This is a genomic window from Paraburkholderia caffeinitolerans (assembly GCF_902859945.1).
Lineage (GTDB): Bacteria > Pseudomonadota > Gammaproteobacteria > Burkholderiales > Burkholderiaceae > Paraburkholderia > Paraburkholderia caffeinitolerans.
The window spans coordinates 1-56,412 of sequence record NZ_CADIKL010000001.1; the positions used below are offsets into that span (position 1 = coordinate 1).

Genomic DNA, 56,412 nt, shown 5'->3' on the forward strand with positions numbered 1-56,412 from the left:
GGGCTTCGGGGCGCGCACAACCGGGCGGCCCGGCAGCGAGCCCAGCGGCAGCGGCTGCCGCAGCCGCGTCCCGACCGCGCACCGCAGGGCCGGGGCGCAGGCCTGGCTAGTTGTGCTGGCCAAGCCCACGTTCCTGCACCTGCAATCTGCACAATCGGCATCGTCTGGATGCGCCTCGCGCCGCCTGCTTCAGTTGGGGCTCTGGGGCATGCGCAGCAAAGCCGGCCTGCTGGCCTTAAAATCGACCTAACCCGAACCGCGCAGCCTCAGACCGCTCAGGCTGTTTTGACCGGATGCGCCGCATCACGATAGAAACCATGGATATCGACCAGTACATGACCGACCTCGGCCGCCGCGCCCGCAATGCTTCGCGCGCGATGGCCCGAGCCTCGACGGCTGCCAAGAATGCCGCGCTGGAAGCCGTCGCGCAGGCGATTGAGCGCGAGACGCAGCAACTGAAGGACGCCAACGCCCGAGACCTCGCGCGCGCGAAGGAGAAGGGCCACGACGCGGCCTTCATCGACCGCCTCACGCTCTCCGACAAGGCGCTCAAGACCATGGTGGAAGGCCTGCGCCAGGTCGTGGCGCTGTCCGATCCGATTGGCGAGATCAGCAACCTCAAGTTCCGCCCGAGCGGTATTCAGGTCGGCCAGATGCGCGTGCCGCTGGGCGTGATCGGCATCATCTACGAATCGCGCCCGAACGTGACCATCGACGCCGCAGCGCTGTGCCTGAAGTCCGGCAACGCCACCATTTTGCGCGGCGGTTCCGAGGCGCTCGAGTGCAACACGGCGCTCGCGAAGCTGATCGGCGAAGGGCTGGCGGCGGCGGGCCTGCCTCAGGACGCGGTGCAGGTGGTGGAAACCGCCGACCGCGCGGCCGTGGGCAAGCTCATCACCATGACGGAATTCGTGGACGTGATCGTGCCGCGCGGCGGCAAGAGCCTGATCGAGCGTTTGATGGCCGAAGCGCGCGTGCCGATGATCAAGCACCTCGACGGCATCTGCCACGTCTATGTGGACGATCGCGCCGATCTCGCCAAGGCGCTGACCGTTTGCGACAACGCCAAGACGCACCGTTATGGCACCTGCAACACGATGGAGACGCTGCTCGTGGCGCGGGGCATCGCACATGAGGTGCTGCCGCCGCTTGGCCGCCTCTATCGCGGCAAGGACGTGGAGCTGCGCGTGGATGCCGCCGCGCGCGCGATTCTCGCGGACGCGAACGTCGGCCCGCTCGTGGACGCCACCGAGGAAGACTGGCGCACCGAGTACCTCGCGCCGGTGCTGGCGGTCAAGATCGTCGACAGCCTCGATCAGGCCGTCGAGCACATCAACCACTACGGTTCGCATCACACCGACGCCATCGTCACCGAGGATCACGACCGCGCGATGCGCTTCCTGCGCGAAGTGGATTCGGCGAGCGTGATGGTGAACGCCTCGACGCGTTTCGCCGACGGCTTCGAATTCGGCCTTGGAGCGGAAATCGGCATCTCCAACGACAAGCTGCACGCGCGCGGCCCGGTCGGCCTGGAAGGACTGACCTCGCTCAAATACGTTGTGCTGGGCCACGGAGAAGGGCGGCAATAAGTCGACGCGGCGCGCGCAACGCGAGGCGCGCGCCACTCTCCTTAATTCGAAACGCCGATAACAACAAGGATCGCCGATGCTCTGGGTCAAGACGTTTCACATCGTTCTGATTGCCTCGTGGTTCGCTGGCCTGTTCTACCTGCCGCGCATCTTCGTGAATCTCGCGATGGAAACCGAACCCGCGGCCATCCAGCGCCTGCTGATCATGGCGCGCAAGCTCTACCGCTTCATGACGATGATTGCCGTGCCCGCACTGCTGTGCGGGCTATGGCTGTGGCTTGTGGTGGGGATCGGGCGCGGGCAGGGATGGATCCACGCGAAAGTAGGCGTGGTAGTGCTGCTCATCGTCTATCACGCGTATTGCGGGCGCCTGCTCAAAACCTTCGAGCGCGGCGAGAATCGCCGCTCCGACAAGTGGTATCGCATGTTCAACGAACTGCCGGTGCTCGGCATGCTGGCGGCGGTGGCGCTAGTCGTCATCAAGCCGTTCTGACGCCCGCTTCCTTCTATCTTCCCCACTCCTGACGGGCACTATCAGATGGTGCCCGACTCCTTGCGGCGCATGCGCGCGCCGACGACGCGCCAGCCGTCGTCTTGCTTCACGAAAACATCGGCAAAGCGGTATTCGACCGGCTTGAAGCCCTGTGCGGGCGTATAGCGATTGATGCCGGTAACGACGGCCAGATCGCCGAGCACCTGCACGCGCACGTCCTCCAGCACCTGTGAGCCGCCCGGCGCAAGCGCGGCGGCAGCGAGCAAATCGCGCTTCGATCGATGCATGCCATTGGGCAGAACTTCGAGGAATTTATCGTCCAGAAGATCGTTGAGCATGGAGCGGTCGCCCGTGGCGGCCGCTTTGGTCCATTGCTGTTCGAGCGTCTGCAGTTGAACTGCTTCACTTGTGACGGGATTGCTTGGGACCGAGGCAAAGACAGTGGTGGCTGCCACGCATGCGGCGGCGACGGCGAACAGATGTTTCATGACGTTTCCTGGTTTGATCCGGTGAACCCGGCGGTGCGCAAAAACGGGAAACGATCGCATGATCGCCGGCGGTGACCGGCCAAAGAGGCACTGAGCGCGAAAGCCATACGTGGCACGCAGGACGTTGTGTCTGCGTTTCCCGACGTAGAAAGTGTATTTCTCCTACGGTTCATCAGATATAGGACGAGTCTCAAAAACGGAGACGCGGCTCGCGTGGCCAATGTGCAACATGAAGCGCTATGCGACATTACGCCGCAATTTCGCGATGAATCTGGCAGAGTCTACGTGATCAAGCGCGATAGTGCCTTCCATAATTATTTCAGAATTTATAAAAAGATAGCATGTTTTTTATGGAATGTTCTTATTTTTGTTTATTTAAAATGAGACTCCGTCGGAGTAAATCCGACAATCTACTTTTCCATGCCGATATTCTGGTGGGATTTCGCCAATCCGATAAGTGGTGTCACTCAGTTATTTCTGTAGTACTTCTATTTTCTTTATATTCAATGATTAAACCTGTTTGAGGCGATTTTTCAGCATTCTGGGTGTGCTGCGGGTCCTTATTTCGTGCGGGTTGGGCGCTTTTTTGTGTGGCCTGTTGGTTTGGGAGTTTTCTTATATTCGCTGTTTTACCTGGTTAATAGAGTTACGCCTTGTTAATGCCTCTTGAGTAATGGGTGGCGCCGAAAATTCTCAGTTAAATCTGACGGTGCTGGGTTTCAAGCCCATCCGGGAAAAATTCTTCGTTCATCTAAGGCAGTAGATTTTCCGGCTCAAGGGAGTTGCATTAGGGCGGTTTGTGCGTTCGCTCGTAATGCGTCTGCGTGGGATGCGTAGACGCCGGTTGGGATCCCGTCTTTAATCAAGGTAAGGCAAAGAATGAACAAGACATATCGATCAGTCTGGAATGAGTCCACGGGAACGTGGGTCGCCGTCCAGGAAAACGCCGCATCGCGGAGCAAGCGCTCATCGAAGCCGATTGTTCTGGCCACCGGAGCGATGGGAGTCGCGACTAGCCTGCTATCGGCGCACGCGCTTGCCGCGACCGCTGGCACCGTCGGGCAAGGTGGTCTGGAAATCTGTTCGGGCACAGGCGGGTATTCCTGGGGCTCGTCGGGCGGCAGCCAGTCGCTGAATTGCTCGTCAGGCAGCTCCGGCACGAGTGACGGACTCGCTTTCTCCCTGAACAACGCAGGCGACACCAAGGGTGGCTACGGTTTTGACGCCTCGACGGCGCAAGTTGCCGGTTATCAAAACGGTCTGCTCAACATCAAGGGAACGGACGTCCAGGTCTACGGACCCACGACGTTCCATAATGTCGTCACGATGAGCAACCAGAAGATCGTGGAGCTCGCGCCCGGCGAAATCTCGGCGGCCAGCGCGGATGCGGTCAACGGCTCGCAGCTCTACGGCTCGGTTTCGAGCGTGGCGAAGAATTTCGGCGGCGGCGCGGCTGTCGGGCCTGATGGCGCCGTTACCGCGCCTTCCTATGTGCTTTCCGGTTCCACCTATAACGACGTGGGGTCAGCCCTGGCGGCACTTGGCGATGGAGCTGATAAAAACGCGGTCCATTACGACTCGTCGGCAAATACCTCGGTGACGTTGGGCGGGGTCGGCTCCACGACGCCAGTCGCGTTGCACAACGTGGCGAACGGCGTCGTGAGCGCCGACAGCACCGACGCGGTGAACGGCGCACAACTGAATGACGTGAGCGCGTCGGTCACGAACGTCAACAACAGCGTCACCAAGATTCAGAACACGTTGACCACGGCCGGCTGGGGCGCGCAGGCGTCGTCGTCGAATCCGACCGGCTATACCTATGGCGGCTTCAACGTCGCAGCCGACGGTACGGTGAGCAATCCGGCCGTTCTCTATGTGCCGAATACCATCGGCACCGCGAATGCGCAGATCGTTCTCGATCCGGGCCAGGGCAACAGCGTCTACTTCGTGAATGGCGATCGCTCCGAAGGCTTTTTGCCGAAGGGCACGATCATCAGCAACGTCGCAGAAGGCATCCAGGCGACGGACGCCGCGAACGTCGGACAGGTGTACGACATCGTTGCGGCAGCCGGCGGTGGCGGGAAGCCGTTGCTGAAGGCAAACAGGGCCTTGCTGGGTGCGTCTTCGGGCTCGGGCGTCAATACGGCCGGCCTGAGCGCCTATTACCTGTATTCGACGCAATACGCGCAGGTGCGAGGCCTGGCCAACAGCTCCGGCAATGCGATGGCCACTGACATCGCGCAGGCGCTCGGTGGCGGCTCGATCGCAATCGGTTCGAGCTCGTACGTGGACTCGACGGCAAGCGGCGGCGTAGCGGTGGGTGTGCAGGCGCACGCGTCGAAGAACGATTCGGTCGCGCTGGGTTCCGGCTCGGTAGCGAATCAGGACAACACGGTTTCGGTGGGTAATGACGGCACGACGTCGTATGCGGGCTGGGATCAGAACGGCAACCCCATCACGATCAAGAACCAGGCGAACACGCGCCGCATCGTCAACATGTCGGCCGGCCAGGCCGACACCGACGCAGTCAACGTGAGCCAGCTCAAGGGCGTGACGGACGCACTGGGCGGCGGTACGGCCGTGAACGCTGATGGCACCATCCATGCGCCAACCTACAACGTGGCGGGCGGTTCGTACACCGATGTGGGCTCGGCACTCGCGGCTGTGGATACCGCCTCGGCGGACGGGCTGGCCGATGCGGTGAAGTACGACTCGTCGGCACACGATTCGATTACGCTGGCCGGCGTGGGTGCGACGTCGCCGGTGGCGCTGCACAACGTAGCCAACGGCCAGCTCGATGCATCGAGCACCGACGCGGTGAACGGCGCGCAACTGTTCGCCACGAACGAGAACGTGTCGAACCTCGCCGGCTCGGTGACCACGATCCAGGGCGACATCACGAACATCAATGGCCAGTTGGCCGATGCGGTGAAGTACGATTCGTCGGCGCACGACTCGATCACGCTGGGCGGCAAGGATTCGACCACTACGGTGGCGATGCACAACGTGGCTAACGGTGACCTGAGCGCATCGAGCACCGACGCGGTGAATGGCGCGCAGCTATTCGCCACGAACGAGAACGTGTCGAACCTCGCTGGCTCGGTCACCACGATTCAGGGCGACATCACGAACATCAGCGGCCAGTTGGCCGATGCGGTGAAGTACGACTCGTCGGCGCACGACTCGATCACGCTGGGCGGCGAGGATTCGACCACGCCGGTGGCCATGCACAACGTGGCTAACGGTGAGTTGAGCGCATCGAGCACCGACGCGGTGAACGGCGCGCAGTTGTTCGCCACGAACGAGAATGTGTCGAACCTCGCTGGCTCGGTCACCACGATCCAGGGCGACATCACGAACATCAATGGCAAGTTGGCCGATGCGGTGATCTACGACTCGTCGGCACACGAGTCGGTTACGCTGGGCGGCGTGGGTGCGACCACTCCGGTGGCGCTTCACAACGTGGCCAACGGCCTGGCAGACAACGACGCCGTCAATGTGAGCCAACTTGCTTCGGCGGGCTTCTCGCTCGATGGTTCGGGTAACGTGGTCAACAAGGCAGTGACGTACGACGCCGGCTCGATCGAATCGGGCGCGCCGCACATCGAACTCGATCCGGGCACCGGGAACAGCAAGTACTTTGTGAACGGCAATCGCCAGCAAGGCTATCTGCCGGCGGGCACGGTCATCAGCAACGTCGCGAACGGTGTCCAGGATACGGATGCAGCGAACGTCGGCCAGGTTTATGACCTGGTGAACGGTCGGGGCGGCAACGGTACGGGCGGCGGGTTGTTGCGCGCGAACGCGAGGCTTTTGGGTGCATCGGCTGGCTCGGGGGTCAATACGGCCGGTCTGGACCAGTACTACCTGTATTCCACGAACTATATGCAAGTGAAGGGCCTCGCTGACAGCTCTGGTCAGGCGGGACCTACTGATGCATCGCAAGCACTTGCTAGCGGCTCGGCGGCAATTGGCTCGAACGCGCGCGTGGATACGACGGCGAACGCAGGCGTGGCCGTGGGTGTTCAGACGCGTGTGACCGCGAACGATGCCGTGGCGCTGGGCTCGGGCTCGGTGGCGGACCAGGCTAATACGGTGTCGGTGGGTAACACCGGTACTACGCCGGTCATCGCCATGTACCCGAATGGCCAGACGTACACGATCCAGAATCCCGCGAATACACGCCGTGTCGTGAACATGGCTGCGGGTCAAGCTGATACCGACGCAGTGAACGTCTCGCAGATCAAGGGCATCACGAATGCGCTGGGCGGTGGGGCGGGCGTGAGCGCAACCGATGGCACGGTCATTGCGCCGAGCTATGTGCTGGCTAACGCGGGCACGTACACGGACGTGGGTTCTGCACTGGATGCCATCAATGCAAAGGCCGACTCGGGTTCCGTGAATGGCGTGGTGTATGACTCGTCGGCACACGACAAGGTGACGTTTGGCGGTTCGGGTCATACGCCGGTTGAGTTGACGAACGTAGCCAACGGCAAGGTAACGGCAGCCAGCTCCGACGCAGTGAACGGCGCACAGCTGTACGCGCTGGGTGCGACGACGGACAGTTCGGGCAACGTCACGAATGCATTTGTTGCCTATGACGACACGACGAAGTCCAAGATCACGCTCGGTGGAACGGGCGCAGCCAAGCCGACGACGCTCACGAACGTGGCGAACGGCACGGTGACTGCGGCGAGCTCAGACGCAGTGAATGGCGCACAGCTGTACGCGCTGGGTGCGACGACGGACAGCTCAGGCAATGTCACAAATGCATTCGTTGCCTATGACGACACGTCGAAGACCAAGGTAACGCTCGGCGGAAAGGGCGCGACTGTGCCGACAGCGCTAACGAATGTGGCGAACGGCGCGGTGAGCTTGACTAGCCTCGACGCAGTGAACGGCTCGCAGCTCTACGGCCTTGCCGGCTCGACGGCTGCTGCACTTGGTGGCAATACGAAGGTCAACCCGAACGGCTCGATCAGCGCACCGAGTTACGTGCTGGCTAACGCGGGCACGTACACGGACGTGGGTTCTGCACTGGATGCCATCAATGCAAAGGCCGACTCGGGCTCCGTGAATGGCGTGGTGTACGACTCGTCGATGCACGACAAGGTGACGTTTGGCGGCAAGGGTTCGACTGTGCCGGTCTTGCTGACGAACGTGGCGAACGGCCAGGTAACCGCATCGAGCTCCGACGCAGTGAACGGCGCACAGCTGTACGCGCTGGGTGCGACGACGGACACCTCGGGCAACGTCACGAATGCATTTGTCGCCTATGACGACACGACGAAGAGCAAGATCACGCTCGGTGGAAAGAGTGCAACCGCGCCGACGGCGCTCACCAACGTGGCCAACGCTCAGTTGACTGCATCGAGCACGGATGCGGTGAACGGCGCACAACTGTTCGCAACGAACCAGAACGTATCGGATCTCGCGGGTGCCGTGACCAACATCGCGGGTGATGTGACGAACCTGAATGCCAAGATTCAGGACGCGGTGCTGTATGACTCGTCGGCACACGACTCCGTGACCTTCGGCACGGCGGGTAAGGCGGTGGCGCTGCATAACGTGGCGAACGGCATGGTGAGCATGGCCAGCCTCGACGCAGTGAACGGCTCGCAGCTCTACGGCCTGGCCGACTCGACGGCTGCGGCGCTTGGCGGCAAGTCGAAGGTCAACCCCGACGGCACGATCTCTGCTCCGACCTATCAGGTAGGATCCGGCACGTACAGTGACGTGGGCAACGCGCTCGACGCAATTGCCGCTCTTGCGACTGGCGGTTCGGTGGACGCGGTGATGTACGACTCGTCGGCACACAACAAGATCACACTGGGTGGTCAGAACTCCACGAGCAAGGGACCCGTCAAGGTAACGAACCTCGCGAACGCCTCGGAAGCCAGCGATGCAGTGAACCTCGCACAGCTCGAAGCGATGGGCATGACCGTCGACACTTCCGGCAACGTGACGAATGCGTTCGTGGCCTACGACGACACGTCGAAGTCCTCGATCACGCTGGGTGGCCCCGGCTCGAGCACGCCGGTTGCCATCCATAACGTGGCGAACGGTGTGGCGGCCAACGACGCCGTGAACATCGCACAGCTTCAAGCGATGGGCGCGATCGTGGACAGCTCGGGTAACGTGACGAATTCGTTCGTTGCGTACGACGACGCTACGAAGGGTTCGGTCACGTTCGGCGGCATCGGTGCAACCGCGCCGGTCAAGTTGCACAACGTCGCGGCCGGCGCCGTCACGTCGAGCAGCACCGACGCGATCAATGGCGCACAGCTGTACAACGTTGCGTCGAGCACGGCCGACGCGCTGGGCGGTGGTTCGACTGTCAACGCCGACGGTTCGATCTCGGCGCCGACTTACGTGATCAGCGGCGGCACGTACACCAACGTGGGTGGCGCGCTTACGAATCTTGATGGCCGCGTGACGAACATCGAGAACACGGTGACCAACATCGCGGGTTCGGTGGCCAATGCGGTTCAGTACGACTCGTCGGCACACGACAAGATCACGCTGGGCGGCACGGATGCCTCGACGGCGGTCAAGCTGACCAACCTGCAGGATGGCGAACTTTCGGCCAGCAGCACGGACGCCGTCACGGGTGCGCAGTTGTACGCGACGAACGTGGAGGTCTCGAACCTGAACCAGGCTATTCAGAACATCAACATCAACGGTTCTGAATACATGTCGACCAACTCGACGAGCGGCCCGGCTTCGGCCACGGGCTCCAACTCGATCGCAGCGGGCGGCGGTGCAACGGCTACGGGTGCGAACTCGACGGCCATGGGCGACAAGGCCGCGGCTACGGCTGACAACTCGGTTGCGCTGGGTGCGAACTCGGTGGCTGATCAGGCGAACACGGTATCCGTCGGTTCGGCGGGTAACGAGCGCCGGATCACCAATGTCGCAGCGGGCGTCAACCCGACCGATGCGGTCAATATGGGGCAGTTCCAGAGCGGCATGAACTCGCTCCAGAGCGGCATGAACTCCGTGGCGCGTAACGCGTACGGCGGCATCGCAGCGGCAACCGCGCTGACGATGATCCCGGACGTCGACCAGGGCAAGACCATTTCGGTTGGTGTCGGTACGGCTAACTTCAGGGGTTACCAGGCGGCTGCGATCGGTGCAACGGCTCGCGTCACCCAGAACCTCAAGGTGAAGCTGGGCGGTGGCTATGCCGCGAGCGGCGGTGCAACCTACGGCGGCGGCATGTCGTACCAGTGGTAAGTGTTTGATGGCAATCCAGGAGCGGTACGTCCGCTTCTGGTTAGCCCGCACACTGCTATTGAGCGGCCGCGTAGTTTCGGCCGAAACACAAAGCGGACTCCCTCGGGAGTCCGCTTTTCTTTGGGGAGCGCGGTTTTCGGCGCGCCCTGTCGCTCGACGTGTTTAGCTGTTCGCGTCCAGTCTGCGCCGCGCGATGATGTCCTTCGCGCTGGCGAGCTTTTCGGCAAGCTCCGGGCCACGCTGCAACGCCACGCCCACCGCAAGAATGTCGCCTATCGCGAGATGCGAAGTGCGCGAGGTCATCGGAGAGAAGACGTCGGTGTCTTCGTCGACGTTCGCGTGCAGACCGACGCTCGCGAGGCGCGCAAGCGGCGAGGTGCCGTGCGTGATGGCGATCACCTTCGCGCCACGGTCGAGCGCCGTTTGCGCCGCATCCACCACGTCGCGTGTGCGCCCGGTGTTCGAGATGGCGACGACCACGTCGCCGGGCCCGAGCAGCGCCGCCGACATCAGGAACGTGTGCGGATCCGAATAGGCAATGCTCGGCATGCCGAGTCGAAAGAACTTGTGCTGCATGTCCTGCGCCGCGATGCCCGAGCCCCCCGCGCCATAGAACTCGATGCGCGATGCCTTGGCGAGCAGGTCGATGGCGGCGCCGAGCGCGTCCGTGGACAGGTTGTTGCGCACCTGCACGAGCGCGCCGATCGTCCGGTCGAGCACCTTCGCGGCGACGCCGGGCACGGGCTCGTCCGGGCTCACGTCGCGGTAGACGGCAGGCATCTCCGTGGGCAGATCGGCGGCCACGGCTTGTGCGAGGCGGATCTTGAACTCGCGAAAGCCCGAGAACCCGAGCGCATGACAAAAGCGCGCGATGGTCGGCTGGCTCACGCCTGCGCGCTGCGCGACCTCGGTCATAGAAAGGTCGAGTAGTTCTCGCGGCGCCTCGACGATGTAGTCGGCGAGCTTGCGCTCGGACGGGCGCAACTGTTCGCGTATGGCCTTCACTTGGGACAGCAGCATCGGAAAACTCGCACTATGCTGGAAGATCCGCTGACAATAACGGGTCGATTAATATGTACAAAAACTACATGAATCGCCGGGAAGATGCAAGCCGGGTTTAGCCGAAGCAAGGTGTATTCCCGTAAAAATGGGGATTTTCAGCGTTTGCATGATTCAACTTCTCAGGCAAAACTGGGATTGCGAGCTTGTAGTTTTTCTACTAACATCGCCGCATCGCTGACCGGATCGCGCGATGTGTCCCCGAGCGTCCCGCGAGATAAAAATGGAAGGAGATTCGATGGTTTCCCCGCATTCGCAGTTGATGAAGGTCACGCGGCGCGTGATCGAGCGCAGCAAACCGACACGCGAGGCCTATCTCGCGCGCATCGCGGCGGCGCAGGACCGCTTCCCGGCGCGCGGCGCGCTGTCGTGCGCGAATCTCGCTCACGGTTTCGCCGGTCTCGAAGGGCGCGACAAGATCGCCATCAAGGCGATCCGCGAACCGAACATCGGCATCGTCTCGTCCTATAACGAGATGCTTTCGGCGCACGCCCCCTACAAAGACTTCCCCGAGATCATCAAGAAGGCCGCCCGCGAAGTGGGCGGCGTCGCGCAGTTCGCGGGCGGCGTGCCCGCGATGTGCGATGGCGTCACGCAGGGCAATGCCGGCATGGAGCTGTCGCTGTTCTCGCGCGAAGTGATTGCGATGAGCACGGCTGTTGCGCTCACGCACAATATGTTCGACGCGGCGCTGTGCCTTGGCGTGTGCGACAAGATCGTGCCGGGCCTGCTGATCGGCGCGCTGCAATTTGGCCATCTGCCCACCATTTTCGTGCCCGCTGGCCCGATGACGAGCGGCATCTCGAACGACGACAAAGCGAAGGTGCGCCAGAAGTTCGCGACGGGCCAGTGCGATCGCGAGGCGCTGCTCGAATCCGAGGCCGCCGCATACCACGGTCACGGCACCTGCACGTTCTACGGCACGGCCAACAGCAATCAGATGCTGATGGAGGTCATGGGCCTGCATCTGCCGGGCTCGGCGTTCATCCATCCCCACACGCCGCTGCGCGACGAACTCACGGCGGCGGCTGCGCGCCGCGTGCTCGAGCTCACCGTCGAGCGCGGCAACTATACGCCGATCGGTCACGTGATCGACGAGAAGGCGGTGATCAACGGCATCGTCGCGCTGATGGCGACGGGCGGCTCGACCAACCATACGCTGCACCTCGTGGCGATGGCGCGCGCGGCGGGCATCATCATCGACTGGAACGACTTCGACGAGCTTTCGGCCACGGTGCCGCTGCTCGCGCGCGTCTATCCGAACGGCAAGGCCGACGTGAATCATTTCCACGCGGCGGGCGGCATTGCCTTCCTCGTGCGCGAGTTGCTCGACGGCGGCCTGCTTCACGAAGACGTGAAGACGGTGGCGGGCGAGGGCCTGCGCCACTACACCGAAGAGCCGAAGCTGCTCGACGGCAAGCTTACGTGGGTGCCGGCGGTCGAGAAAAGCGCCGATACGGCCGTGCTGCGTCCGCTGCCCGAGCCGTTCCAGCCGGACGGCGGCCTGCGTCTGATGCAAGGCCGCATCGGCCGCGGCGTCATCAAGATTTCGGCGGTGGCGCCCGATCATCGCCTCGTGCGTGCGCCGGCCATCGTGTTCGATTCGCAGGAAGCGGTGCAGGAAGCCTTCGATCGCGGCGAACTCGAACGCGATTTCGTTGCCGTCGTGCGTTTCCAGGGCGCGCGCGCCAATGGCATGCCGGAGTTGCACCGCCTCACGCCGCTGCTCGGCGTGCTGCAGGACAAGGGCTTTCACGTTGCGCTCGTGACCGACGGGCGCATGTCGGGCGCGTCGGGCAAGGTGCCGGCCGTGATTCACGTGTCGCCGGAAACGCTGCTGCACGGGCCGATCGGCAAGGTGCGCAATGGCGATATCGTCGTGATCGATGCGGTCGCGGGCGTGCTGGACGTGGAAGTGGACGAGGCGGAGTGGAGCGCGCGCCCGGTCGCTCACCCCGCGCATCAGGAAAGCAATGAAGTGGGCTTCGGCCGCGAGCTGTTCGGTGTATTCCGCGCCGCTGCCGCTCCCGCGGAGCTGGGTGCGTCGGTGTTCGGACCGCTTGTCGGCGAAGTGCCGGCCACGCCGGCTGTCGCTACCGCTGCCGCGCGCGCGACGCACTAAGCCACGCCAATAGCGCGGCGCGACCAGAGCGAAAAACTGAATTCATCATCAAGGAGCCTGATCATGGCAACAAGCACGGTGGCCGACATTGTCGGCCTCGGCCCGGTGATTCCGGTGCTGGCATTCGATACGGCCGAGCAGGGCGAGCACGTTTCGCGCGCGCTGCACGCGGGTGGCGTGAAAGTACTGGAGATCACGCTGCGCACGGCGGCGGGTCTCGAGGCGATCGAGCGCGCCGCGCAGATCGCACCGGACATCGTCGTTGGCGTGGGCACGATCACGAAGCCCGAGCATTGCGCGCTCGCTAAAAAGGCCGGCGCGCAGTTCGGCGTCTCGCCGGGCCTCACGCGCGAGATTCATCAGGCGTCGCTCGATGCGGGGCTGCCGCTGCTGCCCGGCGTCATGACGCCGACGGACATCATCGTGGCGATGGAACTCGGCTACGAGATCGTCAAGTTTTTCCCGGCGGTGCCGGCGGGCGGCCTCAATATGCTGCAGGCCTTCCATGGCCCGTTCCCGACGCTCAAGATCTGCCCCACGGGCGGCATCACCGCTGAGTCGGCGATCAACTTCCTTGCGCTGCCCAACGTGGTTTGCGTGGGGGGCTCGTGGCTCACGCCGAAGGCGGCGCTCGCCGCCCAGGACTGGGCCGAAGTGACGCGTCTCGCACGCGCCGCCAGCGAGCTGTCGCGCCCGGTGCGCTGACGTTGCATGTGGCGGCGGTATTCCGGGCGTTCGTTCCCTGATTTCGTTCTGCTGCATCCGCGAGCCGCGCAGGCAGCGCCCTTTGGGGCGCATGGCCTGCGCGGCTCGCGCGTCTTTCGCTTGCTTTCGCTCGTTTTTCAGGCACGCGGCAGAGAAAGCCGCTATAACCTCTACAATCTCGGCCCCTCGACAGCCGAGCCCTTCCGTGCAGCGCGATGACGTGCTCGCGCAGCCACGGAAGAAAAAAGACAACTAACAGGAGAAGAGCCTCATGGGAGTGGCCCACGGCAGTAATCTGCTGATTTACGCGGTCGTCGCGATCGCTGCGCTGATCTTCATGATCACGCGCTGGAAGGTTTATCCGTTCCTTGTCCTGATCATCGTTTCGTTGCTGCTCGGCCTGGCTGCCGGCATGCCGATGGATACGATCGTCAAATCGTTCGAAACCGGCAACGGCAATACGCTCGGCCACATCGCCATCGTGGTGGGTCTCGGCACCATGCTCGGCAAGATGATGGCGGAATCGGGCGGCGCCGAGCGCGTCGCCACGACGCTGATCCGCTGGTTTGGCGAGAAAAACATCCACTGGGCGATGATGTTCGTCGCGATCATCGTCGGCTTGCCGGTGTTCTTCGAAGTCGGCTTCGTGCTGCTGATTCCGATCGCGTTCAACGTCGCCAAGCGCACGGGCAAATCGCTGCTGCTGGTCGGCTTGCCGATGGTGGCGGGCCTTTCCGTCGTGCACGGCCTGATTCCGCCGCACCCGGCCGCGCTGCTCGCGGTACAGGCGTATCACGCCGATATCGGCAAGACCATCGCCTACGGCCTGATCGTCGGGATTCCGACCGCGATCGTCGCCGGCCCGCTGTTCGCGCTGCTCATTCACCGCACGGTCAAGCTGCCCGAGAACAATCCGCTCGCGGACCAGTTCATCGGCGAAATGAAGATCAAGGACGATCACGAGCTGCCCAGCTTCGGCATCACGCTCTTCACGATCCTGCTGCCCGTGCTCCTGATGCTGATCGGCAGCTGGGCCGACCTCGTGTTCACGCCCAAGACCTTGCCGAACAGCCTGCTGCACTTTGTCGGCACCTCGGACGTCGCGCTGCTGATCGCCGTGCTGGTCAGCTTCTGGACCTTTGGCGCGCAACGCGGCTTCAACCGCGCGCAGATCCAGAAGTTCTGCGGCGACTGCCTCGCGCCGATCGCGGGCATCACGCTCATCGTGGGCGCGGGCGGCGGCTTCGGCCGCGTGCTGATGGACGGCGGCATCTCGAAGGAGATCGTCGCGGTGGCGCAATCGGCGCATCTTTCGCCGCTGCTGTTCGGCTGGTTCGTGGCGGCGCTGATCCGTCTCGCGACCGGCTCGGCTACCGTCGCCATGACGACGGCCTGCGGCATCGTCGCGCCGGTTGCGGCCGCGAGCGGCGCGGCTGTGAGCCCCGAACTGCTGGTGCTCGCGACGGGCTCCGGCTCGCTGATCTTTTCGCACGTCAACGACGGCGGCTTCTGGCTGATCAAGGAATATTTCGGCATGACGGTCGGTCAGACCTTCAAGACCTGGTCGCTGTGCGAGACCATCATTTCGCTGATGGGCCTCGGGCTGACGTTTGTGCTGGCGAGCGTGGTGTAAAGAGAAGAGGGCGCGGCAATGATTCTGATCGCGATGGGCGTGTCGGGCTCGGGCAAGACCCGCATTGGCGAGTTGCTGGCCGAGCGCCTGCACTGCAGCTTCACCGACGGCGACGCGTTCCATAGCGAAGCCAACAAGAAGAAGATGCACGACGGCATCCCGCTCACCGACGACGACCGCTGGCCGTGGCTGCGCACGATTCGCGCGGCCATCGAGGAAAAGCAGCGCGCGCACGAGACGGCCGTGTTCACGTGTTCGTCGCTCAAGCGTTCGTATCGCGACATCCTGCGCGGCAGCGACCGCGACGTGCGGTTCGTGTACCTGAAGGGCAGCTTCGAGGTACTGCACGATCGCCTCGCGTCGCGCACGGGTCACTTCTTCGATCCGTCCTTGCTGCAAAGCCAGCTCGACACGCTCGAAGCGCCGGGCCCTGACGAGGCGATCGAGGTGAGCATCGAGCACACGCCCGAGCAGATCGTCGATGAGGTGATCAAGCAGATGGAGACGCGCCGCACGAGTTGATCGCTTCGTGTGGACGTAAAAAAGGCGCTTCGTTCATTGTGAACGAAGCGCCTTTTTTGTTGCCGGCGCGGAAAAACCGCGCCGCCGCAACGCAATCCGCTTACGAAATGCGCTTGGCCAGTTCCGCGGCCTTGCCGACGTACGAAGCCGGCGTCATCGCCATCAGACGCTGCTTCGCGTCTTCCGGAATCGCCAGGCCGCTCACGAAGGTCTGCAGCGCTTCGCGCGTGATGCCCTTGCCGCGCGTGAGCTCCTTCAACTGCTCATACGGGTTTTCGATGCCGTAGCGGCGCATGACCGTCTGCACCGGCTCGGCCAGCACTTCCCACGTGGCGTCGAGGTCTTCATTCAGGCGCTGCGGGTTCACTTCGAGCTTGTCCAGACCGCGGATCAGCGAGTCGTACGCGAGCAGCGAGTAGCCGAACGCGACGCCGATGTTGCGCAGCACCGTCGAGTCGGTGAGGTCGCGCTGCCAGCGCGAGACCGGGAGCTTGTCCGCGAGGTGGCGCAGCGTGGCGTTGGCGAGGCCGAGGTTGCCTTCCGAGTTCTCGAAGTCGATCGGGTTGACCTTGTGCGGCATCGTCGACGAGCCGATCTCGCCGGCCTTGGTCTTCTGCTTGAAGTAGCCGACCGAGATGTAACCCCACACGTCGCGGTCGAGGTCGAGCAGGATCGTGTTGGCGCGCGCGATCGCGTCGAACAGTTCCGCCATGTAGTCGTGCGGCTCGATCTGGATCGTGTACGGGTTGAAGGTGAGCTTCAGGCGCTTTTCGACGACGTCCTTCGAGAACGCTTCCCAGTCGAATTCCGGATACGCCGAGAGATGCGCGTTGAAGTTGCCCACCGCGCCGTTCATCTTGCCGAGCAGTTCGACCTTCTCGATGCGCTGGATCGCGCGCGAGAGACGCGCCGCGACGTTGGCGACTTCCTTGCCGAGCGTGGTCGGGCTCGCGGGCTGGCCGTGCGTGCGCGAGAGCATCGGCTGGTCGGCCTGCGCGTGCGCGAGCGCGACGAGGCGCTGGTGCACCGAGCGCAGCGCCGGCAGGATCACGTGCTCGCGGGCGCCCGCGAGCATCAGGCCGTGCGAGGTGTTGTTGATGTCTTCCGAGGTGCAGGCGAAGTGGATGAACTCGCTTGCGCGCTCCAATTCCGGCTGGCCCTTCACCGATTCCTTGAGCCAGTACTCGACGGCCTTCACGTCGTGGTTCGTCACGCGCTCGATATCCTTGATGCGCGCGGCGTCGTGGGCCGTGAAGTTCTCGGCGAGCTTGAGCAGGAACTGCTCCGAGGCTTCCGAAAAGCGCGGCACTTCCGCGAAACCGGCTTGCGAGAGCGCGATGAGCCAGTGGATTTCGACGGTCACGCGGTTGCGCATGAAGGCGGCTTCCGACAACCAGTCGCGCAGGGCTTCGGTTTTCGAGGCGTAGCGGCCGTCGAGCGGGGAGAGCGCGTTGAGCGCGAAGAGGGTATCGGGACGAGTATCGGACATGATGGGGACGTAACGTGTGGCGTTACGGTCAGAAAGGAACCGGGGGGAGCCGCATATTTTATCACCACGCTGACAGGGGCCGGAGCGATTCCCCATGTACGGCGCACCAGGGGGCCGTTGGGTGCTATGGGGCGATTGAGATATACGAGACGGATATAGAGTGGCGCGGCTTGCGGCTTCGGTCGCTTTTTTGTTTTTCATCCCGCATGAACCACGATATCTCTCCCGCGCCTCGCCAGGAGATTGCCGCGCTGCTCGAAGCCGGTCTCGCGCACCACCGCGCCGGCCGGCTGGGCGACGCGCAGGCGTTCTACGCGCGCATTCTCGAGTTGCAGCATGACCAGCCCGCCGCGCTGCATTACTTCGGCGTGCTGGCGCTCAATCAAGGCGACCCCGAACACGCCGCGCAACTGATGGATCGCGCGCTGGCGCAAGCGCCCGGCGATGCCGAGTTGCTGGCCAATCGCGGCGTGGTCGCGGTGCGGCTGGGCGATCACGCGGCGGCTGCCGCGCTGCAGCGCAAGGCCATCGAGATCGCGCCCGATTTCGCGAACGCGCACAACAATCTTGGCAATGCGCTGATGGAGCTCGGCGATCTCGCCTGCGCGGAGCAGCACTACCGGCGGGCTCGCTCGCTCGACCCACACTCGGCGCATTTCGCGTTCAATCTGGGCCGCGCGCTCGAAAAGGCCGGCCGCGCGCCGGAGGCTGTCGCGCAATACCAGGATGCATGCGCGCTCGATTCCGACGATACGCAAACGCTCATGCATCTCGGCAAGCTCCAGCGCGCGGCCACGCAGCACGCGCAGGCCGCAGCCTGCTTCGAGCGGATCGTTCAGCTCGAGCCGGAGAACGCCATCGCGCACTTCGAGCTCGGTTACGTCTACGACGCAATGCATCGCTACGAGGAAGCGATTCCTCACTATCGGCGCGCTGCGGCGCTCAAGCCCGACGCGGCGGGCGCCGTGAACAATCTTGCCTTTGCGCTCACGGCGCTCGCGCGCTACGACGAGGCCGAGGGGAACTATCGCCGCGCGCTCGAAATGAGTCCGGGCTTGCCGGAGCCGCAGTTCCAGCTCGGCATGCTGATGCTGCGGCGCGGTGAATACGACGGCGGCTGGCCGCTCTTCGAGCACCGCAAGACCACGACGACCGGCAAGCCCAACTACCGCAAGCTGCCGTGCGCCGAATGGCAGGGCGAGCCGCTCGCGGGCAAGCGTATTCTGATCGCGCGCGAGCAGGGCGTGGGCGACCAGATCCAGTTCGTGCGCTATGCGGGGCTGCTGGCGAAAATGGGCGCGCAGGTCGATGCGTGGGTCGCTCCGGAGCTGGCCTCGCTCGTCGCGACGGTGCCGGGCGTGGCCCGCGTGCTCGATGCCGCGCCAGGCGACGAAGCGATCAGCGAGCGCTATGACTACTGGTGCGATGTGATGAGCCTGCCGCTGAAGTTTCCCGGCAGGCCGATCCATGCGCCCGTGCCCTACATGCACGCCGATGCCACGCAGGCCGCCGCCTGGCGAGCGCGCGTGGACGCGCTCGCGGGCATAGCATCGCGACGCATCGGGCTGGTCTGGGCCGGCAACCCGCAGCACCTGTTCGACACGTTCCGCTCGGTGCCGCTCACGGCCTTGCTGCCGCTCGCCGCACTCGAGGGCAACGCGTGGTTTGCGATCCAGAAGGGGCCCGGCGCCGCGCAGATCGCCGACATAGCCGGGCGTTGGACGCTCCATGCTGTCGGCGACGATCTCCACGATTTCGCAAGCACCGCCGCGCTCATCGAAAGCCTCGATCTCGTGATTACCGTCGATACCTCGGTCGCGCATCTCGCGGGCGCGCTCGGCAAGCCGGTGTGGGTGCTGCTCGCTGCGCAGCCCGACTGGCGCTGGGGCATGGGGCGCGTCGATTCGGTCTGGTATCCGTCGGCACGGCTGTTCCGGCAATCCACGCTCGGCGCATGGGGCAGCGTGGTGGCCGGGTTGCAGGCAGCGTTCGCGGCCGAACAGGCGGCCGCTGCCGCATCGGGCTGAAAGCGGCCCATGCGGGCGCGAGCGGGCCTAGAATGCGGACTTCTCATCCGCACTCTGGCTTCGCATGGAACTCAAATGGCTCGAAGATTTCGTTTCGCTGGCGGAAACGCATAGCTTTAGCCGCTCGGCCGAGTTGCGGCACGTGACGCAGCCGGCATTCTCGCGCCGCATCCAGGCGCTTGAAGCGTGGCTTGGCACCGAACTGATCGATCGTTCGGTCTATCCCACGCGGCTGACCTCCGCGGGCCAGGTGTTCTACGAGCAGGCGCTCGCAATGCTCTCGCAGTTTCACGAAGCGCGCACTGTGCTGCGCGGCCATACCGCCACGCCTGCCGCGACGATCGAATTCGCGGTGCCGCACACGCTCTCGCTCACGTATTTTCCGCGCTGGCTCCAGCGCATCGAAGCGAAGCTTGGCCGGATCCACACGCGCCTGCGCGCGCTGAACGTGCACGACGCGGTGCTCTCGCTCGTGGAGGGCGGCTGCGATCTCGTGATGGGCTATCACCATCCGAGCCATCCGGTGACGCTCGACCCGGCGCGCTACGACACGCTCACACTTGGCATCGAACCCATCAGCCCATACTCGGCGCCGCAACGCGCGGGCCGTGCGCGCTACACGCTGCCTGGCACGGCCGATGCGCCCTCGCCGTACCTCTCCTATACGCCGAACGCCTATCTGGGCCGCATGACCGAGGTGATCGTCGCCAATGCGCCAACGCGGCTGTATCTGGACCGCGTCTACGAAACCGACATGGCCGAAGGCCTCAAGGCCATGGCGCTCGCGGGTCACGGCATCGCATTCCTGCCGCATAGCGCGGTGGAGGACGCCGTCGCGCAAGGCAAGCTGATCCGGCTCGATCGCGGCACGCGCGGCGTGCCCGAGGGCCAGTTCACGCTCGACATGGAGATTCGTCTCTACCGCGACAAGCTAGCTTCGCAGGGCAACGACGCACGCGAGACGCTCGTGCGCGCGCTGTGGGACGTCGTGAGCGACGAGGTCGCCCGCAACTGAACGAAACAGAGCACAAACAGAGCACAAACCGAGCGCGACACATTCTTTCGACTTTGAAAACGTTATGCACGAAAAGCATAATGGGATGATCAAACGGCATTGGATTTCGCGTGGGTGTTTTCTGACAATGGCTCCACTTCTTCGATAGCTGGAGCGTACATGTCTTCCCAATCGCAGTCTGCAGTGTCTTCGGTTCCGTCTTATCTTCACGCGGACGATCTTGGTCCGTGGGGCAACTATCTTCGCCAGGTCGATCGCGTCGCGCCGTATCTCGGCTCGCTGTCGCGCTGGCTCGAAACGCTCAAGCGCCCGAAGCGCATCCTGATCGTAGACTGCCCGATCGAACTCGATAACGGCACCGTTGCGCACTTCGAAGGCTATCGCGTGCAGCACAACGTTTCGCGTGGTCCCGGCAAGGGCGGCGTGCGTTATCACCAGGACGTTACGCTCTCCGAAGTGATGGCGCTGTCCGCATGGATGTCGGTCAAGAACGCAGCAGTGAACGTGCCGTACGGCGGTGCGAAGGGCGGCATCCGCGTCGACCCGCGCACGCTTTCGCGTGGCGAGCTCGAGCGCGTGACGCGCCGCTACACCAGCGAGATCGGCATCATCATCGGACCGAACACCGACATTCCCGCGCCGGACGTGAACACGAACGAGCAGATCATGGCGTGGATGATGGACACGTACTCGATGAACCAGGGCCAGACGGCCACGGGCGTCGTGACGGGCAAGCCCATTTCGCTGGGCGGCTCGCTGGGCCGCCGCGAGGCAACCGGCCGCGGCGTGTTCGTCGTGGGCTGCGAAGCGGCGCGCCGCAAGGGCATGTCGATCGAAGGCGCACGCATTGCCGTGCAGGGCTTCGGCAACGTGGGCGGCATCGCCGCGCGTCTGTTCCAGGAAGCGGGCGCTAAGGTCGTGGCCGTGCAGGATCACACCGGTTCGATCTACAAATCGACCGGTATGGACTCAGCAGCGCTGCTCGAGCACGTGGCCAAGACCGGCGGCGTGGCGGGCTTCGCCGGCGCGGACATGCTCAGCAACGAAGAATTCTGGACCATCGAAACCGATATCCTGATTCCGGCCGCGCTGGAAAACCAGATCACCGAGCACAACGCAGGCAAGATCCGCACGAAGATCATCGTGGAAGGCGCGAACGGCCCGACCACGACGGCCGCCGACGACATCCTGCACGACAAGGGCGTCCTCATCATTCCGGACGTGGTGGCGAACGCGGGTGGCGTGACCGTTTCGTACTTCGAATGGGTGCAGGACTTCTCGAGCTTCTTCTGGACCGAGTCCGAGATCAACGAGCGTCTCGAGCGCGTGATGCGCGAAGCGTTCACGGCGGTCTGGCAGGTGGCGAGCGAGCAGGGCGTGTCGATGCGTACGGCGGCGTTCATCGTTGCATGTAAGCGCATCCTGATGGCGCGCGAAATGCGCGGCCTGTACCCCTGATCGAAGCGCGAACGCAAAGCGCAACGCATCGGCGCAGTGCCTCCGGCAGCGGTAAAAATTACGTTTTGAATCGTTGCTGAAAGAAGGCAGGCGGCTCCCACAAAGGGCCGCCTGTTTTTGCATTTGGCGGTGTATAAAACACTCATGCAGCGCCAGGGTCCACCTTAATGCTTTCAATAAAATTACTTTGTTACACTGGCGGCGGTTCTTGCCAAGGAGATCAAGGATGAAAATCAAAAAGGCCGCGCTCGTTCTCGCCACCCTCGGTTTTGTTGCCGCGAGCGCGCATGCGCAGGACTCGGGCACGCTCAAGAAAATCAAGGACACGGGCGTCATCTCGCTGGGTCACCGCGAATCGTCGATTCCGTTTTCGTACTATGACGACAAGCAGAACGTGGTCGGCTACTCGCAGGACTTCGCGATGAAGATCGTCGAGGCGGTGAAGCAGAAGCTGAACATGCCGAACCTCAAGGTCAAGATGGTGCCGATCACCTCGCAGAACCGCATTCCGCTCGTGCAGAACGGCACGATCGACATTGAGTGCGGCTCCACGACCAATAACGCCGAACGCCAGCAGCAGGCTGCCTTCACGAACACGATTTTCGTGATCGGCACGCGCCTCATGACGAAGAAGGATTCGGGCATCAAGGATTTCGCCGACCTCAAGGGCAAGACCGTCGTGACGACGGCGGGCACGACGTCCGAGCGCCTCCTGCGCAAGATGAACCAGGACAAGAGCCTCGGCATGAACATCATCAGCGCGAAGGACCATGGCGAGTCGTTCATGACGCTCTCCACGGGCCGCGCGGTGGCGTTCATGATGGACGACGCACTGCTCGCGGGCGAGCGCGCGAAGTCGAACAATCCGGGCGATTTCGTGATCGTCGGCACGCCGCAATCGCATGAGGCCTACGGCTGCATGATGCGCAAGAACGACCCCGAGTTCAAGAAGGTCGCCGACGACGCCATCGCGAAGGTCGAGACCTCGGGACAAGCCGACGCGATCTACAAGAAGTGGTTCGAATCGCCGATTCCGCCGAAGGGTCTCAACCTGAACTTCCCGGAAAGCGACGACATGAAGGCGCTCTTCAAGAGCCCGAACGACAAGGCAATCGACTGATCTGGGCGCAAGCCTGATCGGCGTGTAAAACAGAACGGAAGAAGCCGCGCTTCTTCCGTTCTTTTTGTTGGAGGCTCTTCATGTCCTACCATTGGAACTGGGGCATATTGCTCAGCCCCGTCTCGACGGGCGAACCCACCACCTATCTCGGCTGGATCATCTCGGGCCTTTGGGTGACGGTGTCGGTGTCGCTCTGCGCGTGGGTGATCGCGCTCGTCGTCGGGTCGTTCTTCGGGGTGCTGCGCACGGTGCCGAACAAGTATGCCGCTGCCGCGGGCACCATTTATGTTGCGATCTTCCGCAACATCCCGCTCATCGCGCAGTTCTTCATCTGGTACTTCGTGCTGCCGGAAATCTTGCCTGCGTCGCTTGGCAACGCGTTCAAGCAACTGCCGCCCGGTGTGCAGTTCTTCTCCGCGTCGGTCATTTGTCTCGGGCTCTTCACCGCAGCGCGCGTGTGCGAACAGGTGCGCTCGGGCATTAACGCGCTGCCGCGCGGCCAGCGCGCCGCCGGCCTCGCGATGGGTTTCACGCAGTGGCAGACGTATCGCTACGTCTTGCTGCCGGTGGCTTACCGCATCATCGTGCCGCCGCTCACCTCCGAGTTTCTCAACATCTTCAAGAACTCGGCGGTTGCGTCCACCATCGGCCTGCTCGATCTTTCTGCGCAGGCGCGCCAACTCGTCGACTACACCGCGCAAAGCTATGAGTCGTTCATCTCGGTCACGCTCGCTTACGTGCTGATCAACCTGATCGTCATGTCGCTGATGCGCTGGGTCGAGGCGAAGTCCAAGCTGCCCGGCTATATCGGAGGCAAGTGATGCATCATTTCGACTGGAGCGGTATTCCGGGCGCGCTGCCTACGTTATGGACCGGCGCCATCGTCACCTTCAAGATCACGGTTTGCGCGATCGTCGTGGGGATTGTGTGGGGCACGCTGATCGCGCTGATGCGCTTGTCCGGCGTGAAGCTGCTCGCCTGGTTCGCTCAGGGCTACGTCACGGTGTTCCGCTCGATTCCGCTCGTGATGGTCCTGCTGTGGTTCTTCCTGATCGTGCCGCAGTTGCTGCAGAATCTGCTCGGCCTCTCGCCCGATATCGACATTCGCCTGGCTTCCGCGATGATCGCGTTCTCGCTGTTCGAGGCCGCGTATTATTCGGAGATCATTCGCGCCGGTATTCAGGCGGTGCCGCGCGGGCAGGTGAATGCCTCGTTCGCGCTCGGCATGCGCTACGGCCAGGCGATGCACTACGTGGTGCTGCCGCAGGCGTTCCGCGCGATGGTGCCGCTGCTGCTCACGCAGGCCATCGTGCTGTTTCAGGACACCTCGCTGGTGTACGTGATCAGCCTCGCCGACTTCTTCCGAACCGCGACCAATATCGGCGATCGTGACGGAACGATGGTCGAGATGGTACTGTTCGCGGGCGCATGCTATTTCGTGATCTGCGTGATCGCGTCGACCCTTGTGAAAGGTCTTCAGAAAAAGGTCGCAAGATGATTTCAATTAAGAACGTTTCGAAGTGGTACGGCCCGTTCCAGGTGCTGACCGACTGCACGACGGAAGTGAAGAAGGGCGAGGTGGTGGTGGTGTGCGGGCCGTCGGGCTCGGGCAAATCCACGCTCATCAAGACCGTCAACGGGCTCGAGCCGTTCCAGCAGGGCGAGATCCTCGTGAACGGCCAGTCGGTGGGTGACAAGCGCACCAATCTCTCGAAGCTGCGCGCGAAAGTGGGCATGGTGTTCCAGCACTTCGAGTTGTTCCCGCACCTGTCGATTACCGAGAACCTCACGCTCGCGCAGATCAAGGTGCTCGGCCGCGGCAAGGACGAGGCGATGCAGAAGGGCCTGAAGCTGCTCGACCGCGTGGGCCTGCGCGCGCATGCGGATAAATACCCGGGCCAGCTTTCGGGCGGTCAGCAGCAGCGCGTGGCGATCGCGCGCGCGCTGTCGATGGACCCCATCGCGATGCTGTTCGACGAGCCCACCTCGGCGCTCGACCCCGAGATGATCAACGAGGTGCTCGACGTGATGGTCGAGCTCGCGCAGGAAGGCATGACCATGATGTGCGTGACGCACGAAATGGGCTTCGCCAAGAAGGTCGCGCACCGCGTGATCTTCATGGACAAGGGGCTCATCGTTGAGGACGACCGCAAGGAAGACTTCTTCGCGAATCCGAAATCGGATCGCGCGAAGGACTTTCTCGCGAAGATCCTGCACTGAGCGTTTCGCGCCGCGAGGCATAAAAAAACCGCGCGGGCCTTCGGGCCTTGCGCGGTTTTTTCGTTCGGGCGTTAGCGCTGCGTCGTCATTCGCCCCAGGTCTGCAAGGCCGCGGCGGCTTGCGGATCCACCGCACCCAGCGGGGCGGCCACGCGCGATGCGCTCGCCGAGGCGTCCATCGACGGATTCTTGAGCTTGTCGAGTACCTTTTGCGGTACCGGTACGCTCCTGCGCGCGACGACATCGCCGTGCTGGAACATCAGCAGGTCGCCGGGGGCGAAGCGCGTCCAGACTTCGTTGTCGGTGAGCGGCGCGGTGGCGATTACCGACACGCGGTCTTCAGGCGTGGTGTATTTCGCGAAGTCGATCGAGACATCGGCGTCGACCAGATGCGCGGTGGAAAACGGCCAGCTGCGCACGAGGTAGTACAGATGCGTCGAGCAATGCGCGAACAGCGCCTGGCCGTTCGACAGCAGGAAGTTGAACACGCCGAACTGGGTAATCTCGCGCGTGAGCGATTCCAGTGTCGCGAACAGTTCGTCGAGCGGCGGCTGAGATCCTGGAAACGCCTTGCGCAGACCTTCCAGCAGCGTGCAGAAAGCCCGCTCGCTATCGGTGGTGCCGACCGGCTGATAGACGCCCGTCATGACCGGATTGAAGTCCTGCAGGTCGCCGTTGTGCGCGAAGATCCAGTGGCGGCCCCAGAGCTCGCGCTGGAACGGATGGCTGTTCTCGAGCGACGTATGTCCCTGGGTGGCCTTGCGGATGTGTGCGATGGTGTTGCGCGACTTGATCGGGTAGCGCTTGACCATTTCGGCGATGGGCGAGCGCGCCGATGCCTCGTGATCGATGAACAGGCGGCAGGCCTTGTCCTCGAAGAACGCGATGCCCCAGCCGTCGGCATGGTGGTCGGTGGCGCCGCCGCGCGCCGCGAATCCTGTGAAGGAGAACGTGACGTCCGTTGGCGCGGCGCAGTTCATTCCGAGAAGTTGGCACATGATGCTTATGGTACGTACGTAACGCAGGTACGGGGTGCGGGAGCGCTCGCGTGCTCCCCGTGAAGGGCGACCCGGTACAATGATGATTTTCCAAGCATATCACCGGGCTGCGGCGCGCCAATACGAATATTTGTCGGATGCATTCCCGGCGCTCGCGTAAGCGCGCCGGCGCGGCATCCGCGCGTGATGGCCGCGTGCAGTTTGCCGTGCGGACTGTCGTGTGCGCGCGACGGCGCGCCTGGCGTCCAACGCTTCGCCGCGTTGCAGCCCCGTGTCTTGCACCCTGATTTCGCAGTCCGATCATCAGTGGCGCACCGCGCCTCACACTAGCCATGAACGCTCCTACACCCACGACTCTTACGCTCGCCCGCCCCGACGACTGGCACCTGCACGTGCGCGACGGCGCGATGCTTGCAGCGGTGCTGCCGCATACGGCGCGCCAGTTCGGCCGCGCGATCATCATGCCGAACCTGAAGCCCCCGGTCACGACGACCGCGCAGGCGGCGGCCTACCGCGAGCGCATTCTCGCGGCGCTGCCCGCGGGCGCGAAGTTCGAGCCGCTGATGACGCTCTATCTGACCGACAACACCCCGCCCGAGGAAATCCGCCTCGCGAAGGCGAGCGGCTTCGTGCATGGCGTGAAGCTGTACCCGGCGGGCGCGACCACCAATTCGGATGCCGGCGTGACCGACATCCGCAAATGCGCGCCGACCCTCGAGGCGATGCAGGAAGTGGGCATGCCGCTGCTGGTGCACGGTGAAGTGACGAGCGCCGACATCGATCTGTTCGACCGCGAGAAGGTTTTCATCGACCGCGTGATGACGCCGCTGCGCCGCGATTTTCCGGCGCTGAAGGTGGTGTTTGAGCACATCACGACCAAGGACGCCGTCGATTACATTCGCGCGGACCACGCCGCGCCTGGCCTGCTGGGCGCGACGATCACGGCTCACCATCTGCTGTACAACCGCAACGCGCTGTTCCAGGGCGGCATTCGTCCGCATTACTTCTGCCTGCCGGTGCTCAAGCGCGAGACGCATCGTGTGGCGCTCGTCGAGGCGGCCACCTCGGGCGACGCGCGCTTTTTCCTCGGCACCGATAGTGCGCCGCACCCGAAGGGTCTGAAGGAACACGCGTGCGGTTGCGCAGGCTGCTATACGGCGCTGCACGCGCTCGAACTCTATGCCGAGGCGTTCGATAACGCTGGCGCGCTCGACAAGCTCGAGGGCTTTGCGAGCTTTTTCGGCGCTGACTTTTACGGCCTGCCGCGCAGCGCGGAAACCGTCACGCTGCGCCGCGAATCGTGGACGCTGCCTGCGGAAATCAGCGTCGGCGATGCGCCGGTCGTGCCGCTGCGCGGCGGCGAGACGATCGGCTGGAAGTTGATTTGAGCGTAGCGACGCCCGGCGTAGCGACGCCCGGCGTGGCGATGCCGGGCGCAGCGCGCCGGACTTTGCCCGAGGGGAGTTTCGCCGACATCGACTGGGCGCGTCCGTGGTTCGCCCAGCACGAGGCGCGCGGCCGGCGCTGGCAGCAGGCCGCGCTGGCGGGCTATCCGCGCTATCTCGATGAGCTGAACGCCGATGCGCGCGCCGCGCAACAGTTCACGGGCCGCGGCCAGCCGCTCGCCTTCATCGCGCAGGACGATCTGCCCGAGGGCGCCGCCTACGAGGCCCACATTGCCGCAACGGGTTGCGTGCCTACGCGCCACAATCTCCACGACTTCTTCAACGCGCTAGCCTGGTTTGCGTTCCCGCGCATCAAAGCGGCGCTCAATGCGCGCCAGGCGGCGGCGATCGACGTGCTGGGCGTGGGGCCCACGCGCGGCGGCGTGCGCGACGCGCTGACGTTGTTCGACGAGAACGCGGTGCTGTTCGCGAGCGCCGATCCCGCGCTCACGCAGGCGTTGCGCGGCTTCGACTGGCGTGCGTTGTTCGTCGACGGGCACGTTGCATGGGAAACGGCAGAGGCCATGACCACCGGGGCACACGCTCCACCGCGCTGCGAAGTCCACGTATTCGGTCATGCGTTGCTGGAGAAGCTGATCGTGCCCTATGCGGCGTGCACGGCGCACGCCTGGGTGATCGACGTTCCGCCGGCGTACTTCGCGTGGCCGCGCGCGCAGCGGAACGCGTATCTGGACGAAACGGTGAGCGTGACGCTCGCCGCCGATACGCATCTGAACGGGCGCAGCTTCTCGCCGCTGCCGGTGCTGGGCATTCCCGGCTGGTGGGCGCCGAACGAAGACCCGTCGTTCTACGACGACACTACCGTCTTTCGCCCGGGCCGGCGCGCACGCTGAGCGCCTCACGTCAGACGCCCGGCGCGTTCAGCGCGATGGGCCCACCCGTGCTAATATCGCGCCTCGCAAAGCAGGCTAGGCAGTCGCGGCCCCGGAGGTTTCGATCGAAGGGGGCGAGGAAAGTCCGGACTCCACAGGGCAGGGTGATGGCTAACGGCCATCCGTGGCGACACGCGGAACAGGGCAACAGAGAACAGACCGCCGATGGCCCGATTTCGGTCGGGATCAGGTAAGGGTGAAACGGTGCGGTAAGAGCGCACCGCGTCTGCGGCGACGTAGACGGCACGGTAACCTCCACCCGGAGCAATTCCAAGTAGGCAGGCGCGCATCTTCGAGATGCAGGATGGGGCCCCCGTCTCGTCTGCGGGTAGGAAGCTTGAGCGCGTCAGCAATGGCGCGTCTAGAGGAATGGCTGCCACGCGCGGCGCGTCTTCGGATGCGGCGCGTGCACAGAATCCGGCTTATCGGCCTGCTTTGCTGCTTCATTCATGCAAAAAGCCGGCGCGGTTCATCGAAGAACCGCGCCGGCTTTTTCTTTTGCCGCCGATTTTTGCCGCAGATCTTAGGCTGCGACGATCTCGAACGAGTGCGTGATTTCGGCCGTCTTGCCGATCATGATCGACGCCGAGCAGTACTTGTCGTGCGAAAGATTGATCGCGCGCTCGACGGTGGCCGGGTTCAGGTTCTTGCCGGTCACGATGAAGTGGAAATGGATCTTCGTGAAGACCTTGGGGTCTTCGCTCGCGCGCTCGGCCTTCAGCGTCACGTTGCAGCCGGTAACTTCCTGGCGGCTCTTCTTCAGAATCAGGACCACGTCGTAGGCCGTGCAGCCGCCCGTGCCGAGCAGCACCATTTCCATCGGGCGCGGCGCGAGATTGTGGCCGCCGCCTTCCGGCGCGCCGTCCATGTTGACGAGATGGCCGCTACCCGTTTCGGCTGCGAACGCCATGCCATCCTGACCCATCCAGCTTACTTTGCATTCCATGCGTTTGCCCCTGCGCAAAATTCTCGATTCAGCCGGCATTGTAGCCCGGCCCTACTGGTATGTCCGGGAGGACGGGGCACATGAGAGTCATCCACCCTGCTTGAATGTTGCGGTGCGACATCTTAGAAACAAGTCAGATTTCCCTCGTGCAATTAGGGGTTTTGCTCTAGTCGATGCATGCCGTTCGTGGCGAGGGAATTTGTAGGTGATTGATTTATATGGATAATGTGAAATTTTGTGTGCCGCATTTTCGTTTTACATTATGGTTTGTGTTTTCATGATGCAAATTCTCTTGCGCCGCACAAGGCCGATCCGTATAATTTGTCTCGTTGGTTGTCGTGCTTCACGACACCTCAGCATGTCTCCTCCACCCTCCTCCAAAGAGTGGATTAAGCCCGAACAACGCGTTCGGGCTTTTTTTATTTCTCGCGGCCCAGCGAGCCGTTACGGGGCTTTGCAGCCAATCGCTGTGCTGTGCGGGCAAATTGATGACGAAAAGCGCGCAAATCGCTGCATGACGGTGGACCGCGTCCGCGCCTGAAGTCAAAAACTTGGCTCCAACGAATTTTTTCCTTTATAATCGCGGGTTTCCCGCACTCGTGTCCGCGGGAGAACGGGTTTCCCGCAAGGAAGCCCGACCAGGGAGAGCCTGCGCCGACGCCAACGAGCGTCACTACACAAGCAGGACCGAATCAGGGCACAGCATATTTTTTGGATCGATCATGAAGACTTTTTCCGCCAAGGCACATGAAGTGCAGCGCGAATGGTACGTGATTGACGCGACGGATAAGGTTCTCGGCCGTGTCGCCAGCGAAGTGGCACGCCGTCTTCGCGGCAAACACAAGCCTGAGTTCACCCCGCACGTCGACACTGGTGATTTCATCATCATTATCAACGCCGGCAAGCTGAAGGTCACGGGCAACAAGACCACCGACAAGAAGTACTACCGTCACTCGGGCTACCCGGGCGGTATCTACGAAACCACGTTCGGCAAGATGCAAGAGCGCTTCCCGGGCCGTGCGCTCGAGAAGGCCGTTAAGGGCATGCTGCCCAAGGGCCCGCTCGGCTACGCGATGATCAAGAAGCTGAAGGTCTACGCAGACGCAACGCACCCGCACTCGGCACAACAGCCGAAAGCGCTCGAGATCTAAGGGGAGCCCACATGATCGGTAACTGGAATTACGGTACGGGCCGCCGCAAGAGCGCCGTCGCTCGTGTCTTCATCAAGTCGGGCAAGGGCGACATCATCGTCAATGGCAAGCCCATCGCCGACTACTTCTCGCGCGAAACGTCGCTCATGATCGTGCGTCAGCCGCTGGAACTCACGAACCACGCCACGACGTTCGACATCAAGGTGAACGTGAACGGCGGCGGCGAAACCGGCCAGGCCGGCGCAGTTCGCCACGGCATCACGCGCGCGCTGATGGACTACGACGCAACGCTCAAGCCGGCACTGTCGCAAGCTGGCTTTGTGACCCGCGATGCACGTGAAGTGGAACGTAAGAAGGTCGGTTTCCACAAGGCACGTCGCCGCAAGCAGTTCTCGAAGCGTTAATTTTGCGCTTCGGCGCGGTGCTCTTCACGGAGCGCTGCGCTGCTGCAAAAGCCGTCCGCGCTCATGCGCCGGGCGGCTTTTTCGTTTGATGGACACCCTATATGCGCGGCCGCAAAAAAGTGGCGAGAAACCCTTGATTTCGTGGGTTTCAGCACGAACTGCGGAAGAGCCCTACAATAGCGGATAGAAGTTTTTTTGGAGAGTTCGAATGAACGCTGTCACCGAGACCCCCGTGACTGAAATGCCCGCTCCCTTCGTCTTTACCGACGCAGCGGCTGACAAGGTCAAGCAACTGATCGACGAGGAAGGCAATCCGGAGCTGAAGCTGCGTGTGTTCGTGCAGGGCGGCGGCTGTTCGGGCTTCCAGTACGGATTCACGTTCGACGAAGCCGTCAACGAAGACGACACCGTGATGAACAAGAACGGCGTCCAGTTGCTGATCGACTCGATGAGCTACCAGTACCTCATCGGCGCCGAGATCGACTACAAGGACGATCTGAACGGCGCGCAGTTCGTCATCAAGAATCCGAACGCCTCGACCACTTGCGGTTGCGGCTCGTCGTTCTCGGTTTGAGCGGACACGTCAGGCAGTGAAAAACGGGGCATCAAGCCCCGTTTTTCGTTTCACCGCCCGGATGTTCATTGCGTTGGCTTTTTATCTCGGATAAATCGCACCCAGCACGCGTTCGCCCGCCGCGCCCGTCACGGCCGGCAGATTGCCCGGCTCGCGCGCGACGCAGCGCATCGCGAGCCACGCGAAGGCGAGCGGCTCCACCTGCTGCGGCGGCACGCCCAGCGCCTCGGTCGTCGTGACCGGCACGCCGGCTACGCCGCCGGTCTCCAGCGCCTTTTGCAGCGCGCCCATCAATGCCTTGTTGCGCGCACCGCCGCCGCACACATAAACGGCCCGGCAATCCCCCGCATGACGCTCGATTTCGCGCGCGACGCTCACCGCCGTGAGCGCGACGAGTGTGGCCTGCACGTCGGCCGGCGCGAGCGATTCGAAGCCCGTCAGTTTTTGATCGAGCCACTGCGCGTTGAAAAGATCGCGCCCCGTGCTCTTGGGCGGCTGCTGTTCGAAGAACGGTTCGTCGAGCAGCACGTTCAGCAGCGGCTGATGCAGCGTGCCGCTCGCCGCGAACTGGCCGTTGTCGTCGTAGGGCTTGCCCAGATGCCGCTCGGCCCACAGGTCGAGCAGCGCGTTGGCCGGCCCGCAGTCGAAGCCGCGCACCGCGCCTGTCGACGAGAGCACCGTGATGTTGCTGATGCCGCCGAGATTGCAGACCACACGTGTTTCGTCGAGCGAGCCGAACAATGTCGCGTGAAACGCCGGCACGAGCGGCGCGCCCTGGCCGCCCGAGGCGACGTCGCGGCTGCGGAAGTCGGCGATCACGTCGATGTGCGCAAGCTCCGCGAGCAGCGCGGGATTCTGGATCTGCACCGTGAAGCCCTTTTCGGGCCGATGACGGACGGTCTGGCCGTGGGTGCCGATGGCGCGCACCTCGTCGGAGGTGAGATTGCCCGAGCGCAGCAGTTCGTGGCAGCAGACCGCATAGCGCGCCGCGAGCGCATTGCCCGCGAGCGCGGCACGCACGATCTCGTTGTCGCCGGGCTGCTGGAGCGAAAAGAGCGCTTCGCGCAGGCCCTGCGCGAAGCCCACGAAGGCCTCGGCGAGCACCACCGGCCGCTTGCCATGCTCGAATCGCACGGCGATGCCGTCCACGCCGTCCATGCTGGTGCCGGACATCAGGCCGAAATACACGCCGTCGGCTGGGTATGCGCTGTCTTTGCGTGCGGGCGCCACGTTGCTGCTCCTTTCATGAGTGCGTGGAAGGGGTTTTGACGGTGATTATCGGGGCAATGGCTATTGAGCGTAAGCCGGAGGGCTGAATTGAGCCGCACTCGCTTTTCATGGGGCGCTGTACCACCTTGATCAAGCCACAAGCATCTCGCGTATTACCCCCGTCATGAGGCTATACGCTATACATGGCAAAGGCGCCCATGCCGTGCTCGTCGACTATCACGACTGCCACTGAGGTTTATCGAACGTGAAGGACACCATTCGCATGCGTAACCCGCCGCATCCCGGCGAGACACTGCGCGAGGACATCCTGCCGGAGCTTGGCCTGACCGTGACCGAGGCCGCCGCGCAGCTTGGCGTGACGCGCGTGGCGCTGTCGCGCGTGCTCAACGGGCGCGCCGGCATCTCGCCGGAGATGGCGCTGCGCCTGGAAGCGTGGCTCGGCGAAGAAAACGGCGCGCGCGCCGACCTATGGCTCGCGCAGCAAGCCGCCTACGACCTTTGGCAGGCGCGCGCTAAAGGCCTGCCGCACGTGCAGCCGGCCGTCGCGCGTGCCTAAGTGTGCCTGGGCGTGCCCGAAGTACGCCGCGCAACGCCGCTGAATGCGCGCGTGAGTTCGCAAATCTCGGACCGGCGAGTCGAATCACGTAAAATCGCGGTCTAAACCCAACGAAACGATCGAAGCATGAGCACCGAGTCCACTCCAAACAGCGGCGCCAAAGACGCCTTTCCGGTCACCGACGAAGTCCGTCACGCGCTTGCCGTCACCAAACGCGGCGTCGACGAACTGCTGATCGAAGAAGAATTCCAGCAGAAGCTTGCCCGCAGCGCCGCCACGGGCAAGCCGCTGCGCATCAAGCTCGGCCTCGATCCGACCGCGCCCGATATCCACATCGGCCACACGGTCGTGCTCAACAAGATGCGCCAGCTTCAGGATCTCGGCCACACTGTGATCTTCCTGATCGGCGACTTCACCTCGCTGATCGGCGACCCGTCGGGCCGCAATGCTACGCGCCCGCCGCTCACGCGCGAGCAGATCGAGTCGAACGCGAAAACGTACTTCGAGCAGGCCGCGCTCGTGCTCGACCGCGAGAAGACCGAGATCCGCTACAACAGCGAATGGTCGATGCCGCTCGGCGCCGACGGCATGATCAAGCTCGCGTCGCGCTACACGGTCGCGCGCATTCTCGAGCGCGAGGACTTCACCAAGCGCTTCCAGGGCGGCGTGCCCATCTCGATCCACGAATTCCTCTACCCGCTGATGCAGGGCTACGACTCGGTCGCGCTCAATGCGGATCTGGAACTCGGCGGCACGGACCAGAAGTTCAACTTGCTCGTGGGCCGCGAACTGCAAAAGCAGTACGGCCAGGAACAGCAGTGCATTCTCACGATGCCGCTGCTCGAAGGCCTCGACGGCGTCGAGAAGATGTCGAAGTCGAAGAACAACTACGTTGGCATCAGCGAAAAGCCCAACGACATGTTCGGCAAGCTGATGTCGATTTCGGACACGATGATGTGGCGTTACTTCACGCTGCTCTCGTTCCGTCCGATGGACGAAATCGAAGGCTTCAAGCGTGAAATCGAAGCGGGCCGCAACCCGCGCGACTTCAAGGTGCTGCTCGCGCAGGAAATCGTCGCGCGCTTCCACTCGCAAGGCGACGCCGAGCGCGCGCTCGAAGACTTCAACCACCGTGCGAAGGGCGGTGTGCCCGACGATATCCCGTCGGTCACGCTCGCGGGCGCGCCGCTCGCCATCGGCCAACTGCTCAAGCAGGCGGGGCTCGTGCCGTCCACGAGCGAGGCGCTGCGCAATATCGAGCAGGGCGGCGTGAAGATCGACGGCGCCACCGTGTCCGACAAGGGCCTGAAGGTCGAAGCGGGCGAGTTCGTCGTGCAGGTGGGCAAGCGCCGCTTCGCGCGCGTGACGCTGACCGCGTGATGACGATTCGCGTTTTGGACGCGGAGCGCACGCGATGATCGCGCTGATTCAACGCGTGCGCCGTGCCGAAGTCCGCGTGGACGAACGCGTGACCGGCGCGATCGGCCAGGGCCTGCTCGCGCTCGTGTGCGCGGAGCGCGGCGACACCGAAGCGAACGCCGACAAGCTGCTCGCTAAGCTGCTGGGCTACCGCGTGTTCAGCGACGCCGCGGGCAAGATGAATCTGCCGGTGCAGAACATCGACGGCAACGGTGCAGCGGGCGGCCTTTTGCTGGTTTCGCAGTTCACCCTTGCCGCCGATACCAACAGCGGCCTGCGCCCGAGCTTCACGCCCGCCGCGCCGCCCGACGAAGGGCGGCGTCTGTTCGACTACTTCGTTGCTGCCGCGCGCGAAAAGCACCCCACGGTCGAGACCGGCGAGTTCGGCGCCGACATGCAGGTCTCGCTCGTCAATGACGGGCCCGTCACGTTCTGGCTGCAAGTGCGCAATTAAAAGTGCGCAATTCATCATGACCACGCAGATTCTCTTTATCCGCCACGGCGAAACCGCCTGGAACCGCATCAAGCGCATCCAGGGGCACATCGACATTCCGCTCGCCGAGAGCGGCGTCGAGCAGGCTCAATTGCTCGCAGCGCGTTGCGCGAACGAAGCACGCGACGGTGTGCGCCTCGATGCGATCTGGTCGAGCGACCTGATGCGCGCGCAACAAACGGCTCAGCCCATCGCCGATGCGCTTGGACTGCAGTTGCAGCTCAACGAAGGCCTGCGCGAGCGTAACTATGGCGCGTTCCAGGGTCACGACAGCGACCAGATCGCCGAGCGCTTTCCCGACGAATACGCGCACTGGCAAACGCGCGACCCCGGTTTTTCGCCGCCCGAGGGCGAGTCGCAGCGCGTGTTCTACCACCGCGTGCTGCACGCGCTCGAGCCGATCCTCGCGAAGCATCCCGAGGGGCGCATTGCCTGCGTCGCGCATGGCGGCGTGCTCGATTGCATCTATCGTTTCGCGAACGGTCTCGCGCTCGACGCGCCGCGCGCGTGGCCGTTGCTCAACACGAGCGTGAACGTCGTCGATTTCGAGCGCGACGGTGCGGCGACGCACGCGCGCGTGCTCGCGTGGGGCGACGTCACGCACCTGCCCAGCCCAAGCGACGACGACAGCTTCAAGCGTTCCTCCTGAGCAAACCGCTGAACCTTCACGAGGTTCGCTGCGCCGGTCGTCTCCCGACCGGCGCACCTCCCGCATGCTGCGTTCGCAGCGGACGTCAAGTCTCTTACCTGCCGCTTTCAATGGCTTTCCAAAGGCCAACCGCAAAGCGGAAGCGCCTGATACCATTTGCCAGACCATTGCGCCTTGCCGTGCGTTGAAGAGGATGCGCGCACCCCATGTATGCGGTGTTGGCGAGGCCAGGGTCGCAGACGAAAAAACGAAGAGCAGTTTCAAGAACAACCGCAGGAGATTTTTAATGACGTTCAAGCTTCACAAGCTGTTGCCGGTGAGCGCCGCTGTCATGGCGTTCGCTGCACTGTCGGCCAATGCTTCCGCTGACCAGGTCGTCAAGATCGGTCACGTCGGCCCGCTCACGGGCGGCTCGGCGCACCTCGGCAAGGACAACGAAAACGGCGCGCGTCTCGCCATCGAAGAGATCAACGCCAAGGGCCTCACGATCGGCGGCCAGAAGGTCACGCTCGCGCTCGACGGCCAGGACGACGGCGCCGACCCGCGCCAGGCGACCCAGGTTGCGCAGAAGCTCGTCGACGACAAGGTCGTGGCCGTGATCGGCCACCTGAACTCGGGCGCGTCGATTCCCGCCTCGAAGATCTATAGCGACGCGGGCATCGTGCAGATCTCGCCCTCGTCGACGAACCCGACCTACACGCAGCAGGGCTTCAAGACCACCTATCGCGTGGTCGCGACCGACGCGCAGCAAGGTCCCGCGCTGGCCAACTACGCAGCGAAAAGCCTGAACGTGAAAACCGTGGCCGTGGTCGACGATTCGACCGCCTACGGCCAGGGCCTCGCGAACGAGTTTGAGAAGACCGCGAAGTCGCTCGGCATGAAGGTCGTCTCGCACGATGCGACCAACGACAAGGCCGTCGATTTCCGCGCGATTCTCACCAAGATCAAGGGCGAGAACCCCGACGCGATCATGTACGGCGGTATGGACGCCACCGGCGGCCCGTTCGCCAAGCAGGCGCGCCAGCTCGGCTTGCGCGCGAAGGTGCTGGCCGGCGACGGCGTCTGCACGGAAAGCCTCGGGCAGCTCGCGGGCACGGCGGCCGACAACATCGTCTGCTCGCAGGCCGGCATGGCGCTCGAGCGCATGGAAGGCGGCGCGGCGTTCTCGGCGAAGTACCAGAAGCGCTTTGGCCACCCGGTTGAATACGATGCGCCGTTCACCTATGACGCGGTGTATATCGTCGTCGACGCGATGAAGCGTGCGAACTCGACCGACCCGGCAAAGGTCCTCGCGCAGATCCCGGGCACCGACTACAAGGGCGTGATTGGCGAGACGGTGTTCGATTCGAAGGGCGACCTCAAGCACGGCGTGATCTCGCTCTACAACTACAAGGCGGGCAAGAAGTCGCTGCTCGACGTGGTGAAGATGTAAGCAGCGCCCGGTCCTCGACCGGATGATGTTTCCGATGAAGCGGCCAGCCTGCGCAAGCAGCCTGGCCGTTTTTCGTTGCGTGCGAGAAAGAGGCGAGCGGGGCTCAGGGCGCCGATGGCGCAGCAGCGCGTCGGCGCGCGCGCTTCGATACGCCGTTGACGAGCGCCCAGCGCAGCACGGGCGCGACCGCGCGCATGCCCGGCTGAACCATCGCGCGGCGGGCGAGCGCGAAGCGGTCGAAGCCGAGCATCTGCTGGGCGAACGGCGGCAACAGGTCGATGCCCGCATGGCGCAGCAACGCGCCCGCGGGGCGCATCGCCGGGCGCGGCACCGGCACCTCCATCAGTACGCGCACGACTTCGCGCGTACGCTCGCTGGCGACGAGCTCGGGTTGCATCGCTTGCAGATAGGCGGCGACTTCGGCGCGCGAGCGCGGCACCCCGGTCGCGCCCAGCAACTGCGCGATGAGCGCGACTTCCGCGTAGTACTGGTCCTGCGCCTCGCCGGGCAACGCGGGATTCACGTAGCGCAGATAGGCGGCCAGAAAGCTCGATACCTCGGCCACGTGCACCCACGTGAGCAGCGCAGGGTCGCTCGCGCGATACGCGCGGCCATCGGGCGCGGTGCCTGTCACCGCGAGGTGGATTTTCTTCACGCGCTCGATGAGCGCGAGCGCGTCGGCGCGGCTGCCGTAGGTGGTGCCGGCGATGAAGGTTGCGGTACGGCGCAACCGGCCGAGAATGTCGCTGCGAAACGTCGAGTGATCCCACACGCCCGCGAGCGCGAGCGGGTGCAGCGCCTGCAGCAGTAATGCGCTGATGCCGCCTGCCATCATCGCGGCGAAGTCGGCATGCACTTTCCAGCAGATGGCGTTGGGGCCGAACAGGCCGGGGTCGCCGGGCGGCGACGAGTAGTCGAGCTTCGGGCCGCTGCCCGTGGTGAGGTGCGTGACGTTTTCGGCGAGCGTCATGCGCAGGCGCTGCGCAATCTGGCCGACGAAGCCAGTCGGCTCGGGAGCGTTGGGAGGGCGGCCGGCGTGATCGGACATCGTGCTCTCGCTTGCTTGTGCCGCTGTGCGTCTGGTTGCGCCTTGCCGCGCCTTACGGCGCGTCCGGGCTCCAGTCGCCGCCCGTCGATGCGTCGTCGGGCACGATCAGGCCGAAGTGCCGGTAGGTGAGCTGCGTGGCCACGCGTCCGCGCGGCGTGCGCTGCAGGAAGCCTTGCTGGATCAGGTACGGCTCCAGCACGTCCTCGATCGTGTCGCGCTCCTCGCCGATAGCCGCCGCGAGGTTGTCCACGCCCACCGGGCCGCCGTCGAACTTGTGCAGGATCGCTTCGAGCAGCTTGCGGTCCATCAGGTCGAAGCCCACGGGATCGACGTCGAGCATCTTGAGCGCGGCGTCGGCCACTTGCGAGGTGATCGTGCCGTCGGCTTTCACTTCGGCGTAGTCGCGCACGCGGCGCAGCAGGCGGTTCGCAATACGCGGCGTGCCACGCGAGCGGCGCGCGATTTCGAGCGCGCCGTCAGGGTGAATATGCGCGCCGAGCAGTGCGGACGAGCGCTGCACGATGCGCGAGAGTTCGCTCGCGTTATAGAACTCGAGCCGCGAGACGATGCCGAAGCGGTCGCGCAGCGGGTTCGTGAGCATGCCCGCGCGCGTGGTCGCGCCCACCAGCGTGAACGGTTGCAGGTCGAGCTTCACGCTGCGCGCGGCCGGCCCTTCGCCGATCATGATGTCGATCTGATAGTCCTCGAGCGCCGGATACAGAATTTCCTCGACGACCGGCGAGAGCCGGTGGATTTCGTCGATGAACAGCACGTCGTTGGCTTCGAGGTTGGTGAGCAGCGCGGCAAGGTCACCCGCGCGTTCGAGCACGGGGCCCGAGGTCTGCCGCAGATTGACCCCCATTTCGCGCGCGATGATGTGCGCGAGCGTGGTCTTGCCGAGGCCCGGCGGCCCGAACAGCAGCACGTGGTCGAGCGGCTCCGAGCGGCGTTTGGCGGCCTCGATGAAGATTTCGAGCTGGCCGCGCACCTTTTCCTGGCCGACGTATTCGTCGAGCTGGCGCGGGCGCAACGCGCGCTCGAACGCCTCCTCTTTGGACGAGGCCGGCGTGGCGGCGATCACGCGGTTTTCGCCCGCACGGTCTGCGGCGAGTTTGTCGGTTTCGATCATGCAGCGATTGTACCGCGCGTCACGCACGCATCGCGCCGCTACCCGGCGGCCGTCACGCCTTCGAGAGCACCTTCAGCGCGAGTTTGATGCCTTCGGAGACGCCCGTGCCGGCCGGCACGTTCTTGATGGCGGCGAGCGCTTCCTTCTCCGAATAGCCGAGCGCGAGCAGCGCGTTGAGGATGTCGTTCGCGTGGTCCGAGGGCGATGCCGCCGCAGCCATCGCGCCCAGATCCGCGCCGAACTTGCCCTTGAGTTCGAGCAGCAGACGCTCGGCGGTCTTCTTGCCGATGCCGGGCACGCGCGTGAGGCGCGCCGAGTCCTGCAGCGTGATGGCCTTCGAGAGATCTTGGACGCTCATGCCCGACAGAATCGCCAGTGCCATGCGCGCGCCGATGCCAGTGATCTTGAGCAGTTCGCGAAACGTCGTGCGCTCCTCGATGGTGCCGAAGCCGAACAGCAGATGCGCGTCCTCGCGCACGATCATCTGCGTGAGCAGCACGACCTTTTCGCCGCTGCCGGGCAGGTTGTAGAACGTGCTCATCGGCACGTCGACTTCGTAGCCGACGCCGTTGCAGTCGATAAGCAGGTGCGGCGGGTTTTTTTCCAGCAATACGCCGGCAATGCGACCGATCATGGCGAGTTCAGTAAGGAGGGAAAGGGCAGAGTGTAGCGGAGCGCGCTGTTGCGCGGCGCGCTTCCCGGGAACATTGGCCTTGCGGCCAGGCGCTTATCCGATCAAGCGTCCGCGCCGCACGCGCACGCCCTTTTTCGCGAGCGTGGGCGCAATGCCGCCGAGCGTCGCGAGCGTGTCGCCGCTGTGCGCGTGGCAGATCGCCATGCCGAGCGCGTCGGCGGCGTCGGTGCCGGGCGTCCCCGTGAGCGCGAGCAGGCGCACGACCATCTGCTGCATCTGCTCCTTGGTCGCGCGGCCATAGCCCACCACGGCCTGTTTCAGTTGCAGCGCGGTGTATTCGGCCACCGGCACGCCGCCGGAGACGAGCCCGCAGATGGCTGCGCCGCGCGCCTGGCCGAGCAGCAGCGTCGATTGCGGATTGACGTTGACGAAGACCTTTTCGATGGCGGCCTGGTCGGGCGCGTGCTGGCGGATCAGCGTGGAGACGCCTTCGAAGATGGTGCCGAGGCGCGTGGGCAGATCGGCATCGGCGGTGCGGATGACGCCGCTTGCAACATACGTGAGCTGATGGCCGTGACGCTCGATCACGCCGAAGCCGGTCACGCGCAAGCCGGGGTCGATGCCGAGAATTCTCATGAAATGCGGGGGTGCCTTGGGGTGTGCCTTGGATTGTGCCTGCGATGGTACAACGAACGGCACAGCGGCCGCGAGCGTCGAGTCGCCGTGTGCAAGGCGCGCAAGGCAAAGAAAAAGCCCGCGGAACGCGCGTCCGGCGGGCTTTGCAGCGAGGCGGCGACGCGTGCGCGCCGCGCGCCGCACGCGAGGATCAGTGACGGAAGTGGCGGATGCCCGTCATCACCATGGCGATGTTGTGCTCGTCGGCGGCGGCGATCACTTCGTCGTCGCGCATCGAGCCGCCCGGCTGGATCACGCAGGTCGCGCCCGCATTGACCACCACGTCGAGGCCGTCACGGAACGGGAAGAACGCATCCGACGCCACCGCCGTGCCCGCGAGCTTAAGCCCCGCGTTCTCGGCCTTGATGCTGGCGATGCGCGCCGAGTCCACTCGGCTCATCTGGCCCGCGCCCACGCCCATCGTCATGCCGTTGGCGCAGAACACGATTGCGTTGGACTTTACGAACTTCGCGACGCGCCATGCGAACATCAGATCGTCCATTTCCTTCGGCGTCGGGTGGCGCTTGGTCACCACGCGCAGCTCGTGCGGCTGCACGTTCTTCGCGTCGAGCGATTGCACCAGCAGGCCGCCGCCCACGCGCTTGAAATCGAATGCGTTATGGCCATCGCCCAACGCGATTTCGAGCAGACGCACATTCTGCTTCGCGGCGAACACGGCCTTGGCGGCTGCCGAGAACGACGGGGCGATCAGCACTTCGACGAACTGCTTCGAGACCGCTTGCGCCGCGGCTTCGTCCACTTCGCGATTGAACGCGATGATGCCGCCGAACGCCGAGGTCGGGTCGGTCTGGAACGCCTTCGAATACGCTTCGAGCGCGTCCGCGCCCACGGCCACACCGCACGGATTCGCGTGCTTGATGATCACGCAGGCCGGCGCGTCGAAGGTCTTCACGCATTCCCACGCGGCGTCCGAGTCGGCGATGTTGTTGTACGAGAGCTCCTTGCCCTGGATCTGCGTGTAGTTCGCGAGCGCGCCGGCGCCGGCTTGCAGGTCGCGGTAGAACGCTGCGCTCTGGTGCGGGTTTTCGCCGTAGCGCAGGTCCTGGACCTTGTCGAACGCGAGGTTCAGCACGGCCGGGTAGGTGTTGCGCGATTTGTGCTCGAGCGCTTCGGTGAGGCTCGTGAGGTAGTTCGTGATCGCGCCGTCGTACTGCGCCGTGTGCGAGAACACCTTGGTCGCGAGGCGGAAGTTGGTGGCGTAGCTCACGGCGTTGCCGTTCGCGCGCATTTCTTCCAGCACCTTCGCGTAGTCGGCCGGATCGACCACGACAGTCACGTCGCGGTGGTTCTTCGCCGCCGAGCGCAGCATGGTCGGGCCGCCGATGTCGATGTTCTCGATCGCGTCTTCGAGCGAGCACTCTTCCTTCGAGATCGTCTGGACGAACGGGTAGAGGTTCACCACCAGCAGGTCGATCGTCGGGATGTCGTGCTTTTCGAGCGCGGCCATGTGCTCGGGCAGATCGCGGCGCGCGAGAATGCCGCCGTGGACCTTCGGGTGCAGCGTCTTCACGCGCCCATCGAGCATTTCCGGGAAGCCGGTGTAGTCGGCCACTTCGGTGACGTTGAGGCCTGCGTCCGCGAGCAGTTTCGCGGTGCCGCCGGTCGACAGGATCTTGACGCCGAGGTCCGACAGCGATTTCGCGAAATCGACGATGCCAGCCTTGTCGGAAACGGAGATGAGCGCTTGCTTGATCATGATGGGGGAGAGGTTGCCGAGGGATCGAGGAGTCCGCGCCGGAAGTCCAGAACCGTCCGTGGAGCAGTGACGGTCGTTACAGCGGTCCGTTACAGCAGGCCGTGCTGCTGGAGCTTCTTGCGCAGCGTGTTGCGGTTGATGCCGAGATACTCGGCGGCCAGCGACTGATTGCCGCCTGCCTGCTCGAGCACCACCTCGAGCATCGGTTTTTCGACGCAGGCCATCACCATTTCGTAGACGCCGTGCGGATTGCTGCCGTCGAGATCCTGGAAATAAATCCCCAGACTCTCGCGGACGGATTGTTCGATATTGTGCTTGCTCATGCTGCCAGTCGATCGGTGGGTTCGCGCTCGCCGTCTGCATCGGTTTCGTCGTCGACGTAGACGAGGCGCTCGGAAACGGCCTTTTGCTCGTCGAAGAACTGGTTGACGGCGGCGAGTTGGTCGCGCGTGGTGTCCAGCGTGTTCATGCGATGCCGGAACGTATTGGCGCCGCAAAGGCCGCGAGTGTACCAGCCGATATGCTTGCGCGCAGTACGCACGCCCGTAAACTCGCCATAAAACGCGTAGTGGTCTTCGAGGTGCTCGTTCATGATCGCCTGGATCTCGTCCACGCGCGGGGGCGGCAGCAGCTCGCCGGTCGCGAGGAAATGCTCGATCTCGCGAAACAGCCACGGGCGCCCCTGCGCCGCGCGGCCGATCATGATGGCGTCGGCGCCCGTGAAGGCGAGCACGTCGCGTGCTTTCTGCGGCTTCGTGATGTCGCCGTTGGCGACCACCGGAATGCGCGCGGCGGCCTTCACGGCCGCAATCGTTTCGTACTCCGCTTCGCCGTGATAGAGGTCGGCGCGCGTGCGTCCGTGCATGGTGACCATGGCAATGCCGCTGTCCTCCGCGATGCGCGCAATGGTGAGCGCGTTGCGGTGCTCGCGGTCCCAGCCGGTGCGGATCTTGAGCGTGACGGGCACGGCGTCGGGGCCGATGCCCACGGCGTCCACCACGGCCTTCACGATGCGCGCGACGAGCGGCTCGTTTTGCAGCAGCGCGGAGCCGGCCGCCACGTTGCAGACCTTCTTGGCCGGGCAGCCCATGTTGATGTCGATGATCTGCGCGCCGTTTGCGACGTTATAGCGCGCCGCTTCGGCCATCATCTCCGGGTCCGCGCCGGCGATCTGCACGGCGATGGGCTCGACCTCGCCCGCGTGATTGGCGCGGCGCATGGTCTTCTCGCTCTTCCAGAGCTGCGCGTTGGACGCGACCATCTCCGAAACTGCATAGCCCGCGCCCAGCCGCTTGCACAACTGACGGAACGGCCGGTCCGTGACGCCCGCCATGGGGGCGACGAACAGGTTGTTGCGCAGGGTGTGGCGGCCAATTGTGAACATGATGCACGGACGAAAGCGGCAGCGCGCCCGGCTGGCTTCGATGGACGTCGAAGGCATCGGCGCGGCTGCGGCTCGAAAAGGGGAAACGCGTATTTTAGCGTTAACGAGATGGGCGGTCTCGGCTTGCGGACCCTGGTGTTGTTCTGGCGGAGGGCGCCAGGGTTCGGTTGTCGTGCCTTGATGTGTAAGGCGATTCGACCCTTTCAGGGCGGATGCTGATCCGTCACCTCAATTCCGCTGCCCGAACATCATCTGCCGCGCGAGCGCCGTCTTGACCGGCGGCGCGAGTTCGAGCGCCGTGAGCGCGAGGCCGCGCAGCGTTGCGAGCGGCGCGAAGTCGATCGTGAACAGGCGCGCGAGCGTGTCCGTCGCGCCGATCGTCATGCGGCGGTCGAACGCGCGGCGGCCCGCGAAGTCGGCGAGCGCGTGCGGCGTGGCGCCGTGCTGGGCGAGGGCGTCAGCAAGCGCGTGGGCGTCGCGCAAGCCTAGATTCAGGCCCTGGCCGGCTACCGGATGCAGCGTTTGCGCCGCGTTGCCCACAGCCGCGATGCGGTTGTTGCCGCTGACCAGCGTGTCGAGTGCGTTCAGGCCGAGCGCAAACGCCGCGCGGCCGTGGATCTGCGTGAAACGGCCCATCCGCGTGCCGAAGGCGGTGCCGAGCGCGGCGAGGAAATCGGTGTCGGAAAGCTGGGCGCGGCGCTCGGCTTCGGCCGGCGACGAGCACCATACGAGCGCGTAGTCCGCGCCGCGCACGCCGCCGATCGGCAACAGCGCGATCGGGCCTTCGTTCGTGAAGCGCTCCCAGGCCACATGCGGCTGCGGCGCCGAAACCGTCACCACGCCGACCAGCGCGGTCTGGCCGTAGTCGCGGGTGCGCTTGTGCGAGTCCGGGGCCGCGGCGGTGGTGGAATCTGCCTGATCGGCCCCGCCAGAAGCATTGGCGGTTTCGTCTTGTTGGTCGTCTCGGTCCGTGTTGCCAAGCGGTGGCTTAAGCGCCGTCTGTGCGCGATAGAGCCCGCCTTCCGCGTTCACGAGAATGCGCGCGCGCAGCGTGCGCATGACGCCGGCGCTTTGCACGGGCAGCGTCACGCCGTCGTGCTCGACGACCGGCTCGTGCGCGTGCGTGTGGTGCAGCCAGTGCACGCGCGTGCCGCGCACCGCGTGCGCGAGCGACTGCACGATCGCGCCGTAGCGCGCGACATAGCCGAGCGCGGGCAGGTCGTAGTCGTGCCGGTCGATCAGCGTACGGCCGAAGTGGCCGCGCTGCGAGACGTGGATGCGTTCGATCGGCGTCGCGTCCTGCGGCCATGCGAGCGCCTGCAGCAGCGTGCGGCTGCCCTGGGAGACGGCGATGGCGCGCGGGTCCCCGGCGCTGTCGTCGGGCTCGCGCGCGTCGATCAACGCGACCGAGAGCGCCGCCGTCGCGCTGCGCCGCGCGAGCCAGCCGGCGAGCGCAAGCCCGACTGGCCCCGCGCCGACGATGATCACGTCATATTCGTTGGGCGCGCTTGTGGCTGTATTTGCGGCTGCGCTTGCGGGGGTGTTCGCTGCATTCATGTCGCTGCGTTCGCTTCAGATCGTTGGCTTTTGTATGTGCGCTCACGCGCCGGGGCGCGCGCCCTGCATCAACGCCTCGATTTCGTCTGCGGCCACGGGCACGTCGCGCGTGATCAGCTCGCAACCGGTGGTGGTCACGATGGCGTCGTCTTCGATGCGGATGCCGATGTCCCAGTAGCGCTCGGGCACGTCCTCGGCGGCGCGCACGTAGAGGCCGGGCTCGATCGTGAGCGTCATACCGGGCCGCAGCGTGCGCCACGGCGGCGCGACGGCGGCGCCGGCATTCGCGTCGCGGTCGTCGTGAACTCCGCGTTCGCCGCGTTCACGATAGTCGCCCGCGTCGTGCACGTCCATGCCGAGCCAATGCCCGGTGCGATGCATATAGAAGCGCGCATAGGCGCGCTCGGCGATCACGTCGTCGACGCTCGCGAAGCGCTGCTTGTCCACGATGCCGGTGTCGAGCAGCCCTTGCGCCAGCACGCGCACGGCGGCCTCGTGCGGCGCCTCGAAGTTCACGCCCGCGCGCGTGGCGTCGATGGCGGCCTGCTGCGCCGCGAGCACGATCTCGTAGAGCTCGCGCTGGGCGCTCGTGTAGCGCCCGCTCGCGGGAAAGGTGCGCGTGATGTCGGAGGCGTAGCCGTTCAGCTCGCACGCAGCGTCGATCAGGATCAGGTCGCCTTCGCGCACCACCGCGTTGCCGGCCGGATAGTGGAGCACGCAGGCGTTCGCGCCCGTCGCGACGATCGAGCCGTAGGCGGGCGCCTGTGCGCCATGCTTGCGGAACGTGTAAAGCAGCTCGGCTTCGAGCTCGTATTCACGCATGCCGGGGCGGCACGCCTGCATGGCGCGCACGTGCGCGAGCGCCGAAATTTTCGCGGCGCGGCGCATGGTGTCGAGCTCGTGCGTGTCTTTGACGATGCGCATGTCGTCGAGCAGCGGCACGAGGTCGTGCGCGGCGGCCGGCGCGGCAACGCCGCCGCGCGACTGCGCGCGCACGGCGTCGATCCAGCGCTTGACCTGCGCATCGAAGCGCTCCGAGGCTGCGAGCGCGTAATGGAGCGCCGGGCGATCGGCGATCAGGCGCGGCACCTGGGTGTCGATATCGTCGACGGCAAACGCGGCGTCGAAGCCGAACGCCTCGCGCGCGCCGTCGGGCCCGAAGCGAAAGCCTTCCCACGTTTCGCGCTCGACGTTCTTCGCGCGGCAGAACAGGATCGTGGCGGGCTGGTTCTCGCCCGCGCTCGCGTCGAGCACGAGCAGCGCCTCGGGCTCGGTGAAGCCGGTGAGGTAATAGAAGTAGCTGTCGTGCCGATACGGATATTCGGTGTCGCGGTTGCGCGCCGCCTCGGGCGCGGTGGGCACCAGCGCCACGCCGCCGCCTTTGGCGCGCAGCGCGGCGAGCACGCGCTCGCGGCGCGCGCGGTACAGCGCTGCGCCGCCGTCGGGGCCGCGCGGTGCATCGGCTGCGGCGCCAGGAGTGGCCGCAGCGGCCGAGGTGCTTTCCGTGAGGTTCGTGTCCATCGTGCGATTGTAGCGCCTGCGTAGTAGGGCCTGTGAGGGCCTGTGCAGCACGCGCATCGGCGGGGTGGCGCGCGTGCGCTGTTGCATCGAGCCGACAACACGGATCGGAGAAATCTGCTGCTGAAGAAGGCGACCCGTCAGAATCAGGGCATTCCAACGTATACTTTCGCCGGATTCCAGAAAAGGCAGGTGTGATGAAACTTATCGGTTCGCTCGGCAGCCCGTATGTCCGCAAGGCGCGGATCATGCTCGCCGAAAAGAAAATCGACTACAAGCTGGTGCTTGAAAACGTGTGGGGCGCCGAGACGGCGATTCACGATTTCAACCCGCTCGGCAAGGTGCCGTGTCTCGTGATGGAGGACGGCGAAGCGGTGTTCGATTCGCGCGTGATCTGCGAATACGTCGACATGCTCTCGCCGGTCGGCAAATTGATTCCGCAGGGCGGGCGCGAGCGGGTGGAGGTGCGGTGCTGGGAGGCGCTCGCCGACGGCATGCTCGACGCCGCCGTGCTGATCCGCGTGGAGGGCACGCAGCGCGAGCCCGAGCAGCGCAGCGAGGCGTGGGTCGCGCGCCAGCAGCGCAAGATTCGCGAGGGCTTGAACGCGATGGCCAAGGGGCTCGCGGGCAATGCATGGTGCGCGGGCAACCGCTACACGCTCGCCGACATCGCGGTGGGTTGCGCGCTCGGCTATCTCGACTTCCGCATGCCGGAGCTCGACTGGCGCGAGCCACATCCGAATCTCGCGCGACACTTCGAAAAGCTCATGCAGCGGCCGTCGTTCGCCGATACCGTGCCGCAGGCATAAAACATGTCATGACGCAGGACGCGCGCACGCCGCAATGGCGTTGCGCGCGCAACCATCGCTTCACCAGTTCATCTTTTCCGCATCCGGCGCGAACGAATCGCTGCGCGCGACCGGCCACCACTTCTCGTACAGCTGATAGCGGTAGCGTCCTTCGATGAGGTCGCCCGGTTTCAGGTACTTGAGCAGTTCCGACATCAGCTTCACTTCATACGACGAAACACGGCGCACGATGTGATGCGCGCGCAGATCGGCGGGGCTCTCGAGTCCGGCGGCCTGGAGGATTTCCTGCAGCGCGTGCAGCGTGTTGCGATGGAAGTAGTAGACGCGCTCGCCCTTGTCGGGCACGTTTAGCGCGCGCTGGCGCGCCGGGTCCTGGGTAGCGACGCCGGTGGGGCAGCGGTCCGAATGGCACTTCTGCGCCTGGATGCAGCCCACCGCGAACATGAAGCCGCGCGCCGAGTTGACCCAGTCCGCGCCGATCGCGAGCGTCTTGGCGATATCGAACGCGGTGATGATCTTGCTGCTCGCGCCAATCTTGATCTTGTCGCGCAGGCCGATGCCCACGAGCGTGTTATGCACGAGCAGCAGGCCTTCCTGCAGCGGCGTGCCGATGTGATCGGTGAACTCGATGGGCGCCGCGCCGGTGCCGCCTTCGGCGCCGTCCACGACGATGAAGTCGGGCAGGATGCCGGTTTCGAGCATGGCCTTGGCGATGCCGAAGAATTCCCACGGGTGGCCGATGCACAGCTTGAAGCCGGTGGGTTTGCCGCCCGAGAGCTTGCGCAGCCGATCGACAAATTCGAGCAGGCCGCGCGGCGTGGAGAACTCCGAATGGCGCGCGGGGGAGACGCAGTCCTTGCCGATCGGAATGCCGCGCGTCTCGGCAATCTCGGGCGTGACCTTGGCGGCCAGCAGCATGCCGCCGTGGCCCGGCTTTGCGCCCTGCGAGAGCTTCACCTCGATCATCTTGACCTGCGGCTCCTGGGCGAGGCGCTGGAATTTATCGGCGCTGAAGGTGCCGTCGTCGTTGCGGCAGCCGAAGTAGCCCGAGGCGACTTCCCAGATGATGTCGCCGCCGTTTTCGCGGTGGTACTTCGACATCGAGCCTTCGCCGGTGTCGTGCGCGAAGCCGCCTTTCTTTGCGCCCAGGTTGAGTGCGCGGATCGCGTTGGCGGACAGCGCGCCGAAGCTCATCGCCGAGATGTTGAAGATCGATATCGAATACGGCTGCGCGCGCTCCGCGCCAACCAGCACGCGGAAATCGCTGCCCGCGATTTTCGTTGGCGCGAGCGAGTGGCTGATCCATTCGTGGCCCACGGCCTTCACGTCGAGTTCGGTGCCGTACGGGCGGCTGTCGACGGTGTTTTTCGAGCGCTGGTAGACCACGCTGCGCTGCACGAGCGAGAAGGGCTTTTCGTCGGTGTCGTCTTCGACGAAGTACTGGCGGATCTCGGGGCGCACGAACTCGAACAGGAAGCGCAGATGGCCCCAGAGCGGATAGTTGCGCAGGATGGCGTGGCGCTGCTGTGTCATGTCCCAGATGCCGAGCGCGACGATGAGCGCGGGCACGATGGCGCACAGCCACGATAGATGATGGAGCGCCGATGCAAGCACGCAGGCTGCCAGCAGCAGCACCGCACACCACATGGCGAGGTAACGTCGGGAAAACATGGGGGACTCCTCGATCTTTTGATTCGCTGCGCGAGGCGGGTTGTGGCCGCCCGGGTACGGCCGCGCCCGGGTGAGGCGCTGGCGTGCTCGAATGATGCCGCAAGTTGGTGAATCTGGCCGGGAGGAGGGCAAAAAGCCGGCGTGAAACCGAGGGGCCGATCGTGCGGAGGGCAGAGGGAAAAACGCGCGGCGCCGGGTGCGCCGCGCGAGCGTGCTTATGCCAGTACCTAAGCTGGGAACTAAGCCAGGTAGCGCGCCGCCGAGGCCGCGAATTGTGCCGATTTCTTGCGCGGCGAGCGCTTTTTCTTCGGTGCGACGGGGGGCGGCACGGCGGGCACATGCGGCTCTAGCGTCGTCACGGCTTCGATGATGCCGCCACCGAGGCACACGTCGCCGTCGTAGAGCACCGCCGACTGACCCGGCGTCACGGCCCATTGCGCGGTGGGGAAATGCAGCGCGAACTGGCCTTCGCCAAATTCGCCCGCGGCTCTGAACGAGCAGGGCGCGTCAGCCTGGCGGTAGCGCGTTTTCGCGCCGCACGCGTGGCCGTCGGCGGGCGGCTCGCCCGCGACCCAGCTCACGTTGCCCGCGCGCAGCTCGTGCGCGAGCAGCCACGGATGATCGTGGCCCTGCACGACGTAGAGCGTATTGGCGGCCATGTCCTTGCCCGCGACGAACCACGGGTCGCCGCTGCCGTCCTTGCTGCCGCCAAGGCCAATGCCTTTGCGCTGCCCGAACGTATAGAACGCGAGGCCGATATGCTCGCCCACGACCTTGCCGTCGGGCGTCATCATCGGGCCCGGCTTGGTCGGCAGATAGCGGTTCAGGAAGTCGCGGAACGGCCGCTCGCCAATGAAGCAGATGCCGGTCGAGTCCTTTTTCTTCGCGTTCGGCAAGCCGATCTGTTCGGCGATCTCGCGCACTTTCGTCTTCGGAATTTCGCCGAGCGGGAACATCGTCTTCGAAAGCTGCGCCTGGTTCAGGCGATGCAGGAAGTACGACTGATCTTTCGTGTGATCGAGCGCCTTCAGCAGTTCGAAGCGTCCGCTGAGTTCGTTCTGGCGCACGCGCGCGTAATGACCCGTGGCGATGGTTTCCGCGCCCAGCGACATCGCGTGGTCGAGGAAGGCCTTGAATTTGATCTCGGCGTTGCAGAGCACGTCGGGGTTCGGCGTGCGGCCCGCCGAGTATTCGCGCAGAAACTCCGCGAACACGCGGTCCTTGTACTCGGCGGCGAAATTGACCGCCTCCACGTCGATGCCGATCAGGTCCGCGACCGACACCACGTCGATCCAGTCCTGGCGCGTCGAGCAGTACTCGCCGTCGTCGTCGTCTTCCCAGTTCTTCATGAAGAGACCGACGACGTCGAACCCCTGCTCCTTGAGCAGCCATGCGGTGACCGACGAATCGACGCCGCCCGACATGCCTACCACGACCTTACGTTTGCTCATTTGTCTGCTGCCTTGTTGCTGCTTTCAGTCCTGGGGTTCCACTTTCGGCCCCGCCTTGGGTCCGACCGCGTGGGTGTGCACGAAATCGAGCGCCACGCGCTTGCCCGCGAGGTAATCGTCGACGCACTGCATGACGAGCGGTGTGCGGTGACGCGCGCTCGCGGCGCGCAGTTCGTCGGCGCTCATCCACAGCGTGCGGACGATATCCGGATCGAGCGCGCGCGGTTCCGGCTCGCTCGCGACGCTGCCGCAGTAGGTGAAGCGCAGATACGTCGTGCCGCTTTCGCCGGGTTTGCCGAAATGCGTCATGTACATGCCGACCAGCGCCTCGGGCGCGAACGCATAGGCGGTTTCTTCCAGTGTTTCGCGCACGACGGCCTCATGGAGCGTCTCGCCGGCTTCCAGATGCCCGGCGGGCTGATTCAGGCGCAAGCCGGCTGGCGTGTGCTCTTCGACGAGCAGAAAGCGTCCGTCGCGCTCGACGATTGACGCCACGGTGACGTGGGGGGCCCAGGTTTCATCATTCATGGGCCGCTATTTTACCGGCACGCGCTCAAGGTTGCCCGGGGCCGGATCGTGCGTCCGGCAGTGCCATCCAGACCGCATGGGGGACACAACGGCCGGCCCGCTGGGCGTATCGCCAACCGTCCGGTCGGACATATCAAAGTGTTGTGTGCAGTGCACAAAACAGGGCATTTCTGGCTTCAACCGCGCTGCGGGTTTCGGTTACAGTGGTGCGTCGTTTTGCCGTTGCAATAGAAAGCCGGCGCGCCTCGTCGGCCGTACTCCGCTCGATTTTGAGCCAGATTAGAACGAAAGCAGGTCGAGGAGGAAACAGCGATGCATATCGGAGTGCCCGCAGAGACGCGGGCGAACGAAACCCGCGTGGCCGCGACACCGGAGACAGTCAAGAAGTACGTCGCGCAGGGTCACACGGTCACTATCCAGGCAGGCGCCGGCACCGGCGCGAGCTTTCCCGATGAGGCCTACACGGCCGCCGGCGCACAGATCGCCGACGCGGCCGCCGCCTTCGGTGCCGAGCTCGTGCTCAAGGTCCAGTCGCCCTCGGTAAGCGAGCTCGCGTTCATGAAGCGCGGCGCGGTGCTGGTCGGCATGCTCGATCCCTTCAATGCGGAGAACGCCCAGAAGCTCGCGGAAGCGGGCGTGACGGCGTTCGCGCTCGAAGCCGCGCCGCGCACCACGCGTGCGCAGAGTCTGGACGTGCTGTCCTCGCAGGCCAACATCGCCGGCTACAAGGCGGTGCTGGTGGCTTCCAACCTCTATCCGCGCTTCATGCCGATGCTCATGACAGCGGCCGGTACGGTGAAGGCCGCGCGCGTGCTGATTCTGGGCGCGGGCGTGGCGGGCCTGCAGGCGATCGCCACCGCGAAGCGCCTGGGCGCCGTGATCGAGGCTTCGGACGTGCGTCCTGCCGTGAAGGAGCAGATCGAGTCGCTGGGCGCAAAATTCCTCGACGTGCCCTACGAAACCGATGAGGAGCGCGAAGCGGCGCAGGGCGTGGGCGGCTACGCGCGGCCCATGCCGCCCTCGTGGCTCGCGCGCCAGTCGGCGCTGGTGCACGAGCGCGCGAAGCAGGCCGATATCGTCATCTCCACCGCGCTGATTCCGGGCCGCGACGCGCCCACGCTGCTGCCCTCCGACACCGTGCAGGCGATGAAGCCTGGCTCCGTGGTGATCGACCTGGCGGCTGGGCGCGGCCCGGTAGCGGATCAGGCAACCGGCCGGCGCGGCGGCAACTGCCCGCTCACCGAGGCCGACAAAGTGGTTATGCACCACGGCGTGCAGATCTGCGGCTACACGAACCTCGCGTCGATGGTGGCCGCCGATGCCTCCGCACTCTACGCGCGCAACCTGCTCGACTTCCTGAAGCTGATCGTAACGAAGGAAGGAGCGCTCAATATCGATCTCGCGGACGACATCGTCGCGGCCACGCTGCTGGCCCGTGACGGCGCCGTCACGCGCAAGACCTGAGGAGACCCGGCAATGGAACTGATCAACCATACCGTCATCAATCTGATCATCTTCGTGCTGGCCGTGTATGTGGGCTATCACGTCGTGTGGAACGTCACGCCCGCGCTGCATACGCCGCTCATGGCCGTGACCAATGCGATCTCGGCCATCGTGATCGTGGGCGCGATGCTGGCGACCGGCCTCACGGTGGGCGGCGCCGGCAAGTTCTTCGGCACCTTCGCGGTGCTGCTCGCGGCGGTGAACGTGTTCGGCGGCTTCCTCGTCACACGGCGCATGCTCGAAATGTTCCGCAAGAAAGAGCCTAAGAAGGCCGCAGCGAAGGAGGGCGCATGATGAGCATGAATGTCGTTACGCTGCTCTACCTGGTGGCGTCGGTCTGCTTCATCCAGGCGCTCAAGGGGCTTTCGAACCCGCGCACCGCGCGCGCCGGCAATATGTTCGGCATGGTGGGCATGGCCATCGCCATTCTCACCACCATCGCGCTGATTGCGAAGCAGTCCGCACAATTCGGCTCGAACCTCGGGCTCGGTCTCGGGCTGCTGTTCGGGGCGCTGGTGGTGGGCGGCGGCCTGGGCGCGTTTGTGGCCGCGCGCGTCGAGATGACCAAGATGCCCGAGCTGGTTGCCGCCATGCACTCGCTGATCGGTCTCGCGGCCGTGTGCATTGCGTACGCGGTGGTGTCGGAGCCGGCGGCGTTCGGGCTGGTGGCCGAGGATGCGCCGTATCCGGGCTTCCTGCCTTATGGCAATCGCATCGAACTGTTCATCGGCACCTTTGTGGGCGCGATTACGTTCAGTGGTTCGGTGATCGCCTTCGGCAAGCTCTCGGGCAAGTACAAGTTCCGGTTGTTCCAGGGCGCGCCCGTCGTGTACCCGGGCCAGCACCTGATCAACCTGATGCTCGCGTTGGGCATGATCGGCTTCGGCGTCTTGTTCTTCCTGACGCAATCGTGGCTGCCGTTCATCATCATGACGGCGATCGCGTTCGCGCTCGGCGTGCTCATCATCATCCCGATTGGCGGGGCGGACATGCCCGTCGTGGTGTCGATGCTGAACTCGTACTCGGGCTGGGCGGCGGCGGGCATCGGCTTCTCGCTGAACAACGCCATGCTCATCATCGCGGGCTCGCTGGTGGGCTCGTCGGGCGCGATTCTCTCGTACATCATGTGCCACGCGATGAACCGCTCGTTCTTCAACGTGCTGCTGGGCGGCTTTGGCGCCGAAGCGGGCGGAGCGGCGGCTGGCGGCTCGCAGGAGCAGCGTCCGGTGAAGTCGGGTTCGGCGGACGACGCCGCGTTCATGCTCGGCAACGCCGAGAGCGTCGTGATCGTGCCGGGCTACGGGTTGGCGGTCGCGCGCGCGCAGCATGCGCTCAAGGAACTCACGGACAAGCTCGTGGAAAAGGGCGTGGACGTGCGCTACGCGATTCACCCGGTGGCGGGTCGTATGCCAGGCCACATGAACGTGCTGCTCGCGGAAGCGGAAGTGCCCTACGACATGGTCTACGAGATGGAGGACATCAACAACGAGTTCGGCCAGACCGACGTGGTGCTGGTGCTGGGCGCGAACGACGTGGTGAATCCGGCCGCGAAGAACGATCCGAAGTCGCCGATCGCGGGCATGCCGATCATCGAGGCCTACAAGGCGCGCACGATCATCGTGAACAAGCGCTCGATGGCGGCGGGTTACGCCGGCCTCGACAACGAACTGTTCTACATGGACAAGACCATGATGGTGTTCGGCGACGCGAAGAAGGTGATCGAGGAGATGGTGAAGACGGTGGAGTAAGGCTTCTGCCGCATTACTTAGACGGCGCTTCCACGCGCCGCAAATAATCGCCGAGCCGTCTCCCGCTCACGTCGGGAAACGGCTCGAGCACTTCTACGTCGTTCATCCGCGCGATGTTGAAGTTGCGGAAATCCTCGCGCATTTCGCACCACGCGCCGACCGTCCACTGCGCCCCCCAGTACACGAGCCCGAGCGGCCAGATGCGCCGCTGCGTATGCGCGCCGATGCGGTCGCAATACGCGAAGCGCACCACGAGCCGCGAATCGACGGCGCGATGCAGTGCGTCCACTTTCTCCGAATACGTGGGATCGACGTGATACGACGGCACGAACACCGCGATGCGTTCGAGCACGGCGCGCTTGTCGGCGGGCATGGCCGCGGCGATCTTCGCGAGCGCGCCGCGAGCCCCGCCCGCGAGCACCGCGCCGCCCCACGATTCGGCCATGCGCGCGCCTACGGCGAGCGCGGTGAGCTCGTCGGCGGTGAAGGTGAGCGGCGGCAAGCTTGCCGTGCGCGCGAGCCGGTAGCCGATGCCCGCTTCGCCTTCGATCGGCACGCCCGAAAGCTGCAGGTCGCGCACGTCGCGATAGACGGTGCGCGGCGACACCTCGAGCCACTGCGCGAGCTGCTGCGCGGTGGTGAGGCGGCGGCCGCGCAACAGCTCGGCGATGCGGAACAGGCGGTCGGCTCGGCGGGTCATGGTTGGGCGGGCCAGATGGTGGGCGGTTTCGGACGGCCAGTTCGGACGGCCGGTTCGGACAGCGAAGAACCGCGTGGCCGGAGGCGTGACCAGAAGCGGTCCCCAGGATGATAGCGCCGCCGCGTTCAGCCCAGCTTGGCGGCGTGCAGGCCGACGCGGTTGCCCTCGGTATCGATGAAGAAGCCGATATAGCCGTAGTTATTGGGCAGCTCCACCGCGGGGCCCTGCTTCTTGCCGCCGGCCTTCTCCACCCGGTCGAGCACGGCCGTGATCGACGGCTGCGCGTTCAGATACACGAGCACGCCTTTCGGGTCCGGCTTGGCGTCGCGCGGATTGAACACGATGCAGCCGCCGGTTTCGGCGTCCGTATGCGAGAACAGCGCCATCGGCACGCCGCCGACCACTTCGCGTTGCAGCGAGGTATCGAGGGCGGTTTCGTAAAAGGTCGCGGCGCGGTCCAGATCGTGCGCGGGAATTTCGAACCACGAGATGACACGGGAAACTTCGGTCGACATGATGCGCTCCTCGGATGCCAATGGTGTCGATGGCGGATACGGTGAAATGGCGGCGGTTGGCGGGATGCCGTGGCGCCGGCCTGCCCGGGATGCGCTTGCGCTCGCGCGGGCTGGCGTAGGTAGGAGTGTGCGGTGGGGCTGCTGACAGCGTGCTGTCAGTAGCTTTGACAGTACGTTCATCGGGTTGCGCGGCGCCATGCCGGCACGCGTTTTCGAGAGAGGGGCGCGCGCAAATCTGCTGTAATCGACGGATTTATTCTCTCTTGTTCTTTTGAACCGGCGGCCCGTGGCCAGCCTTGCTCTTCATGTCTCCAAACATCTCCATCATTACGCCCACGGCCAACCGCGAGGCCTTCCTGCCGGCGATCGCGCGCTGCGTGGCGCGTCAGCAAGTCGACTGGGAGTGGCTCGTGCTCGACGACAGTCCGCAGCCCAGCGCCTTCATGCGCCAACTCGCCGA

At 64.5% G+C, this 56,412-nt stretch carries 50 protein-coding genes and 1 other RNA gene (1 of these 51 only partly in view); 31 read left to right on the top strand and 20 right to left on the bottom strand.

Annotation, left to right across the window (positions count from 1 at the left end; all coding sequences use genetic code 11):
• The 3 genes from HV773_RS36640 to HV773_RS00010 form a co-directional block, all read left to right on the top strand.
• Positions 1-250, top strand: a 250-nt coding sequence (locus HV773_RS36640; RefSeq protein ID WP_217481885.1) for a hypothetical protein, incomplete at its 5' end; no start/stop codon positions are given.
• Between the two features lie 67 nt (positions 251-317).
• On the top strand, positions 318-1,589 hold the full coding sequence (locus HV773_RS00005) for a glutamate-5-semialdehyde dehydrogenase (RefSeq protein ID WP_129561177.1): 1,272 nt from the start codon (positions 318-320) through the stop codon (positions 1,587-1,589).
• Positions 1,590-1,665: 76 nt separating this feature from the next.
• Positions 1,666-2,082 (top strand): CopD family protein, encoded by a 417-nt coding sequence (locus tag HV773_RS00010; RefSeq protein WP_035535384.1) that lies wholly within the window; start codon positions 1,666-1,668, stop codon positions 2,080-2,082.
• A gap of 41 nt (positions 2,083-2,123) precedes the next feature.
• Here HV773_RS00010 and HV773_RS00015 read toward each other — a convergent pair whose 3' ends face one another.
• Entirely contained in the window at positions 2,124-2,570 is a 447-nt protein-coding gene (locus HV773_RS00015) for a nuclear transport factor 2 family protein (RefSeq protein WP_160113436.1), read from the bottom strand.
• Between the two features lie 879 nt (positions 2,571-3,449).
• Between HV773_RS00015 and HV773_RS00020 the strand changes: the two genes are divergently transcribed.
• Positions 3,450-9,806 (top strand): YadA-like family protein, encoded by a 6,357-nt coding sequence (locus tag HV773_RS00020; RefSeq protein ID WP_129561179.1) that lies wholly within the window; start codon positions 3,450-3,452, stop codon positions 9,804-9,806.
• Between the two features lie 162 nt (positions 9,807-9,968).
• Here the strand turns inward: HV773_RS00020 and HV773_RS00025 are convergent, their stop codons facing one another.
• Entirely contained in the window at positions 9,969-10,826 is an 858-nt protein-coding gene (locus tag HV773_RS00025; RefSeq protein ID WP_129561180.1) for a MurR/RpiR family transcriptional regulator, read from the bottom strand.
• Between the two features lie 277 nt (positions 10,827-11,103).
• Here HV773_RS00025 and edd point away from each other — a divergent pair, with 277 nt between their 5' ends.
• The 4 genes from edd to HV773_RS00045 all read left to right on the top strand — a co-directional run bounded on the left by edd (position 11,104) and on the right by HV773_RS00045 (position 15,847).
• Positions 11,104-12,987, top strand: coding sequence for a phosphogluconate dehydratase (gene edd / locus HV773_RS00030; RefSeq protein ID WP_129561181.1), 1,884 nt, complete (start codon positions 11,104-11,106; stop codon positions 12,985-12,987).
• 63 nt (positions 12,988-13,050) lie between these two features.
• Positions 13,051-13,692, top strand: coding sequence for a bifunctional 4-hydroxy-2-oxoglutarate aldolase/2-dehydro-3-deoxy-phosphogluconate aldolase (gene eda, locus HV773_RS00035; protein ID WP_129561182.1), 642 nt, complete (start codon positions 13,051-13,053; stop codon positions 13,690-13,692).
• A gap of 271 nt (positions 13,693-13,963) precedes the next feature.
• Entirely contained in the window at positions 13,964-15,325 is a 1,362-nt protein-coding gene (locus HV773_RS00040) for a GntT/GntP/DsdX family permease (RefSeq protein ID WP_129561183.1), read from the top strand.
• An 18-nt stretch (positions 15,326-15,343) separates the two neighbouring features.
• Positions 15,344-15,847 (top strand): gluconokinase, encoded by a 504-nt coding sequence (locus tag HV773_RS00045; protein ID WP_129561184.1) that lies wholly within the window; start codon positions 15,344-15,346, stop codon positions 15,845-15,847.
• A 100-nt stretch (positions 15,848-15,947) separates the two neighbouring features.
• On the opposite strand, the gene purB is transcribed toward HV773_RS00045, so the two are convergent.
• Positions 15,948-17,336, bottom strand: a complete 1,389-nt coding sequence (purB, locus tag HV773_RS00050; protein ID WP_129561185.1) for an adenylosuccinate lyase — start codon at positions 17,334-17,336, stop codon at positions 15,948-15,950.
• Between the two features lie 206 nt (positions 17,337-17,542).
• Here purB and HV773_RS00055 point away from each other — a divergent pair, with 206 nt between their 5' ends.
• The 7 genes from HV773_RS00055 (at position 17,543) to HV773_RS00085 (ending at position 25,176) form a co-directional block, all read left to right on the top strand.
• On the top strand, positions 17,543-19,363 hold the full coding sequence (locus HV773_RS00055) for a tetratricopeptide repeat protein (protein WP_129561186.1): 1,821 nt from the start codon (positions 17,543-17,545) through the stop codon (positions 19,361-19,363).
• Positions 19,364-19,427: 64 nt separating this feature from the next.
• A complete protein-coding gene (locus HV773_RS00060; RefSeq protein ID WP_129561187.1) occupies positions 19,428-20,378 on the top strand; it encodes a LysR substrate-binding domain-containing protein in 951 nt (316 codons plus the stop codon).
• 159 nt (positions 20,379-20,537) lie between these two features.
• Positions 20,538-21,836, top strand: coding sequence for a Glu/Leu/Phe/Val family dehydrogenase (locus tag HV773_RS00065; protein WP_129561188.1), 1,299 nt, complete (start codon positions 20,538-20,540; stop codon positions 21,834-21,836).
• A gap of 226 nt (positions 21,837-22,062) precedes the next feature.
• Positions 22,063-22,956 carry a glutamate/aspartate ABC transporter substrate-binding protein gene (locus tag HV773_RS00070; RefSeq protein WP_129561189.1) on the top strand — a complete coding sequence of 298 codons (894 nt, stop codon included), beginning with the start codon at positions 22,063-22,065 and terminating at the stop codon, positions 22,954-22,956.
• Positions 22,957-23,036: 80 nt separating this feature from the next.
• Positions 23,037-23,777 carry an amino acid ABC transporter permease gene (locus HV773_RS00075; RefSeq protein ID WP_129561190.1) on the top strand — a complete coding sequence of 247 codons (741 nt, stop codon included), beginning with the start codon at positions 23,037-23,039 and terminating at the stop codon, positions 23,775-23,777.
• The gene (gltK, locus tag HV773_RS00080) at positions 23,777-24,454 is read left to right on the top strand and encodes a glutamate/aspartate ABC transporter permease GltK (protein WP_129561191.1); all 678 of its coding nucleotides are present in this window, start codon (positions 23,777-23,779) and stop codon (positions 24,452-24,454) included. The genes HV773_RS00075 and gltK overlap by 1 nt, the downstream gene beginning before the upstream one ends.
• On the top strand, positions 24,451-25,176 hold the full coding sequence (locus HV773_RS00085; RefSeq protein ID WP_129561192.1) for an amino acid ABC transporter ATP-binding protein: 726 nt from the start codon (positions 24,451-24,453) through the stop codon (positions 25,174-25,176). The genes gltK and HV773_RS00085 overlap by 4 nt, the downstream gene beginning before the upstream one ends.
• Before the next feature lie 85 nt (positions 25,177-25,261).
• Here HV773_RS00085 and HV773_RS00090 read toward each other — a convergent pair whose 3' ends face one another.
• Positions 25,262-26,173: a class II glutamine amidotransferase gene (locus tag HV773_RS00090; RefSeq protein WP_129561193.1), complete on the bottom strand. Its 912-nt coding sequence runs from the start codon at positions 26,171-26,173 to the stop codon at positions 25,262-25,264.
• A 332-nt stretch (positions 26,174-26,505) separates the two neighbouring features.
• On the opposite strand from HV773_RS00090, the gene pyrC reads away from it, so the two are divergent.
• The 3 genes from pyrC (at position 26,506) to rnpB (ending at position 28,952) form a co-directional block, all read left to right on the top strand.
• On the top strand, positions 26,506-27,561 hold the full coding sequence (pyrC, locus tag HV773_RS00095) for a dihydroorotase (RefSeq protein WP_129561194.1): 1,056 nt from the start codon (positions 26,506-26,508) through the stop codon (positions 27,559-27,561).
• 38 nt (positions 27,562-27,599) lie between these two features.
• On the top strand, positions 27,600-28,472 hold the full coding sequence (locus tag HV773_RS00100; protein ID WP_129563269.1) for a DUF3025 domain-containing protein: 873 nt from the start codon (positions 27,600-27,602) through the stop codon (positions 28,470-28,472).
• Positions 28,473-28,539: 67 nt separating this feature from the next.
• An RNA gene (gene rnpB / locus HV773_RS00105) (RNase P RNA component class A) lies at positions 28,540-28,952 on the top strand.
• Positions 28,953-29,034: 82 nt separating this feature from the next.
• On the opposite strand, the gene HV773_RS00110 is transcribed toward rnpB, so the two are convergent.
• A complete protein-coding gene (locus HV773_RS00110) occupies positions 29,035-29,457 on the bottom strand; it encodes an OsmC family protein (protein ID WP_129561195.1) in 423 nt (140 codons plus the stop codon).
• Positions 29,458-30,179: 722 nt separating this feature from the next.
• Between HV773_RS00110 and rplM the strand changes: the two genes are divergently transcribed.
• From rplM to erpA, 3 genes are all read left to right on the top strand, one after another.
• Positions 30,180-30,608 carry a 50S ribosomal protein L13 gene (gene rplM, locus HV773_RS00115; RefSeq protein ID WP_027795838.1) on the top strand — a complete coding sequence of 143 codons (429 nt, stop codon included), beginning with the start codon at positions 30,180-30,182 and terminating at the stop codon, positions 30,606-30,608.
• An 11-nt stretch (positions 30,609-30,619) separates the two neighbouring features.
• On the top strand, positions 30,620-31,012 hold the full coding sequence (gene rpsI, locus HV773_RS00120; protein ID WP_028216172.1) for a 30S ribosomal protein S9: 393 nt from the start codon (positions 30,620-30,622) through the stop codon (positions 31,010-31,012).
• A 208-nt stretch (positions 31,013-31,220) separates the two neighbouring features.
• Positions 31,221-31,586, top strand: coding sequence for an iron-sulfur cluster insertion protein ErpA (gene erpA / locus HV773_RS00125; protein ID WP_129561196.1), 366 nt, complete (start codon positions 31,221-31,223; stop codon positions 31,584-31,586).
• 81 nt (positions 31,587-31,667) lie between these two features.
• Here erpA and HV773_RS00130 read toward each other — a convergent pair whose 3' ends face one another.
• The gene (locus HV773_RS00130; protein WP_129561197.1) at positions 31,668-32,816 is read right to left on the bottom strand and encodes an anhydro-N-acetylmuramic acid kinase; all 1,149 of its coding nucleotides are present in this window, start codon (positions 32,814-32,816) and stop codon (positions 31,668-31,670) included.
• 262 nt (positions 32,817-33,078) lie between these two features.
• Here HV773_RS00130 and HV773_RS00135 point away from each other — a divergent pair, with 262 nt between their 5' ends.
• From HV773_RS00135 to HV773_RS00155, 5 genes are all read left to right on the top strand, one after another.
• Positions 33,079-33,372 (top strand): HigA family addiction module antitoxin, encoded by a 294-nt coding sequence (locus tag HV773_RS00135; RefSeq protein WP_129561198.1) that lies wholly within the window; start codon positions 33,079-33,081, stop codon positions 33,370-33,372.
• A 126-nt stretch (positions 33,373-33,498) separates the two neighbouring features.
• On the top strand, positions 33,499-34,752 hold the full coding sequence (tyrS, locus tag HV773_RS00140; RefSeq protein ID WP_129561199.1) for a tyrosine--tRNA ligase: 1,254 nt from the start codon (positions 33,499-33,501) through the stop codon (positions 34,750-34,752).
• A gap of 34 nt (positions 34,753-34,786) precedes the next feature.
• Positions 34,787-35,245 (top strand): D-aminoacyl-tRNA deacylase, encoded by a 459-nt coding sequence (dtd, locus tag HV773_RS00145; RefSeq protein WP_129561200.1) that lies wholly within the window; start codon positions 34,787-34,789, stop codon positions 35,243-35,245.
• A 16-nt stretch (positions 35,246-35,261) separates the two neighbouring features.
• A complete protein-coding gene (locus HV773_RS00150) occupies positions 35,262-35,933 on the top strand; it encodes a histidine phosphatase family protein (protein ID WP_129561201.1) in 672 nt (223 codons plus the stop codon).
• 286 nt (positions 35,934-36,219) lie between these two features.
• Complete coding sequence (locus HV773_RS00155) at positions 36,220-37,365, top strand: branched-chain amino acid ABC transporter substrate-binding protein (RefSeq protein WP_129561202.1); 1,146 nt, start codon at positions 36,220-36,222, stop codon at positions 37,363-37,365.
• A gap of 103 nt (positions 37,366-37,468) precedes the next feature.
• Here HV773_RS00155 and HV773_RS00160 read toward each other — a convergent pair whose 3' ends face one another.
• From HV773_RS00160 to HV773_RS00200, 9 genes are all read right to left on the bottom strand, one after another.
• Positions 37,469-38,413, bottom strand: a complete 945-nt coding sequence (locus HV773_RS00160; RefSeq protein ID WP_129561203.1) for an oxygenase MpaB family protein — start codon at positions 38,411-38,413, stop codon at positions 37,469-37,471.
• Positions 38,414-38,465: 52 nt separating this feature from the next.
• On the bottom strand, positions 38,466-39,542 hold the full coding sequence (gene ruvB / locus HV773_RS00165) for a Holliday junction branch migration DNA helicase RuvB (RefSeq protein ID WP_129561204.1): 1,077 nt from the start codon (positions 39,540-39,542) through the stop codon (positions 38,466-38,468).
• A gap of 52 nt (positions 39,543-39,594) precedes the next feature.
• Positions 39,595-40,176, bottom strand: coding sequence for a Holliday junction branch migration protein RuvA (ruvA, locus tag HV773_RS00170; RefSeq protein ID WP_129561205.1), 582 nt, complete (start codon positions 40,174-40,176; stop codon positions 39,595-39,597).
• A 93-nt stretch (positions 40,177-40,269) separates the two neighbouring features.
• Complete coding sequence (ruvC, locus tag HV773_RS00175) at positions 40,270-40,812, bottom strand: crossover junction endodeoxyribonuclease RuvC (RefSeq protein WP_129561206.1); 543 nt, start codon at positions 40,810-40,812, stop codon at positions 40,270-40,272.
• Between the two features lie 190 nt (positions 40,813-41,002).
• Positions 41,003-42,568, bottom strand: coding sequence for a bifunctional phosphoribosylaminoimidazolecarboxamide formyltransferase/IMP cyclohydrolase (gene purH, locus HV773_RS00180; RefSeq protein WP_129561207.1), 1,566 nt, complete (start codon positions 42,566-42,568; stop codon positions 41,003-41,005).
• An 89-nt stretch (positions 42,569-42,657) separates the two neighbouring features.
• On the bottom strand, positions 42,658-42,891 hold the full coding sequence (locus HV773_RS00185; protein WP_129561208.1) for a Fis family transcriptional regulator: 234 nt from the start codon (positions 42,889-42,891) through the stop codon (positions 42,658-42,660).
• A complete protein-coding gene (gene dusB, locus HV773_RS00190; RefSeq protein WP_129563270.1) occupies positions 42,888-43,952 on the bottom strand; it encodes a tRNA dihydrouridine synthase DusB in 1,065 nt (354 codons plus the stop codon). The genes HV773_RS00185 and dusB overlap by 4 nt, the downstream gene beginning before the upstream one ends.
• Before the next feature lie 228 nt (positions 43,953-44,180).
• Positions 44,181-45,509, bottom strand: coding sequence for a UbiH/UbiF/VisC/COQ6 family ubiquinone biosynthesis hydroxylase (locus HV773_RS00195; RefSeq protein ID WP_129561209.1), 1,329 nt, complete (start codon positions 45,507-45,509; stop codon positions 44,181-44,183).
• Positions 45,510-45,551: 42 nt separating this feature from the next.
• Entirely contained in the window at positions 45,552-47,030 is a 1,479-nt protein-coding gene (locus HV773_RS00200) for an aminopeptidase P N-terminal domain-containing protein (RefSeq protein ID WP_129561210.1), read from the bottom strand.
• Between the two features lie 194 nt (positions 47,031-47,224).
• Here HV773_RS00200 and HV773_RS00205 point away from each other — a divergent pair, with 194 nt between their 5' ends.
• Positions 47,225-47,836 (top strand): glutathione S-transferase, encoded by a 612-nt coding sequence (locus HV773_RS00205; RefSeq protein WP_129561211.1) that lies wholly within the window; start codon positions 47,225-47,227, stop codon positions 47,834-47,836.
• Between the two features lie 60 nt (positions 47,837-47,896).
• Here the strand turns inward: HV773_RS00205 and HV773_RS00210 are convergent, their stop codons facing one another.
• The 3 genes from HV773_RS00210 to HV773_RS00220 form a co-directional block, all read right to left on the bottom strand.
• Complete coding sequence (locus HV773_RS00210) at positions 47,897-49,507, bottom strand: FMN-binding glutamate synthase family protein (RefSeq protein WP_129561212.1); 1,611 nt, start codon at positions 49,505-49,507, stop codon at positions 47,897-47,899.
• A 239-nt stretch (positions 49,508-49,746) separates the two neighbouring features.
• The gene (gene mnmA / locus HV773_RS00215) at positions 49,747-50,958 is read right to left on the bottom strand and encodes a tRNA 2-thiouridine(34) synthase MnmA (RefSeq protein WP_129561213.1); all 1,212 of its coding nucleotides are present in this window, start codon (positions 50,956-50,958) and stop codon (positions 49,747-49,749) included.
• Positions 50,959-50,982: 24 nt separating this feature from the next.
• Entirely contained in the window at positions 50,983-51,486 is a 504-nt protein-coding gene (locus HV773_RS00220; RefSeq protein ID WP_129561214.1) for an NUDIX hydrolase, read from the bottom strand.
• Positions 51,487-51,798: 312 nt separating this feature from the next.
• Here HV773_RS00220 and HV773_RS00225 point away from each other — a divergent pair, with 312 nt between their 5' ends.
• Genes HV773_RS00225 through HV773_RS00235 form a run of 3 tightly spaced genes read left to right on the top strand, consistent with a single transcriptional unit; the run spans position 51,799 to position 54,737 of the window.
• Positions 51,799-52,950 carry a Re/Si-specific NAD(P)(+) transhydrogenase subunit alpha gene (locus HV773_RS00225; protein ID WP_129561215.1) on the top strand — a complete coding sequence of 384 codons (1,152 nt, stop codon included), beginning with the start codon at positions 51,799-51,801 and terminating at the stop codon, positions 52,948-52,950.
• Between the two features lie 12 nt (positions 52,951-52,962).
• Positions 52,963-53,283, top strand: a complete 321-nt coding sequence (locus HV773_RS00230; RefSeq protein WP_129561216.1) for a proton-translocating transhydrogenase family protein — start codon at positions 52,963-52,965, stop codon at positions 53,281-53,283.
• Positions 53,283-54,737, top strand: coding sequence for an NAD(P)(+) transhydrogenase (Re/Si-specific) subunit beta (locus HV773_RS00235; protein WP_129563271.1), 1,455 nt, complete (start codon positions 53,283-53,285; stop codon positions 54,735-54,737). The genes HV773_RS00230 and HV773_RS00235 overlap by 1 nt, the downstream gene beginning before the upstream one ends.
• A 13-nt stretch (positions 54,738-54,750) precedes the next feature.
• Here HV773_RS00235 and HV773_RS00240 read toward each other — a convergent pair whose 3' ends face one another.
• Entirely contained in the window at positions 54,751-55,437 is a 687-nt protein-coding gene (locus tag HV773_RS00240; protein WP_129561217.1) for a helix-turn-helix transcriptional regulator, read from the bottom strand.
• A gap of 125 nt (positions 55,438-55,562) precedes the next feature.
• Positions 55,563-55,952: a VOC family protein gene (locus HV773_RS00245; RefSeq protein ID WP_129561218.1), complete on the bottom strand. Its 390-nt coding sequence runs from the start codon at positions 55,950-55,952 to the stop codon at positions 55,563-55,565.
• 305 nt (positions 55,953-56,257) lie between these two features.
• Here HV773_RS00245 and HV773_RS00250 point away from each other — a divergent pair, with 305 nt between their 5' ends.
• Positions 56,258-56,412, top strand: partial view of a glycosyltransferase family 2 protein gene (locus tag HV773_RS00250; RefSeq protein WP_129561219.1) — the start only. 640 nt of this gene lie beyond the right edge of the window; the window shows 155 of its 795 coding nt (coding positions 1-155); the start codon lies at positions 56,258-56,260; the stop codon falls past the right edge of the window.

Excerpts from the sequence above, each read along its gene's own strand:
- gltK (WP_129561191.1), top strand. The coding sequence starts at position 23,777 with ATGCATCATTTCGACTGGAGCGGTATTCCGGGCGCGCTGCCTACGTTA.
- HV773_RS00090 (WP_129561193.1), bottom strand. The coding sequence starts at position 26,173 with ATGTGCCAACTTCTCGGAATGAACTGCGCCGCGCCAACGGACGTCACG.
- HV773_RS00195 (WP_129561209.1), bottom strand. The coding sequence starts at position 45,509 with ATGAATGCAGCGAACACCCCCGCAAGCGCAGCCGCAAATACAGCCACA.
- eda (WP_129561182.1), top strand. The coding sequence starts at position 13,051 with ATGGCAACAAGCACGGTGGCCGACATTGTCGGCCTCGGCCCGGTGATT.
- HV773_RS00045 (WP_129561184.1), top strand. The coding sequence starts at position 15,344 with ATGATTCTGATCGCGATGGGCGTGTCGGGCTCGGGCAAGACCCGCATT.
- ruvC (WP_129561206.1), bottom strand. The coding sequence starts at position 40,812 with ATGAGAATTCTCGGCATCGACCCCGGCTTGCGCGTGACCGGCTTCGGC.
- HV773_RS00055 (WP_129561186.1), top strand. The coding sequence starts at position 17,543 with ATGAACCACGATATCTCTCCCGCGCCTCGCCAGGAGATTGCCGCGCTG.
- HV773_RS00155 (WP_129561202.1), top strand. The coding sequence starts at position 36,220 with ATGACGTTCAAGCTTCACAAGCTGTTGCCGGTGAGCGCCGCTGTCATG.
- ruvB (WP_129561204.1), bottom strand. The coding sequence starts at position 39,542 with ATGATCGAAACCGACAAACTCGCCGCAGACCGTGCGGGCGAAAACCGC.
- HV773_RS00235 (WP_129563271.1), top strand. The coding sequence starts at position 53,283 with ATGAGCATGAATGTCGTTACGCTGCTCTACCTGGTGGCGTCGGTCTGC.
- HV773_RS00070 (WP_129561189.1), top strand. The coding sequence starts at position 22,063 with ATGAAAATCAAAAAGGCCGCGCTCGTTCTCGCCACCCTCGGTTTTGTT.
- erpA (WP_129561196.1), top strand. The coding sequence starts at position 31,221 with ATGAACGCTGTCACCGAGACCCCCGTGACTGAAATGCCCGCTCCCTTC.
- rpsI (WP_028216172.1), top strand. The coding sequence starts at position 30,620 with ATGATCGGTAACTGGAATTACGGTACGGGCCGCCGCAAGAGCGCCGTC.
- HV773_RS00230 (WP_129561216.1), top strand. The coding sequence starts at position 52,963 with ATGGAACTGATCAACCATACCGTCATCAATCTGATCATCTTCGTGCTG.
- dtd (WP_129561200.1), top strand. The coding sequence starts at position 34,787 with ATGATCGCGCTGATTCAACGCGTGCGCCGTGCCGAAGTCCGCGTGGAC.
- ruvA (WP_129561205.1), bottom strand. The coding sequence starts at position 40,176 with ATGATCGGTCGCATTGCCGGCGTATTGCTGGAAAAAAACCCGCCGCAC.
- dusB (WP_129563270.1), bottom strand. The coding sequence starts at position 43,952 with ATGTTCACAATTGGCCGCCACACCCTGCGCAACAACCTGTTCGTCGCC.
- rplM (WP_027795838.1), top strand. The coding sequence starts at position 30,180 with ATGAAGACTTTTTCCGCCAAGGCACATGAAGTGCAGCGCGAATGGTAC.
- HV773_RS00220 (WP_129561214.1), bottom strand. The coding sequence starts at position 51,486 with ATGAATGATGAAACCTGGGCCCCCCACGTCACCGTGGCGTCAATCGTC.
- HV773_RS00210 (WP_129561212.1), bottom strand. The coding sequence starts at position 49,507 with ATGTTTTCCCGACGTTACCTCGCCATGTGGTGTGCGGTGCTGCTGCTG.
- HV773_RS00085 (WP_129561192.1), top strand. The coding sequence starts at position 24,451 with ATGATTTCAATTAAGAACGTTTCGAAGTGGTACGGCCCGTTCCAGGTG.
- edd (WP_129561181.1), top strand. The coding sequence starts at position 11,104 with ATGGTTTCCCCGCATTCGCAGTTGATGAAGGTCACGCGGCGCGTGATC.
- HV773_RS00160 (WP_129561203.1), bottom strand. The coding sequence starts at position 38,413 with ATGTCCGATCACGCCGGCCGCCCTCCCAACGCTCCCGAGCCGACTGGC.
- HV773_RS00200 (WP_129561210.1), bottom strand. The coding sequence starts at position 47,030 with ATGGACACGAACCTCACGGAAAGCACCTCGGCCGCTGCGGCCACTCCT.
- tyrS (WP_129561199.1), top strand. The coding sequence starts at position 33,499 with ATGAGCACCGAGTCCACTCCAAACAGCGGCGCCAAAGACGCCTTTCCG.
- HV773_RS00100 (WP_129563269.1), top strand. The coding sequence starts at position 27,600 with ATGCCGGGCGCAGCGCGCCGGACTTTGCCCGAGGGGAGTTTCGCCGAC.
- HV773_RS00025 (WP_129561180.1), bottom strand. The coding sequence starts at position 10,826 with ATGCTGCTGTCCCAAGTGAAGGCCATACGCGAACAGTTGCGCCCGTCC.
- HV773_RS00040 (WP_129561183.1), top strand. The coding sequence starts at position 13,964 with ATGGGAGTGGCCCACGGCAGTAATCTGCTGATTTACGCGGTCGTCGCG.
- HV773_RS00225 (WP_129561215.1), top strand. The coding sequence starts at position 51,799 with ATGCATATCGGAGTGCCCGCAGAGACGCGGGCGAACGAAACCCGCGTG.
- HV773_RS00005 (WP_129561177.1), top strand. The coding sequence starts at position 318 with ATGGATATCGACCAGTACATGACCGACCTCGGCCGCCGCGCCCGCAAT.
- HV773_RS00020 (WP_129561179.1), top strand. The coding sequence starts at position 3,450 with ATGAACAAGACATATCGATCAGTCTGGAATGAGTCCACGGGAACGTGG.
- HV773_RS00065 (WP_129561188.1), top strand. The coding sequence starts at position 20,538 with ATGTCTTCCCAATCGCAGTCTGCAGTGTCTTCGGTTCCGTCTTATCTT.
- HV773_RS00245 (WP_129561218.1), bottom strand. The coding sequence starts at position 55,952 with ATGTCGACCGAAGTTTCCCGTGTCATCTCGTGGTTCGAAATTCCCGCG.
- HV773_RS00240 (WP_129561217.1), bottom strand. The coding sequence starts at position 55,437 with ATGACCCGCCGAGCCGACCGCCTGTTCCGCATCGCCGAGCTGTTGCGC.
- HV773_RS00075 (WP_129561190.1), top strand. The coding sequence starts at position 23,037 with ATGTCCTACCATTGGAACTGGGGCATATTGCTCAGCCCCGTCTCGACG.
- HV773_RS00010 (WP_035535384.1), top strand. The coding sequence starts at position 1,666 with ATGCTCTGGGTCAAGACGTTTCACATCGTTCTGATTGCCTCGTGGTTC.
- HV773_RS00205 (WP_129561211.1), top strand. The coding sequence starts at position 47,225 with ATGAAACTTATCGGTTCGCTCGGCAGCCCGTATGTCCGCAAGGCGCGG.
- HV773_RS00015 (WP_160113436.1), bottom strand. The coding sequence starts at position 2,570 with ATGAAACATCTGTTCGCCGTCGCCGCCGCATGCGTGGCAGCCACCACT.
- purH (WP_129561207.1), bottom strand. The coding sequence starts at position 42,568 with ATGATCAAGCAAGCGCTCATCTCCGTTTCCGACAAGGCTGGCATCGTC.
- HV773_RS00135 (WP_129561198.1), top strand. The coding sequence starts at position 33,079 with ATGCGTAACCCGCCGCATCCCGGCGAGACACTGCGCGAGGACATCCTG.
- HV773_RS00185 (WP_129561208.1), bottom strand. The coding sequence starts at position 42,891 with ATGAGCAAGCACAATATCGAACAATCCGTCCGCGAGAGTCTGGGGATT.
- pyrC (WP_129561194.1), top strand. The coding sequence starts at position 26,506 with ATGAACGCTCCTACACCCACGACTCTTACGCTCGCCCGCCCCGACGAC.
- HV773_RS00060 (WP_129561187.1), top strand. The coding sequence starts at position 19,428 with ATGGAACTCAAATGGCTCGAAGATTTCGTTTCGCTGGCGGAAACGCAT.
- mnmA (WP_129561213.1), bottom strand. The coding sequence starts at position 50,958 with ATGAGCAAACGTAAGGTCGTGGTAGGCATGTCGGGCGGCGTCGATTCG.
- HV773_RS00150 (WP_129561201.1), top strand. The coding sequence starts at position 35,262 with ATGACCACGCAGATTCTCTTTATCCGCCACGGCGAAACCGCCTGGAAC.
- purB (WP_129561185.1), bottom strand. The coding sequence starts at position 17,336 with ATGTCCGATACTCGTCCCGATACCCTCTTCGCGCTCAACGCGCTCTCC.
- HV773_RS00110 (WP_129561195.1), bottom strand. The coding sequence starts at position 29,457 with ATGGAATGCAAAGTAAGCTGGATGGGTCAGGATGGCATGGCGTTCGCA.